The 57413-nt window shown below is 59.6% G+C and carries 49 protein-coding genes, 2 tRNA genes and 1 riboswitch; of the genes, 14 read left to right on the top strand and 37 right to left on the bottom strand.

Features of this window, described 5'->3' with window-relative positions; genetic code table 11:
• The first annotated feature begins 183 nt into the window (after window positions 1-183).
• Window positions 184-834 carry a response regulator gene (locus ACQZ5N_RS24905; RefSeq protein WP_035265127.1) on the top strand — a complete coding sequence of 217 codons (651 nt, stop codon included), beginning with the start codon at window positions 184-186 and terminating at the stop codon, window positions 832-834.
• A 112-nt stretch (window positions 835-946) separates the two neighbouring features.
• Window positions 947-1597 carry a S24 family peptidase gene (locus ACQZ5N_RS24900; protein WP_006313323.1) on the top strand — a complete coding sequence of 217 codons (651 nt, stop codon included), beginning with the start codon at window positions 947-949 and terminating at the stop codon, window positions 1595-1597.
• A gap of 55 nt (window positions 1598-1652) precedes the next feature.
• Here ACQZ5N_RS24900 and ACQZ5N_RS24895 read toward each other — a convergent pair whose 3' ends face one another.
• Both ACQZ5N_RS24895 and uppY read right to left on the bottom strand, forming a co-directional pair.
• On the bottom strand, window positions 1653-2405 hold the full coding sequence (locus ACQZ5N_RS24895; protein WP_448734413.1) for a polysaccharide deacetylase family protein: 753 nt from the start codon (window positions 2403-2405) through the stop codon (window positions 1653-1655).
• Window positions 2406-2431: 26 nt separating this feature from the next.
• Window positions 2432-3727, bottom strand: coding sequence for a Wzy-type polysaccharide biosynthesis protein UppY (gene uppY, locus ACQZ5N_RS24890; RefSeq protein ID WP_059759518.1), 1296 nt, complete (start codon window positions 3725-3727; stop codon window positions 2432-2434).
• A gap of 287 nt (window positions 3728-4014) precedes the next feature.
• Between uppY and uppX the strand changes: the two genes are divergently transcribed.
• Window positions 4015-5307 (top strand): Wzx-type polysaccharide biosynthesis protein UppX, encoded by a 1293-nt coding sequence (gene uppX, locus ACQZ5N_RS24885; protein ID WP_168207958.1) that lies wholly within the window; start codon window positions 4015-4017, stop codon window positions 5305-5307.
• A 37-nt stretch (window positions 5308-5344) separates the two neighbouring features.
• On the opposite strand, the gene ACQZ5N_RS24880 is transcribed toward uppX, so the two are convergent.
• Complete coding sequence (locus ACQZ5N_RS24880) at window positions 5345-6106, bottom strand: transporter substrate-binding domain-containing protein (protein WP_035265120.1); 762 nt, start codon at window positions 6104-6106, stop codon at window positions 5345-5347.
• 170 nt (window positions 6107-6276) lie between these two features.
• On the opposite strand from ACQZ5N_RS24880, the gene ACQZ5N_RS24875 reads away from it, so the two are divergent.
• Window positions 6277-8208, top strand: coding sequence for a glycosyltransferase family 2 protein (locus tag ACQZ5N_RS24875; protein ID WP_448734412.1), 1932 nt, complete (start codon window positions 6277-6279; stop codon window positions 8206-8208).
• 212 nt (window positions 8209-8420) lie between these two features.
• Here ACQZ5N_RS24875 and ACQZ5N_RS24870 read toward each other — a convergent pair whose 3' ends face one another.
• From ACQZ5N_RS24870 to ACQZ5N_RS24855, 4 genes are all read right to left on the bottom strand, one after another.
• Window positions 8421-8714 carry a hypothetical protein gene (locus ACQZ5N_RS24870; RefSeq protein ID WP_003519942.1) on the bottom strand — a complete coding sequence of 98 codons (294 nt, stop codon included), beginning with the start codon at window positions 8712-8714 and terminating at the stop codon, window positions 8421-8423.
• 52 nt (window positions 8715-8766) lie between these two features.
• Complete coding sequence (aqpZ, locus tag ACQZ5N_RS24865) at window positions 8767-9492, bottom strand: aquaporin Z (RefSeq protein WP_003519943.1); 726 nt, start codon at window positions 9490-9492, stop codon at window positions 8767-8769.
• A 137-nt stretch (window positions 9493-9629) separates the two neighbouring features.
• A tRNA-Gly gene (locus tag ACQZ5N_RS24860) sits at window positions 9630-9703 on the bottom strand.
• A 56-nt stretch (window positions 9704-9759) separates the two neighbouring features.
• Complete coding sequence (locus ACQZ5N_RS24855; protein WP_080818826.1) at window positions 9760-10857, bottom strand: 2'-deoxycytidine 5'-triphosphate deaminase; 1098 nt, start codon at window positions 10855-10857, stop codon at window positions 9760-9762.
• Between the two features lie 73 nt (window positions 10858-10930).
• Window positions 10931-11009, top strand: a riboswitch (SAM riboswitch).
• A gap of 43 nt (window positions 11010-11052) precedes the next feature.
• Between ACQZ5N_RS24855 and ACQZ5N_RS24850 the strand changes: the two genes are divergently transcribed.
• Both ACQZ5N_RS24850 and apaG read left to right on the top strand, forming a co-directional pair.
• Complete coding sequence (locus ACQZ5N_RS24850; RefSeq protein WP_035265079.1) at window positions 11053-12237, top strand: O-succinylhomoserine sulfhydrylase; 1185 nt, start codon at window positions 11053-11055, stop codon at window positions 12235-12237.
• A gap of 233 nt (window positions 12238-12470) precedes the next feature.
• Window positions 12471-12863 carry a Co2+/Mg2+ efflux protein ApaG gene (apaG, locus tag ACQZ5N_RS24845; RefSeq protein ID WP_003503545.1) on the top strand — a complete coding sequence of 131 codons (393 nt, stop codon included), beginning with the start codon at window positions 12471-12473 and terminating at the stop codon, window positions 12861-12863.
• Between the two features lie 49 nt (window positions 12864-12912).
• On the opposite strand, the gene ACQZ5N_RS24840 is transcribed toward apaG, so the two are convergent.
• From ACQZ5N_RS24840 to ACQZ5N_RS24830, 3 genes are all read right to left on the bottom strand, one after another.
• A complete protein-coding gene (locus tag ACQZ5N_RS24840) occupies window positions 12913-13902 on the bottom strand; it encodes an Hsp33 family molecular chaperone (protein ID WP_065654528.1) in 990 nt (329 codons plus the stop codon).
• A 241-nt stretch (window positions 13903-14143) separates the two neighbouring features.
• Window positions 14144-15061 carry an ornithine carbamoyltransferase gene (gene argF, locus ACQZ5N_RS24835; RefSeq protein ID WP_003519982.1) on the bottom strand — a complete coding sequence of 306 codons (918 nt, stop codon included), beginning with the start codon at window positions 15059-15061 and terminating at the stop codon, window positions 14144-14146.
• A gap of 57 nt (window positions 15062-15118) precedes the next feature.
• On the bottom strand, window positions 15119-16318 hold the full coding sequence (locus tag ACQZ5N_RS24830) for an acetylornithine transaminase (RefSeq protein ID WP_448734411.1): 1200 nt from the start codon (window positions 16316-16318) through the stop codon (window positions 15119-15121).
• Window positions 16319-16749: 431 nt separating this feature from the next.
• On the opposite strand from ACQZ5N_RS24830, the gene ACQZ5N_RS24825 reads away from it, so the two are divergent.
• Window positions 16750-17283, top strand: a complete 534-nt coding sequence (locus ACQZ5N_RS24825; protein WP_003519984.1) for a GcrA family cell cycle regulator — start codon at window positions 16750-16752, stop codon at window positions 17281-17283.
• Between the two features lie 381 nt (window positions 17284-17664).
• Here the strand turns inward: ACQZ5N_RS24825 and phoB are convergent, their stop codons facing one another.
• The 7 genes from phoB to phoR all read right to left on the bottom strand — a co-directional run bounded on the left by phoB (window position 17665) and on the right by phoR (window position 25599).
• Window positions 17665-18348, bottom strand: a complete 684-nt coding sequence (phoB, locus tag ACQZ5N_RS24820; protein WP_003493692.1) for a phosphate regulon transcriptional regulator PhoB — start codon at window positions 18346-18348, stop codon at window positions 17665-17667.
• Between the two features lie 30 nt (window positions 18349-18378).
• Window positions 18379-19104: a phosphate signaling complex protein PhoU gene (phoU, locus tag ACQZ5N_RS24815; protein ID WP_003519985.1), complete on the bottom strand. Its 726-nt coding sequence runs from the start codon at window positions 19102-19104 to the stop codon at window positions 18379-18381.
• A gap of 96 nt (window positions 19105-19200) precedes the next feature.
• On the bottom strand, window positions 19201-20016 hold the full coding sequence (gene pstB, locus ACQZ5N_RS24810; protein ID WP_448734410.1) for a phosphate ABC transporter ATP-binding protein PstB: 816 nt from the start codon (window positions 20014-20016) through the stop codon (window positions 19201-19203).
• Window positions 20017-20030: 14 nt separating this feature from the next.
• Window positions 20031-21353: a phosphate ABC transporter permease PstA gene (gene pstA / locus ACQZ5N_RS24805; RefSeq protein ID WP_003519987.1), complete on the bottom strand. Its 1323-nt coding sequence runs from the start codon at window positions 21351-21353 to the stop codon at window positions 20031-20033.
• Complete coding sequence (gene pstC / locus ACQZ5N_RS24800; RefSeq protein WP_448734409.1) at window positions 21350-22834, bottom strand: phosphate ABC transporter permease subunit PstC; 1485 nt, start codon at window positions 22832-22834, stop codon at window positions 21350-21352. The genes pstA and pstC overlap by 4 nt, the downstream gene beginning before the upstream one ends.
• Window positions 22835-23097: 263 nt before the next feature.
• The gene (locus ACQZ5N_RS24795; protein WP_035265067.1) at window positions 23098-24132 is read right to left on the bottom strand and encodes a substrate-binding domain-containing protein; all 1035 of its coding nucleotides are present in this window, start codon (window positions 24130-24132) and stop codon (window positions 23098-23100) included.
• 195 nt (window positions 24133-24327) lie between these two features.
• Entirely contained in the window at window positions 24328-25599 is a 1272-nt protein-coding gene (phoR, locus tag ACQZ5N_RS24790) for a phosphate regulon sensor histidine kinase PhoR (RefSeq protein ID WP_448734408.1), read from the bottom strand.
• 233 nt (window positions 25600-25832) lie between these two features.
• Here phoR and ppk2 point away from each other — a divergent pair, with 233 nt between their 5' ends.
• Window positions 25833-26714, top strand: coding sequence for a polyphosphate kinase 2 (ppk2, locus tag ACQZ5N_RS24785; protein WP_448734407.1), 882 nt, complete (start codon window positions 25833-25835; stop codon window positions 26712-26714).
• 48 nt (window positions 26715-26762) lie between these two features.
• On the opposite strand, the gene ACQZ5N_RS24780 is transcribed toward ppk2, so the two are convergent.
• Window positions 26763-27908: a hypothetical protein gene (locus ACQZ5N_RS24780; protein ID WP_448734406.1), complete on the bottom strand. Its 1146-nt coding sequence runs from the start codon at window positions 27906-27908 to the stop codon at window positions 26763-26765.
• A 255-nt stretch (window positions 27909-28163) separates the two neighbouring features.
• On the opposite strand from ACQZ5N_RS24780, the gene ACQZ5N_RS24775 reads away from it, so the two are divergent.
• The 4 genes from ACQZ5N_RS24775 to ACQZ5N_RS24760 all read left to right on the top strand — a co-directional run bounded on the left by ACQZ5N_RS24775 (window position 28164) and on the right by ACQZ5N_RS24760 (window position 30859).
• A complete protein-coding gene (locus tag ACQZ5N_RS24775) occupies window positions 28164-29126 on the top strand; it encodes an NAD(P)H-dependent flavin oxidoreductase (protein WP_020811427.1) in 963 nt (320 codons plus the stop codon).
• Window positions 29127-29262: 136 nt separating this feature from the next.
• Window positions 29263-29338: transfer RNA gene (locus ACQZ5N_RS24770), tRNA-Thr, on the top strand.
• Window positions 29339-30142: 804 nt separating this feature from the next.
• Window positions 30143-30301 carry a YqaE/Pmp3 family membrane protein gene (locus ACQZ5N_RS24765; RefSeq protein ID WP_020811433.1) on the top strand — a complete coding sequence of 53 codons (159 nt, stop codon included), beginning with the start codon at window positions 30143-30145 and terminating at the stop codon, window positions 30299-30301.
• A 315-nt stretch (window positions 30302-30616) separates the two neighbouring features.
• Window positions 30617-30859: a DUF982 domain-containing protein gene (locus tag ACQZ5N_RS24760; RefSeq protein WP_003519998.1), complete on the top strand. Its 243-nt coding sequence runs from the start codon at window positions 30617-30619 to the stop codon at window positions 30857-30859.
• A gap of 95 nt (window positions 30860-30954) precedes the next feature.
• Here ACQZ5N_RS24760 and ACQZ5N_RS24755 read toward each other — a convergent pair whose 3' ends face one another.
• From ACQZ5N_RS24755 to ACQZ5N_RS24730, 6 genes are all read right to left on the bottom strand, one after another.
• Entirely contained in the window at window positions 30955-31347 is a 393-nt protein-coding gene (locus tag ACQZ5N_RS24755) for a PRC-barrel domain-containing protein (protein ID WP_020810556.1), read from the bottom strand.
• 130 nt (window positions 31348-31477) lie between these two features.
• Window positions 31478-32359 carry a helix-turn-helix transcriptional regulator gene (locus tag ACQZ5N_RS24750; RefSeq protein ID WP_020810555.1) on the bottom strand — a complete coding sequence of 294 codons (882 nt, stop codon included), beginning with the start codon at window positions 32357-32359 and terminating at the stop codon, window positions 31478-31480.
• Window positions 32360-32468: 109 nt separating this feature from the next.
• Entirely contained in the window at window positions 32469-34658 is a 2190-nt protein-coding gene (locus ACQZ5N_RS24745) for a TonB-dependent siderophore receptor (protein ID WP_137452421.1), read from the bottom strand.
• 179 nt (window positions 34659-34837) lie between these two features.
• The gene (locus ACQZ5N_RS24740; protein ID WP_448734405.1) at window positions 34838-36514 is read right to left on the bottom strand and encodes an ABC transporter permease; all 1677 of its coding nucleotides are present in this window, start codon (window positions 36512-36514) and stop codon (window positions 34838-34840) included.
• 73 nt (window positions 36515-36587) lie between these two features.
• A complete protein-coding gene (locus ACQZ5N_RS24735; RefSeq protein ID WP_003503602.1) occupies window positions 36588-37604 on the bottom strand; it encodes an extracellular solute-binding protein in 1017 nt (338 codons plus the stop codon).
• Window positions 37605-37753: 149 nt separating this feature from the next.
• Window positions 37754-38809, bottom strand: coding sequence for an ABC transporter ATP-binding protein (locus ACQZ5N_RS24730; RefSeq protein WP_065654544.1), 1056 nt, complete (start codon window positions 38807-38809; stop codon window positions 37754-37756).
• Window positions 38810-39169: 360 nt separating this feature from the next.
• Here ACQZ5N_RS24730 and ACQZ5N_RS24725 point away from each other — a divergent pair, with 360 nt between their 5' ends.
• Both ACQZ5N_RS24725 and pgi read left to right on the top strand, forming a co-directional pair.
• Entirely contained in the window at window positions 39170-40882 is a 1713-nt protein-coding gene (locus ACQZ5N_RS24725; RefSeq protein WP_059759415.1) for a long-chain fatty acid--CoA ligase, read from the top strand.
• A gap of 139 nt (window positions 40883-41021) precedes the next feature.
• On the top strand, window positions 41022-42647 hold the full coding sequence (pgi, locus tag ACQZ5N_RS24720) for a glucose-6-phosphate isomerase (protein ID WP_196378071.1): 1626 nt from the start codon (window positions 41022-41024) through the stop codon (window positions 42645-42647).
• A gap of 61 nt (window positions 42648-42708) precedes the next feature.
• Here pgi and ACQZ5N_RS24715 read toward each other — a convergent pair whose 3' ends face one another.
• From ACQZ5N_RS24715 to ACQZ5N_RS24655, 13 genes are all read right to left on the bottom strand, one after another.
• Window positions 42709-43437: an esterase family protein gene (locus tag ACQZ5N_RS24715; RefSeq protein ID WP_448734404.1), complete on the bottom strand. Its 729-nt coding sequence runs from the start codon at window positions 43435-43437 to the stop codon at window positions 42709-42711.
• On the bottom strand, window positions 43434-44399 hold the full coding sequence (locus ACQZ5N_RS24710; protein ID WP_035219842.1) for an acetylxylan esterase: 966 nt from the start codon (window positions 44397-44399) through the stop codon (window positions 43434-43436). Before ACQZ5N_RS24710 ends, ACQZ5N_RS24715 begins: the two co-directional genes overlap by 4 nt.
• A gap of 124 nt (window positions 44400-44523) precedes the next feature.
• Window positions 44524-45450, bottom strand: coding sequence for a carbohydrate kinase family protein (locus ACQZ5N_RS24705; RefSeq protein ID WP_003520009.1), 927 nt, complete (start codon window positions 45448-45450; stop codon window positions 44524-44526).
• A 100-nt stretch (window positions 45451-45550) separates the two neighbouring features.
• On the bottom strand, window positions 45551-46249 hold the full coding sequence (locus ACQZ5N_RS24700) for an orotate phosphoribosyltransferase (protein WP_003520012.1): 699 nt from the start codon (window positions 46247-46249) through the stop codon (window positions 45551-45553).
• A gap of 167 nt (window positions 46250-46416) precedes the next feature.
• Window positions 46417-47454, bottom strand: a complete 1038-nt coding sequence (pyrC, locus tag ACQZ5N_RS24695; RefSeq protein WP_080856948.1) for a dihydroorotase — start codon at window positions 47452-47454, stop codon at window positions 46417-46419.
• Between the two features lie 113 nt (window positions 47455-47567).
• Window positions 47568-48605 carry a 4-hydroxyproline epimerase gene (locus ACQZ5N_RS24690; RefSeq protein ID WP_448734403.1) on the bottom strand — a complete coding sequence of 346 codons (1038 nt, stop codon included), beginning with the start codon at window positions 48603-48605 and terminating at the stop codon, window positions 47568-47570.
• 129 nt (window positions 48606-48734) lie between these two features.
• Window positions 48735-50057, bottom strand: a complete 1323-nt coding sequence (locus ACQZ5N_RS24685) for an alpha/beta hydrolase (protein ID WP_448734416.1) — start codon at window positions 50055-50057, stop codon at window positions 48735-48737.
• Between the two features lie 186 nt (window positions 50058-50243).
• Window positions 50244-51740: an acetyl-CoA hydrolase/transferase family protein gene (locus tag ACQZ5N_RS24680; RefSeq protein WP_448734402.1), complete on the bottom strand. Its 1497-nt coding sequence runs from the start codon at window positions 51738-51740 to the stop codon at window positions 50244-50246.
• A 289-nt stretch (window positions 51741-52029) separates the two neighbouring features.
• Window positions 52030-52830 (bottom strand): phosphodiesterase, encoded by an 801-nt coding sequence (locus tag ACQZ5N_RS24675; RefSeq protein WP_448734401.1) that lies wholly within the window; start codon window positions 52828-52830, stop codon window positions 52030-52032.
• Window positions 52831-52896: 66 nt separating this feature from the next.
• Entirely contained in the window at window positions 52897-54189 is a 1293-nt protein-coding gene (locus tag ACQZ5N_RS24670; RefSeq protein WP_448734400.1) for an ABC transporter substrate-binding protein, read from the bottom strand.
• A 42-nt stretch (window positions 54190-54231) separates the two neighbouring features.
• Window positions 54232-55053: a carbohydrate ABC transporter permease gene (locus ACQZ5N_RS24665; RefSeq protein ID WP_003520023.1), complete on the bottom strand. Its 822-nt coding sequence runs from the start codon at window positions 55051-55053 to the stop codon at window positions 54232-54234.
• Window positions 55053-55979, bottom strand: coding sequence for a carbohydrate ABC transporter permease (locus ACQZ5N_RS24660; RefSeq protein WP_448734399.1), 927 nt, complete (start codon window positions 55977-55979; stop codon window positions 55053-55055). Before ACQZ5N_RS24660 ends, ACQZ5N_RS24665 begins: the two co-directional genes overlap by 1 nt.
• Window positions 55976-57121, bottom strand: coding sequence for an ABC transporter ATP-binding protein (locus ACQZ5N_RS24655; RefSeq protein WP_448734398.1), 1146 nt, complete (start codon window positions 57119-57121; stop codon window positions 55976-55978). The genes ACQZ5N_RS24660 and ACQZ5N_RS24655 overlap by 4 nt, the downstream gene beginning before the upstream one ends.
• Window positions 57122-57413: the final 292 nt, after the last annotated feature.

The following is a 57413-nucleotide window of genomic DNA, read 5'->3' as shown; positions in this document are numbered from 1 at the left end:
GTTTCCACGGCATTTTTATTGCGGAGAGCCTGAAAGACCGCCTGTCCACAAGCTTTTCCTTGTAATGCAGGACCGATTGGCGCAACCTTTGGCGGAGGAGCCGGACGTGTTTCGACCGCTGGCAAATGGGAGTGAGCCAATATCAGAAAAAGAACCGCATAACGCCCTTGGGAGGGGGCCAGAATGTCGGAACTTGTCATTATCATAGCAGATGACCATCCGCTTTTTCGCGGCGCCCTGAAACAGGCCGTATCCGGCCTCGACGGGCAACAGAGCATTATTGAAGCCGGGGATTTCGAGGCCGCCCGAAGTGCAGCCGCAGCGCGCAACGACGCCGATCTTATGCTTCTCGACCTCGCAATGCCGGGGGTGAGCGGATTTTCAGGCCTGATGGCGCTCCGGGCGGAATTCTCCAGCCTGCCGATCGTCATCGTTTCGGCAACGGACGATGCGACCACCGTGCGCCGCTCCATCGAACTCGGTGCTTCCGGTTTCATTTCCAAATCCTCCGGTATCGACGATATCAGGGACGGCATCCGTGCGGTTCTGGAAGGCGATGTCTGGATACCCGCAGGTCATCAGGGCGACAAGGAACAGGATCCTGACGTGGCCGATCTCATCGGCAGGCTCAGAACGCTGACGCCGCAGCAAAGCCGGGTTCTGGGCATGCTGGCCGAAGGACTGCTCAACAAGCAGATCGCCTATGAGCTCAATGTTTCCGAAGCCACCATCAAGGCGCATGTCTCCGCGATCCTGCTGAAGCTCAAGGTCGACAGCCGCACTCAAGCGGTGATCCAGCTCGCCAAGATAAATACATCGGCCATGGTGGCGTAGAAAAGGATTTTATTCCTTTCCTTGCTTTACTCCTGACCGGATATGGTCTAGATTCCGGTCAGTAAACGACAGGAGCTTTTCCGCTATCGGCTCCACTTGCGGGCTTTCTATCATGCTGTCACACGAGACGATCTGGAGCGCCATCGATACGCTTGCCGAACGCCACCAGCTAACGCCTTCGGCATTGGCGAAGCGCGCCGGCCTCGATCCGACCTCGTTCAATAAATCGAAACGTTTCGGGCCGGATGGCCGCAAACGCTGGCCTTCGACGGAATCCGTCTCCAAGGTGCTGGAGGCAACGGGGGCAAGCGTCGACCAGTTTTTCGGTTATGCTTTCGGCAGGGCGCAGACCATGCAGCCCTCCGGCGCCGACAATGCCATCCCCCTGCTCGGTTTCGCGCAGGCGGGCTCCGGCGGTTTTTTCGACGATGGCGGCTTTCCGGCGGGTCAGGGCTGGGATGTGGTGGAATTCCCCTCCTCTCCCGAGCGCAAACAGGGCGTCTATGCGCTGGAGGTGCAGGGCGAGAGCATGATGCCGCTATACCGTGACGGCGACATTCTCATCGTTGAGCCGGGCGCACAGGTGCGGCGCGGCGACCGCGTGGTGCTGAAAAGCCGCGACGGCGAAGTGATGGCCAAGGTGCTGGCGCGGCAAAGCCCCAAAAACATCGAGCTTCTTTCGCTCAACCCGGAACATCCGAACCGCAGCTTCGACATGGCCGATGTGGAATGGATCGCCCGCATCATCTGGGCCAGCCAATAACCCGCAACTGCGTTTTCCGCGGTATCGACCGGGCACGCGCGCTGAGAATATTCCTTTAAAGACCGAGTGTCCTTGCGGCGGCATCGACCGTCATGATCTTCGCACCGCCCGACACCGCCCTGCGGACGAGACCCTGAAATCTGCCTTCCGGACAACCGTAAAAGCTCGGCATCTGCGAAACATCATGGGTGAAGATGATGAGCCAGCCACCTTTTTGCAGAACATCCTCCAGCCAGCCATCGGCGGCGTCGAGGTAGTTTTGATCCGAACGCAACTCGACCGCGGCAAGATTATGCGGGTCGACACTGCCCCGGTTGATCCCCGGCATGATGCCGCGCGCCGTCCTGAACCGGCGTCGCAGCAGCGGCTGCATGACCGGTGAGGCCATGCCGAAGGGAACGGAAAAATTGCGCCCGTGGCGGCTTGCATCGAACGAGCCGAGCACGCGGTCATTGCGATCGAGATCCTCCTCCAGTCCCCGTCGGGAAAAGCTCGAGAGTTTGCGATGGGAAAAGGTGTGGCAGGCGAGCTCATGGCCGGCTGCCGCCAGTTCCGAGCAGCCTTTCGCGGAAATCATCTGCTGTTGTTCATCGTATTGGTCGATGAACACGCCGGCGATGTAAAACGTGCCGCAAACGCCCTCGTTTTCCAGAATGCGCGCACCCGCCGTCCAGGCGCTTGCCGGCACATCGTCGAATGTGAAGGACACGATCGGTTCGGACGTTTCGATCCGCACCGCCGGTCCCGGCAAATAGCGCACCAGCCGGTTATTGATCCGGTCTGTAAAAGTCCCGATTTTTTGCGTCATACAAAGCCCCCCGGCCTGTCTGCAAATTACTGTCCCTCTTCGAGTATGTCGTAAGCCTGATGCCTCAAACAATAGATTGCGATTAGAAGAGAAGACCAGATAGGCCCGGTTCCGGTAAAGAAATTACTCTCTAAACACGAAGAAAGTAACGCATACACCCAAATTCTCGCAAAAAGTCGGGTCAGGCCCGGATCCGTGCCCTTATCCACCGCCGTGCGGAAATCGTTCGCGGGTATGATGACCAGCCAGATGACGGTGAGAATGAAGGCCGGCAGGCCGCCGTTCAGCAGGCTTTCAATATAGCCATTATGGGCATGGAAGGCCGTTACCGCCCAGGTGCCGGCAATATCGGCCTGTGACAGAAGCCGGTCGCTCGTCCAGAATGCCTGGAACCCCTGCCCAAAGATCGGCGATTGCGCGAAAGTGTCGAAGGATAGCCGCCATATGTCCGTCCGCCCGGTGAAGGTGGAATCGATGCCCAGGCCTTCGACAAAATTCTGTATACTCGGAAAATAGGTGGAGCCGACCGCGGATATGTTGATGAAGGCCAGAAGACCGCCAATCATCAGCAGGGTGCGGTTGGCATGCCTTTCCATGATCCAGATCAGCGCCACGGTGACGGGCAGCAGCATGGCCGCGGTTTTTCCGTTGGTCTTCCACAGGAAGAACCCTGCCAGCAGCGTGATGGCGATGCCGCCCAGCGTCGACCAGGCGTTGCGCAGGTAAAGCCCGATCATGAAGAGAATGATCATCGCCGGCGCGGCGGCATTCTTGTGATTGAAGATACCGCGCCAGTCACCCGCCAGCGCTTTTTCATCGAGATCATAGGGCTGATGGATCGAGCGCGAGCTGAGGAAGATCACCCCCAGATAACACAGCGCCAAGAGAATGATGGCGAAGATGGCCATCATCCGGTCGAACTGCCGCCGGTCGCGCGGCATGACGACAAGGACGCTGGTGATGAAGCACAGAAGCGCCGTGAAGATCAGACGTTGCAGCGACGTGCCGGGCTGGGTTCCAACCACCGAGCATATCGCCAGCCAGAAGAACAGCAGCAGAATGGGCAGCCGCGGCCGCAGCAGAAGCCCCGTCAGCCGGTGGCGCAGCGCAAAAACGCCGAGGATCAATGCGATCACGAGGCCGGTCAGCTGGTTTGCGGCGGCGTGCGGCACGGGCGGTGCTGCGAGATTTTCGAAAGGCGCGACGGAAATCCAGATATAGAGCATGGTGGCGACGAAAAAAAACGCGTCGCGCCGGCTGCCGGCAAGGGAAATGGCGCTGCCTTGCGCAGAGACGGGCTGCGTATCAGCCAAACGCGGCATGGTCGCCTGCATCGAAAATGGATAGTCGGATCATTGGCCTGCCTTGTGACGAACAACGAAACCCTTCTGAAACAGGGCCATGTCCAAATAACCATAAACAGTCATTATCATCATTATTATGCAATTGCTTTAACCCTCTCTTACCTCAAGAGGGATAAGACAGGATAAACTGCCATTCATTCGGGTCGCGGACTTTCACTTTATTGGCCGGTTGCGGCTTTTTCAGTTCGCCAGATTTTAAAAAGCAGCGCAGTCATTTTTGAATTCGCCCGGCAATGCCGGAAAACATGGAGAATGAGGTGTCGTTCAATACGCCGCGGCTCGGCCATCTAGTCAGACTGGGATTGACCTACATGGCATCCGGCGGAGCGCTCCTCATGTCCAGCGCCGCCCAGCTTCTGACCTTCGCGCTGCTTGCCCGCCATCTCGGTGTCGAACAATTCGCGCTTTACGCCTCCATCACGGCCGTCACCAATCTCGGCGTCCAGATCTGCGGCATCGGTTCGCAGGAATCGCTGATCCGCCGTGTCGCGCAGGATCGCAGCATGTTTCCCGTCATGCTCGGCCACAGCTATCTTTTAAGCGCCGCGACAGGCGTGGTTCTGACGATCATCGGCATGGTGACGATCCCGGTATTTTTCCCGACCTCGGAAACATTGCTGCACACGCTGATCACCACCTTCCTGATCCTGTTCACGAACCTCGTCCTCCTGAAAGTCATCTCGCTTTCCACGCAGAGCTTCATCGCCCATTCCGACTTCGCCTCCGCCAACAAGCTGGAAGTGATGTTTGCCGTCGCCCGCACCATTGCCGCGGTGGTCGCCTGCCTCATCTTCAAGGTGGAAACCGTAGAGGCATGGGCGTTGTGGAACCTTGCGGCCCACACCATTGCGGCCATGATCTCGGTCAAGGCGATAGCGAGACTCGGCAGCCCGGTGTTCCGCATCGTGCGTGAGGAAATCCGCATCGGTGTCCTGTTTTCCACCCAGTTCCTGTTCAAGGCCGTGCGCGGCAATGCCGATATTCTCGTTCTCGGCGCCATCGCCAGCGCCGAGGTGCTGGGCAGCTATTCCATCGCCCGGCGCATTCTCGACAGTTCCTATCTCTCCGTCGAGGCCCTCAACCGGCTGATCTATCCGGGTTCGGCTTCCGCCGCCCTGCAGGGCATCAGCAAGACCATAGAACGCGCCTATAACGTGCTGAAGGCCGCACTTTTCATCGCGACCGGCAGTGCGCTCGTCATTTTCATCATCGCGCCCTTCCTGCCGCTTTTGTTCGGCGATGAATATGTTTCGCTACCCATCATCACCCGCGTGCTTTGCTGGGCGGTTCTGCCCATGGCCGTTGCCGCCACCGCGCTCGAGGCGCTCGGTGCATCAGGACGGCAGGATATTCGCGCGAAGATCTGGAACAGCGGCAACCTCATCGGCTCCGTCATCGTCGCTTTCTTCACCTGGTCATTCAGCATTTCGGGAACGATCGGCAGCTATTTCATGGTGGAAACCGCCATCGCCGCCGCCGTATGGATCGCGCTGCTGCGCCTGCGCCGCAATGAAGAGGTTTTCGCGCCAGCCAAATAGGAGCTGGCGTAAGCACCTATCCGGTGGCCGGCTCACCCTAATAGAGCCCATAAGGGAAATAACGCCGGTAGATTTCTTCCAGCCGGCCGTTGCGGGAAAGGGCCGCCAGCGCCTGATCGAAAGCCGGAACAAGCACGTTGTCGGGATCGACGGTCATGATGGACAGGCCTTCACCGAGAAACCTGTCGGACATATAGGGACCGCCGAAGAGTGCGCAGCAGCCTTCGGAAGCGCTTCCCGAAACCCAGAAAGGCAGGCGCAGACCGTCGGCGAAGATGGCGTCCACCTTGCCTTTCTTCAGCGCGTCATACATCGGCTCGTAGCCATCGAAGCCCTCGGCCGCGGCCTTTGGAAAGAACGCCTTCAGCATCTGTTCGTGCCGCGAGCCGGCAACCACACCCACCTTCTTTCCCGAAAGCGCATCGGCACCGGAGCCGGTGAATTTCGCCGCCTTGTTCACAGCAAGACGGGCGGGCATCAGGAGATAGGGCCGCGAGAAGGTAAAACTCTTGCGCAGGTCGGCGGTGGTGGCGAGGCCGGAAATCACCGCTTCGCCCTCACCCATTTCCAAAGCCGCCTCCAGCTCGTCAAACGGCAGCGCCTGCACCTGGCATTTGCTTTCGACCTTCAACTGGGCGCAGATTTCACGCACCAGATCGACATGGAAACCCGCAAGCCGGCCTTCCTGATCGGTAAAATTGAAGGGCGGGAAATCGACCGACATCAGAAATCTGATGCGGGGAACGGAAGAAAGATCGCCGCCCGGAAACCGCTCCTGCGCATCGAACAGCACCGGCATCCGGTTGCCGTCCGACAGGCCTTCCGCACGTACATCGCTAAAAAAACCAGTAAATTGTAAAGCGAAAGCTAAAGTAAATCCGAGACTTATATTCCGCGTTACACTCGTCATTCTCATCTATACTATCCGTAACAGGAAGTGGGGCGTTACCATGACGGCGGCGGCGATGCATGGATTATTTTAGGCAATATACACGAGATTCGTTTCGCACGACGCCGGCGACACGAAAAATTGCATTTTCCCATGTCAGTGAAAATCCACTCCCAACCGCTTCCGAACAGGACCAGGCCAGACAGGCCCGCTTTCTCTCTTCGCTGGGATTGGGCAGGCCCTATATCAAGGCATTCGAACAACGGGCTCTGGAAAATGGCTCGACTTTGGAGGACGAATTGCTGGCAAGCGGTCTCGTCACGACGGATGCCTATTTCGGTGCCTTCGCCAGATTCCTGCGGTTGCCGTTTCTCCCGGAAATCGGGCCGGACCGGGTGATGGACTTGAACAGACTGGACACTCAGCTCTCCGAGCCGAGGTTCCTGCGGCTGACACCATTGAACGGCACACCGACGCTGCTGATCGTGCCGGAACTGGCGCGGATGGCGTCGCTGAAAAACATGCTGGATCAGCATCCGCGTCTTCTCGACGACTTTGCCGTGACAACCCCGCAGGCCATGCGCAGCGCAATCTGGAAAGCGGGCGAGGCCCGCCGCTCGGCGGAAACCCAGCAGCGGCTTTTCAACACGGCGCCGCACCATTCCGCCAGGATCACGCTGCATGGCCAGCAGGGTTTTTGCAGCGGCGTTCTCCTTACCCTGCTCATTCTGTCGCTACTGTTTTACACGGAAGCGGCATTTACGTATCTGCATGTCACCCTGACGATGTTTTACCTTTTGACCCTGCTTTTCAGGCTGTTTGCGCTCTTCCATCTCCCCATGGAAAAGGACGCCACCTTGCCTCTTCGGCAGGAAAACGAATTGCCTGTCTATACTGTTCTGGTGGCGCTTTACCGGGAAGAGGCCGTCGTCGGGCAGCTCATCGGCGCATTGGAACGTCTGGACTGGCCCAAATCCCGGCTGGACATCAAGCTTGTCTGCGAGGCGGACGACGGCGTGACGATCGAGGCGATCCAGCGGATGAATCCCGGCCCGCATATGGAGGTCGTCAGGGTGCCGCCTTCCCTGCCGCGCACCAAACCCAAAGCCCTCACTTACGCGCTTTCCGGCGCGCGTGGCGCATTCGTTGTGGTCTATGATGCCGAGGACCGGCCCCATCCGCAGCAATTGCGCGAAGCCTATGCCACCTTCCGCAACGAGCCGGACGAGGTGGCCTGCCTGCAGGCGCCGCTTATCATCAGCAATGCCTCTTCTTCCTGGCTCAGCGCCTGTTTCGCATTGGAATATTCCGGTCTCTTCCGCTGCATGTTACCTGCCCTTGCCGCACACGGCTTACCGTTGCCGCTTGGCGGCACCTCCAATCATTTCCGGACCGCCGTGCTGCGGAAGGCCGGCGCCTGGGACCCCTATAATGTAACTGAGGATGCCGATCTCGGCCTCCGGCTGCATCGGCTGGGTTATCGTTGCGGCGTCATCCGGCGACAAACGCTGGAGGATGCGCCGACCTTGCTATCCGTGTGGCTGAACCAGCGAACACGCTGGTACAAGGGCTGGCTGCAAAGCTGGCTGGTGATGACCCGTGCGCCCTTTGCGACCGCGCGCGACATGGGATGGTTTGCCTATGTGGTCTTTCAACTGCTGATCGGCGGCATGCTTCTGTCGTCGCTGGCGCACCCCCTGCTCTTCGTTTCCATGGCATTCATGACCATCGCCCTCCGGGAAAATGGTGCTGACCTGCTACTCACCTGGCAGGGTCTTCTGTTTTTTATCGATGTGCTGAATATCGTCGGAAGCTACACGATCTTCGTGCTGATGGGCCGCAGCAGAATGATTGCCTATGAAAGAAGGCGTGTCGGAAGGCGGTGGCTGGCAATGCCCGCATATTGGCTGATGCTGTCCATCGCGGCCTGGCGGGCCGTGGTGGAACTCAAAACCAAACCCTTCGCATGGAACAAGACACCACACGCGCCGGTCGCCAAAAATACCTCATGATCCGGCATCTTCGGCAGAGCCAAAACAGTCCTGATACTTCTTTCGACCAGCCGCGGCAGCGGCTCATGGCTTCACTCACATTGCTGCTGCCAGCAAAGCCACTTCACACTTTCCACTACCGCCGTCATCGATAACAGGAACCAGTGCCTTGCCGAACGAAGCTCCTCCTTCGGCAAGGTCCGTCATTTCATCCTGAAGGCGACCGAACCGCTCTACTTGGTAACGAGCTTGTTCTTGATCAGGCCGACGATGATCTGCACGATCAGACCGCCGACACCGCCGCCAACGAGCTGGCCGGCGAGAGCGCCGATATCCACGCCGCCGGCTGCCGCATCTCCCGCTGCGCCGAGCAGCGAACCAAGCACGGTTCCGCCGCCGAGACCGCCGATGGCGCCGGCAATCAGATTGCCAAGCGAACCAAGATCGGAGTCCTTCACTATCTTTCCGCCTGCCGTGCCGCCTACCGCACCGCCGACGATCTGGGCCAATATCGAAGCAAGATCCATGTCATCCTCCTCAGTCGTTTCCCCGACCATTCGAGGAAACAAAGCCTCTTATTCATGTCTGCGCAGGTTGAACCGAACCGGCATGGCCGGCCTTCTCTTCCTCGCCGAAGATTTTCCAGATCACGGCCCCAATGGCGCCGCCGAGGATCGGAGCGAGCCAGAACAGCCAGAGCTGCTGCAGCGCCCATCCGCCAACGAACAATGCCTGTCCCGTGGAGCGGGCCGGATTGACGGATGTGTTAGTGACCGGAATGGAAATCAGATGAATAAGGGTAAGGGCAAGACCGATGGCGATCGGCGCGAAGCCGGCAGGAACCCTGCCATGCGTTGAGCCCAGAATGACGATCAGGAAAAACGCCGTCAGGATGACTTCGATCAGCAGCGCCGATACGAGAGAATATCCGCCCGGCGAATGTTCACCATAACCATTGGCGGCAAAACCGCCGATTTCAGCCCCCGCCTTGCCAGTGAAGATGACATAAAGCGCCGCAGCCGCGACGATCGCCCCCAGAACCTGCGCCACAATGTAGGGCACGAGGTTCGCTGCCGGGAATTTACCGGCAACGGTGAGGCCGACTGAAACGGCCGGATTGAAATGACCGCCCGAAATGCCGCCAACCGCATAGGCCATGGTCAGAACCGTCAGACCAAAAGCAAAAGCGACACCAAGGAAGCCAATACCGAGTTCAGGAAAGCCGGCGGCAAAAACCGCACTGCCGCATCCTCCGAACACGAGCCAAAAGGTTCCCAGAAATTCCGAAAGAAGTTTGCGACTCATAACACTTCCCCTATGTTACGACTGCATCAACTATTACGTGCAATTTAATCGTAGTCAAGCTAAATTGCATATTAGCGCAACGACCGACACGATGGCGGCTAAACGCGGCACAGGAAGAGTGTCAGATGTCTGGAAAATGGAGCGGGTGAAGGGAATCGAACCCTCGTATTCAGCTTGGGAAGCTGCTGCTCTACCATTGAGCTACACCCGCGCCGCGCATAAGACATCGGATAGTTCGCAGCGGGTGTCAAGCACCCGCCGGGTTGGTTATTCGGCGCGAAAATGCTTGGAGAGCTTCAGCCCCTGCGCCTGATAATTGGAGCCGAGGCCGGTGCCATAGAGGCCTTCCGGTTTTTGCAACATGTGCTCGTAAACCAGCCGGCCGACGATCTGGCCGTGTTCGAGGATGAAGGGAACCTCGTGGCTGCGGACTTCGAGCACGGCGCGGCTGCCGGTGCCGCCCGCCTGCGCATGGCCGAAGCCGGGATCGAAGAAGCCGGCGTAGTGCACGCGGAATTCGCCCACCAACGGGTCGAAGGGTGTCATTTCGGCCGCATAGAGCGGCGGAACGTGGACTGCTTCGCGCGAGACGAGAATATAGAATTCATCCGGGTCGAGGATCAGTTCGGCGCGGCCGCGGGCATAGAGCGGCTCCCAGAAATCGAGAACGTCATGCTGGGCTTTCTTGTCGACATCCACCACCGCCGTGTGATGTTTGCCGCGATAACCGATCAACCCGTTTTCACCGAAACCCTTGAGGTCGATCGAGAGCGCGATGCCGCCGCCGGTCACGTTGGGCGTGTCGCTGGCAACCAGCGTTTCCGTCTCGTGCAGCTTCAGCAGTTCACTTTCGTTGAGCAGCGAATGGCCGATGCGGAAGCGGATCTGCGACAGGCGCGAGCCGCGTCGCACCACGATTGGGAAGGTGCGCGGGCTGATTTCCAGATAGAGCGGGCCGGCATAACCCGCCGGTATCTTGTCGAATTCCTGCGCGCTATCAGTCATGACGCGGGTGAAGATATCGAGACGGCCGGTCGAGCTTTTCGGATTGGCCGAGGCCGACATGTCCGCCGGCAGCGCAAGGCTCTCCATCAAGGGAACGATATAGACACAACCGGTTTCCAGCACCGCGCCCTGGGTGAGGTCGATCTCGTGCAGGCTGAGACGATTGAGCTTGTCGATGACGCGGTTTCCGGGGCCGGGCATGAAACTGGCGCGCACGCGATAGGCCTTCGAGCCGAGCCTGAGATCGAGGCTGGCGGGCTGCACCTGATCAGCATCGAGATCGGCCTCGCTCTTCAGCTTGCCGCCCGCAAACAGCGCCTTGATTGCGCCATCCGCCAAAATGCCCGTGGTTCTCGTCATGGTCATCATTCCTTTTTACGGCGACAAAACCAAAAGGAAAGCATTGACGCAAGCCGGTAACGGCAGTATGGCAAGCTTATCCCGTGGTGATTTGGCCGGTCGGCTTGCAGCCACGTTAAACAAGTGGCTAAAAAGACCGGGTGCTAGGAACCGGTCTGCTTTCGCGGCCGGTTTTTTTGTTTTGAAGGTGATCACATGAGCAATAAATGGCGCCCGGCAACCCAGCTCGTTCACGGCGGTACGCTACGCTCCCCTTACGGTGAAACGTCGGAAGCGATCTATCTGACCCAGGGTTTCGTCTATGAAAACTCCGAAGCCGCCGAAGCGCGCTTCAAGGGTGAAACGGATGGGTTCATCTACGCCCGCTATGCGAGCCCGACCAACGACATGTTCGAAAAGCGCATGTGCCTGCTGGAAGGCGCTGAAGACGCCCGCGCACTTGCGTCGGGCATGGCCGCCGTCACCGCCGCCATCATGTGCCAGCTGCGCGCCGGCGACCATATCGTTGCGGCCCGCGCCCTCTTCGGCTCCTGCCGCTGGGTGGTCGAAACGCTCGCGCCGAAATACGGCATCGAATGCACGCTGATCGACGGACGCGATCTCGGAAACTGGGAAAAGGCGATCCAGCCGAACACCAAGCTGTTCTTCCTCGAAAGCCCGACCAATCCGACGCTTGAAATCATCGATATTGCCGGCGTGGCGAAGCTCGCCAACCAGATCGGCGCGAAGGTGGTGGTCGACAACGTCTTCGCCACACCGCTTTTCCAGAAGCCGCTCGAACTCGGCGCGCATATCGTCGTCTATTCGGCAACCAAACATATTGACGGCCAGGGCCGCTGCCTTGGCGGCGTGATCCTTTCCGACAAGAAGTGGATCGAGGAAGAGCTGCAGGATTATTTCCGCCATACCGGCCCGGCCATGTCGCCTTTCAATGCCTGGACGCTTCTGAAGGGCATCGAGACCCTGCCGCTGCGCGTCAAACAGCAGACGGCCAATGCCGGCAAAATCGCCGATTTTCTCGCCGATAGCGGCAAGGTCGCCAAGGTCATCTATCCCGGCCGCGCCGATCACCCGCAGGCCGATATCATCGCGCGGCAAATGTCCGGCGGCTCGACGCTTGTGGCTTTCGAACTGAAGGGCGGCAAGGAAGCGGCCTTCAAGCTGCAGAACGCGCTTGAGATCGTCAAGATTTCCAACAATCTCGGTGACGCCAAGAGCCTCATCACCCACCCCGGCACGACGACGCACAAAAACCTCACCGACGAGGCGCGTGCCGAACTCGGCATTTCCGGCGGCACCCTGCGCCTTTCCTGCGGCATCGAGGATACCGACGATCTGCTGGAGGATCTGGCGAAGGGTCTGGCGGCCGTTTCGGCCTGAAAATTCAATCTGCAAATCGCCATGGCCTGACCGCGTGTCGGGCCATGGTTCGCCTGCACGGTCTAAAAAGACCGCATCAGGCAACCAATATTTACCTTTACCGTTATCCCTAACGGTGGAAAACAGCGCAACAGGAGACGCCTCCTGCCCGTCAAGTCATTCATTTTCTTGACGATAGCCAGAGCCTATAGTGTAGGATGCGGCGGCAGGCATAATATCGAGGTGTGGCGCGTATGTATCGTGCTCTGACAAGGGATATCGAGGTAACGGTCGATCCGTATTATCTCGAGGAACAATCCGACCCGGATGACGATCGTTACGTCTGGGGCTACAAAGTCGTGATCGCGAACAATTCCGATATCCCGGTTACCCTCGTCAATCGCTATTGGCACATCACCGATCAGAACGGACAGGTGGATGAGGTCTATGGGCCGGGCGTCGTGGGTGAGAAGCCGCATCTGAAACCGGGCGACAGCTACGAATATTCTTCCGGCTGCCCGCTGGATACACCTTCCGGCCTGATGTTCGGCCATTATGAAATGGAAACGGAAAATGGCGAGGTGTTCAACGTCACCATACCCGCCTTTTCGCTGGATTCACCCGGCCTGATGCGGGTCCTGAACTGACATTCACCCGGCAATGAAAAAGCCGCGCCCTTCAGGACGCGGCTTTCATTCAGGCATTCTCAAATTCGCTGACATCGTAGCGATAGGTCGTGGAGCAGAACTCGCAGGTCACGGCAATGGCGCCGTCTTCCTCGCTCGCCTCGATCTCCTCGGCGGTGAAGCCGGACAGCACGCCCTTGATCTTGTCCCGCGAGCAGCTGCAACGGTCGAAAACCGCCTGCGGATCATAGATGCGCACACCGCTCTCATGGAAAAGCCGGAAGAGAAGGCGTTCCACCGGCACCTGCGGATCGGTCAGCTCGTCGGTATCCACCGTGTTCAGCAGCGTTACCGCTTCGGTCCAGGCATCGTCTTCCTGCACCTCGTGACCGCCCTCATCGCCATCGCCGCCATGCAGGTCGCGCATGCGCAGCCGCTCAGGCGCCTGCGGCAGGAACTGCGCGATAACGCCGCCCGCACGCCAGCCATGACGCGGCTTGCCTTCGCCATCACGGTCGAAGAACTCGGCAACGCCCAGCCGCACACGGGTGGGCAGCTGTTCTGACTGACGGAAATAAACCCCGGCAATGTCTTCCAGCGAGGAGCCATCGAGCGGCACGATACCCTGATAAGGCTGCATGCCCGCCCCCTGATCGATCGTGAAGGCCAGAATGCCGTTGCCGAGCAATTGCTCCGGCGACGTCGCCCCGGCCGCAATCGCCTCCGCCAGCCGCTCCTCATCGAAACGGGCATAGGCGCGCATGCTTTCCGGCGCGGTGAAATCCGCAACCAGCAGGTCGACCGGGCCGTCACCCTTGGTCTGGACAGTCAGCTTGCCGGAAAACTTGAGCGACGTGCCGATCAGCGCCGTCAGAACGGTCGCTTCCGCCAGCAGGCGGGCGACCGCCGGGGGATAGTCATGCCGCTCGAGGATGGCATTCAGCAGCGGACCCACCTGCACGGCGCGGCCGCGCACATCCAGACCTTCGACCTGAAAGGGCACAACCTTGTCGTCGCCAGCAAAATCGAGATCGTCCAGTTCAACCGTTACATCTGCCATGTCATACTCCCTGGCGCAGCCGTGGCGCCGCTACCGTCCAAAAGTCCGGCTTTTAAAATGTGCTTTTTTGCTTGTCGCACAGAGACCCGGGAAGAGAAACCGCTTCCGGGGAAAAACGTGCAAATCGTGATGATGGCCCGCCAGCAAAACCGACGAGCCTCTTCGAAGTCCCACAGATGGTAATCTATGCGGTCAAGTTCAAGCACCCGGCGTGACGCGTGTCAGGCCGGGCGATTGCTCATCAAATGACGCCCATGCACCAGGCGATGATGGACTTCTGCGCGTGGAGGCGGTTTTCCGCCTCGTCGAAGACGACGGATTGCGGACCGTCAATCACGGCATCCGTCACTTCCTCACCGCGATGCGCCGGCAGGCAATGCATGAACAGCGCGTCTTTTTCCGCCTTGGCCATCAGGGCTTCATTCACCTGATAGGGCTGGAAGATGTTGTGGCCGCGCGCCTTGTGTTCCTGGTTCATGGACACCCAGGTATCGGTGACGACGCAGTCCGCACCCGCAACGGCCTTGTCGGCGTCGTGGCACAGCATGATCTCGCCGCCATTGTTGCGCGCCCAGTTCAGGAACTTGTCATGCGGTTCGGAGCCCATCGGCACGGCCATCGTCATGCGGTAACCGAAACGGGCTGAGCCCTCCACGAAGGAATGCAGGACGTTATTGCCGTCGCCCGTCCAGGCAATGGTCTTGCCTTTGACCGGGCCGCGATGTTCCTCGAAGGTCATGATATCCGCCATGATCTGGCAGGGATGCGTGTCATCCGTCAGGGCGTTGATGACCGGCACGGTCGCGTGTTCAGCAAGCTCCAGCAGGCGCGAATGATCCGTCGTGCGGATCATGATGGCGTCGACATAACGTGACAGCACCTTGGCCGTATCGCCGATCGTTTCGGCACGGCCGAGCTGCATTTCCGTACCGGAGAGGAAAAGCGTCTCGCCACCGAGCTGGCGCATGCCGACATCGAAGGAGACGCGGGTACGGGTGGAGGGCTTTTCGAAGATCATAGCCAGCATCTTGCCGGCAAGCGGCTTTTCCGCCGTTCCGGCCTTGGTGGCGGCCTTGCGTGCGCGGGCATCGTCGAGAATTGCCCGCAGGTCCTGCGAGCTGACGGCCGACAGGTCCAGAAAATGTTTAGGTGAAGCCATTTCAAACTGTCCCATGCTCGCGAGCCTCGGGGAAGAGGCCCGCCCTTTATTGTTTCCTCAGGCGATTTTTGCCTGTTTCGCTGTCAGGGAAGCGGCGGCCGCTTCCACGCGTGACAGACCCTCGCGGGCCTCTTCCGCGGTGGTGACGAGCGGCGGCAGAAGACGGATGACGTTGTCGCCCGCCGGCACACCCAGCAGATGCTCGGCGCGCATGGCCTGCAACAGCTCGCCCGATGGAACCTTGGCCTTGATGCCGAGAAGCAGGCCTTCGCCACGAATTTCCTCGATAACGTCAGGATAACGATCCTTCAGCGAAGCAAGGCCCTGGCGGAAGACCAGCGCGACATCACGGACCTTTTCCAGAAAGCCCTCGGAGAGGACGACATCGAGCACGGCATTGCCAACAGCCATGGCCAGCGGGTTACCGCCATAGGTGGTGCCATGCACGCCCGCCGTCATGCCGGAAGCGGCATCCGCCGTCGCAAGGCAGGCACCGAGCGGGAAACCGCCGCCGATACCCTTGGCAACCGCCATGATATCCGGTGCAACGCCCGTCTGCTCATAGGCAAAGAGCTTGCCCGTACGGCCAACGCCGGTCTGGACCTCATCGAAAATCAGTAGCATGCCATGCTCATCGCAGAGCGACCGCAGCAGCTGCAGGAATTCCTTGGCTGGTGCGCGAATGCCGCCCTCACCCTGAATGGGCTCGATCAGAAGCGCGGCCGTCTCGGCCGTGATGGCGGCTTTCAGCGCATCGACGTCACCGAAGGGCACCTGGTCGAAACCTTCGACCTTGGGGCCGAAACCTTCGAGATATTTCTGCTGGCCGCCGGCGGCAATCGTCGCCAGCGTGCGGCCATGGAAGGCGCCTTCGAAAGTGACAATCCGGAATTTCTCCGGATGCCCCTTGGAATAATGATAACGGCGGGCGGTCTTGATCGCGCATTCCAGCGCTTCCGCCCCGGAATTGGTGAAGAAGACCTTGTCTGCGAATGTCGCTTCCGTCAGGCGCTTTGCAAGCTTTTCCTGGCCCGGTACTTCATAAAGGTTCGAGACGTGCCAGACCTTCTCGGCCTGGGTCTTGATCGCCTCCACGAGGTGCGGATGGGCGTGGCCCAGCGAGTTGACCGCGACGCCGGCCGCAAAATCCAGATATCGTTCGCCGTTTTCCGTGAACAGCCAGACGCCCTCGCCTCGCTCGAAGCGCAGGGGGGCTCTTGCAAACGTATCGAACAATGGCGCGGCGGCTTCGGCCATGGCTGTATCACTCCTTGCGCGGATGCGCTGTCAGACGGTTGTCAATAGGCTTCCGGGGTTATCCCTTGCCTGAAAATCAAAAATGCCGCCTCGCGGCGGCAGGGGCACTATTGTCACTTCGCCTGCCGATGTCAACAAAAGTCCGCGTTTCCCGGGCTTCTCAAGCCCTAGTAGGTGGCGGCAGACGAGGCCCAAGGTGTTGCCTTTCAGACTCAACTCGCCAGCAAGTTGGGGAAAACCGGAAAATCGATTCGAGATGATTCCCACGACTCTTGCCACGGAGTCTGCGTGGCACTAGGTTAATCGCTAATTACTAGACTGCATTGCGGCGGAACTAGTCACCAAAAATCAGGCAGAAACCACGCTCGCGGCACGCCCGCGAGGCGGAGAAGGATTCTGCCGACATTATACGCGACAAGCGGAGAAGCGGCATGAACTGGACAGACGAACGGGTCGAAAAACTCAAGAAATTGTGGTCCGAGGGGCTTAGCGCCAGCCAGATAGCAGCACAGCTGGGCGGTGTGAGCCGCAATGCCGTCATCGGCAAGGTCCATCGCCTCAACCTGCCGGGACGCGTGAAGGCCGGCGGCCCGGTTACGTCGGCGCGTTCCGCGCCCAAGCGCACCGCCGCCCCTGCCCCGCGCGCGACGAATTTCGCGACCCGCGTCAGCGCAGCACCTGCACGCGCCTTGAACCGTTCGAGCGCGGCGACGGCGCTGCACGAGGAGATCGATATCGAGACTGCCGAAGTTCTCGATTACGTTCCCTCCAAAAATGTCGTTACACCGATTTCCCGCCGCCTGACGCTGACGGAACTGACGGAGCGCACCTGCAAGTGGCCGGTCGGCGATCCGCTGAAGGATGATTTCCATTTCTGCGGTTGTGAAGCACTGGAATCTTCGCCCTATTGCAAGTTCCATGCAAAGCTTGCCTACCAGCCGGTAAGCGAGCGTCGCAAGGCTTGAGTGTTGCGGCACGCATTCGACACTCAAAAACTACGGGCCTTCGGGCCCGTTTTTTTATGGCAAAACGCAAGGTGGTTCCGGAATAGAGCGCACGCTGTCTAAGAGGCGCTCCCAATCCCTGTTCTCGCGCATTCTCCGGATGTAAAACCGCGATGCGCCCTTGCGGCAAATGTTCTGAATTTGTCGGCGACGTGCCGCGCCCTTCCTCCTGTCAGGTTTCACCGCGCAATCCGGCTTTCAGCAGACCGTCTGTCACCTTCAAAAGAACAAGGATACGCGTTTGCGGAAGGTTCAAAATCGAAAGGCCCGACACCGTTCCGGTCTCGGGCCTTCTGATTTTTGGGGAATTTATCCCAGGTGAAACCATCGGTTTCGGTTTTCTCAGGCTTCCATTGAATATCCGGCGCCGCGCACGGTGCGGATGACATCCTGCATATGCGAAAAATTGAGCGCCTTGCGCAGGCGTCCGACATGCACGTCGACGGTGCGCTCATCCACATAGATATCGTGACCCCAGACGCCATCCAGCAATTGTGAGCGGGAAAACACCCGGCCGGGAGAGGTCATCAGGAATTCCAGCAGGCGGAATTCCGTCGGGCCGAGGCGCACTTCGCGGCTCTTGCGGTGAACGCGATGGGTCTCGCGATCCAGTTCGATATCCCCGCATTTCAGCACCGAAGACAGAACCTCGGGGCGGGCCCGGCGCAGCATCGCCTTGACGCGGGCCATGAGTTCCGGCGTCGAGAACGGCTTGACGACATAATCGTCGGCGCCGGTGGCAAGACCGCGAACCCTTTCGCTTTCCTCGCCGCGCGCCGTCAGCATGATGATGGGCAGGCGCTCGGTTTCCGGCCGCATCCTGAGCCGACGGCACAGTTCGATACCGGAAACGCCGGGAAGCATCCAATCCAGGATAAGAAGGTCCGGAATACGCTCCTGCAGCCTGATTTCTGCCTCGTCTCCACGGGGTATCGTGTCGACGTCATATCCCTCAGCCTCGAGATTGTAACGAAGCAGGACGCTCAGCGCTTCCTCGTCTTCCACAACTGCAATCTTGGGCACCATATACTAACTCCGCAAGCCGCTGCCTGTCTGTTACTCGGTCACCGAACCGAGGGTGTTGGAACTGTCGTCCTTCGGACGCTCGCCTTCCGGCTGGCTGCCGGTGGTCATGTAATAGATCGTCTCGGCGATATTGGTGGCGTGGTCGCCGATACGCTCGATGTTCTTGGCGCAGAACAGAAGATGCGTGCAGGTGGTGATATTGCGCGGATCTTCCATCATGTAGGTCAAAAGCTCACGGAAGAGCGACGTGTACATGGCGTCGATTTCCTCGTCGCGCTCGCGAATGGCATTGGCCTTCTCGGCGGAACGCGTGGAATAGACGTCCAGCACTTCCTTGAGCTGTACCAGCGCCAGTTCCGACAGGTGCTCGATGCCGCGGGCGAGCTTGCGCGGCACGCCGGTGCCGGCAACCGCGATGACGCGCTTGGCGGTGTTCTTGCCAAGGTCGCCGACGCGCTCAAGGTCAGCGGCGATACGCAGGGTGCCGATGATCTCGCGAAGGTCGGCCGCCATCGGCTGGCGTTTGGCGATGGTTACGATGGCCTTGTCGCCGATCTCGCGCTCGGCGTGGTCGAGGATCGCATCGTCGGAAATGACCTTCTGGGCAAGCGCGGCATCGGAATTGACGAGCGCACGCACGGCGTCGGCGCACATCTGCTCCGCAAGACCGCCCATTTCGGCGATGCGGCGAGTCAGAAACTTCAATTCATCGTCATAAACGGAAACGATGTGCGAATGGGTCGTTGTCTGTGTCATGGTCTAGTCCTCCGGCTTGGCCTGCATGCGCGTACCCGGAAGCGGGCACGGCAGAAGCACCAGTCTTGTTCGGTTTCGATAAAGCGTCGGCCGGGATCAGCCGAAGCGGCCCATGATGTAATCCTGCGTGCGCTGGTCGTCCGGATTGGTGAACATCTTGTCGGTTTCGTTTTCCTCGACAAGATGACCAAGATGGAACATGGCCGTGCGCTGGGAAACACGCGCCGCCTGCTGCATGGAGTGCGTGACGATGACGATGGTGTAATTGGTGCGCAGCTCGTGGATCAATTCTTCGACCTTTGCGGTCGCAATCGGGTCGAGAGCCGAGCAGGGCTCGTCCATCAGGATCACTTCCGGGCTGACGGCAACCGCGCGTGCGATGCACAGACGCTGCTGCTGACCGCCGGAAAGACCGGTGCCGGATTCGTGCAGACGATCCTTAACCTCGTTCCAGAGACCCGCCTTCTGCAGGCTCTGCTCGACGATCTGGTCCATATCCGCCTTGTTGCGGCCGAGACCGTGGATGCGCGGACCGTAGGAAATGTTTTCGTAGATCGACTTCGGGAAGGGGTTCGGCTTCTGGAACACCATGCCGACGCGGGCGCGCAATTCCACGACGTCAATCGCCTGATCGTAAATATCGTCGGTGTCGAGCGTGATCTTGCCGGTGACCCGGCAACCGTCGATCGTGTCGTTCATACGGTTCAGGGTACGCAGGAAGGTGGATTTGCCGCAGCCGGACGGGCCGATAAGCGCGGTCACCGTATTTTCCCGAACGTTGAGGTTCACGTCGTAAAGCGCGCGCTTTTCGCCGTAATAAACCGAAACGTCCTTGCCGATCATCTTGTATGAGACTTCATTCATTTTCTTGTCCAGCGCCTTCTCAACTGCTGCTTCCGACAACATGTTCATTGCTCAAGCTCCCTCTACCAGCGCCGTTCGAAGCGGCGACGCAACAGGATTGCGCCAACATTCATGACGATGAGGAACAGAAGCAGGATGATGATAGCGCCGGATGTCCTTTCGACAAAGGCGCGCTCGGCTTCGTTCGCCCACATGTAAATCTGCACCGGCAGGGCCGTGGACGGATCCATCGGCGTTGTCGGGTAATTCGCAACGAATGCCACCATGCCGATCAAGAGCAGCGGCGCCGTTTCGCCCAGCGCGTGGGCGAGACCGATGATGGTGCCGGTCAGAATGCCGGGCATGGCGAGCGGCAGCACATGGTGGAAGATCGTCTGCATCTTGGAAGCGCCGAGACCGAGGGCTGCGGCGCGGATAGACGGCGGCACGGCTTTCAGGGCGGCGCGCGTCGCGATGATGATTGTCGGCAGGGTCATCAGCGTCAGGACGAGGCCGCCGACCAGCGAGGCCGAGCGCGGAAAGCCCATGAAGTTGATGAAGACCGAGAGGCCGAGCAGACCGTAGACAATCGAAGGAACGGCCGCGAGATTGTTGATATTCACCTCGATAAGATCCGTCAGACGGTTCTTCGGGGCGAATTCCTCGAGATAGATGGAGGCCGCGACGCCGATCGGCAATGACAGCACGAGCACGATCAGCATCATGTAGAAGGAGCCGATCAGCGCCACACCCACACCCGCCGCTTCCGGACGGCTCGACGCGCCGTTGACGAAGATGCCGGTATTGAAATGTTTGCCGAGCTGGCCGCTTTCGGCGAGCTGGTTCATCCAGCCGAGCTGCTGGTTCGAGATGCGGCGATTGGCTTCATCCGCCGTCAGATCGACTTGGCCCTTGAAGGCGCTGTCGACATCGCCCGACGCCAGCAGCGTGACGGTACGCGTGGTGCCGATGACGGCGGGATCGGCAACGACGATGTCGCGAAGCTGCGTGCGCACGCTGTCGGAAATCAGGAGGTTGACGGCGCGAAGGCCGGCGCGGTCAGTCGGCGCAACGCCAAGGACCTTGGCGACCGCATCGCGGGCGATGACGGGATAATTGGCCGTCATCAGCTTTGTGGGATTGGTGGCGCGCTCATTTTTCGGATCGATGATCTGTTCGGAGAATTCGACCGGAACGGTGATCATCGTCTGCTGGAAGGCGGTGTAACCCTTGGAAACCACCGAGAAAAGCAGCAGGAAGAGGAAGATGAGGCCGAAAGAAATCGCTGCCATGCCGTAGGCACGGAAGCGGCGTTCGGCGGCATAGCGGCGCTTGATGCCGATATCACGGCGCGTGGCCTTGTTGACGGCGCTCGCGCCGGCTGCGGGAGAGACGATGTCGGTCATTCATATTGCTCCCGGTATTTGCGCACGATGTAAAGCGCGTAGATATTCAGGCAAAGCGTGATGGCGAAAAGCGTGATGCCGAGCGCAAAGGCAACCAGCGTCTGCGGCGAGGTGAATTCAAGGTCGCCGGTGAGCTGGCTGACGATCTTGACCGTCACCGTGGTCATGGGGTCGAAGGGATTGAGCTGCAGACGGGCAGCAACACCGGCCGCAAGAACCACGATCATGGTTTCGCCGATGGCGCGCGAAGCCGTCATCAGCACGGCGCCGACGATACCGGGAAGAGCGGCCGGAATAATGACCCTCTTGATCGTCTCGGAACGCGTGGCACCAAGGCCGAGCGAACCGTCACGCAGCGAGCGCGGCACGGCGGTGATGATGTCATCCGACAGCGACGACACATAGGGGATCAGCATGATGCCCATGACGAAGCCGGCGGTGATGACGCTCTGCGCCTGGATGAAGTTGGCGTAGTTGCCCGTCGCCAGACCGTTGATCTGCGTGGAAATGTCTCTGAGGAAAGGACCGACCGTCGTGAGCGCGAAGAAGCCGTAGACGATGGTGGGAATGCCGGCGAGCACTTCAAGCAGCGGCTTTGCCATGGAGCGGAAGCGCGGCGAGGCATATTCCGCCATGTAGATCGCCGAGAAGAGACCGACCGGAACCGCAACCAGCATCGCGACCAGGCCGATATAAAGCGTGCCGGCGAGCAGCGGGATCAGGCCGAACTGGCCGGAGGAGTCGGTGGCGCCTGCCGCCGCAAAACGCGGATCCCAGACCGTTCCGAAGAAGAACTGGTGCGCCGGAACCATGGTGAAAAACTGGATCGCCTCGGTCAGCATCGAAAGGACGATGCCGATGGTCGTGAGGATGGCGATGGACGAGGCGACGAGCAGGGCCGCGAGAATGACTTTCTCGACCTGGTTGCGCGCCCGGAAACGCGGCGCGATCGCGCGCAGCGCATAGGCGCCGCCGCCGAGCGCGGCCAGCAGCACGACGGCGATCATCGCGATACGGCTGGTCGAGGTCATGCTGTTGAGCGTGTGGGCGGCATCGACCATGAACCGCTCGGGATCGCCGGCGATTGCAACACCCTTCGATGCCAGAAGCGGCCGGACTGCAGCCGTGTCCGCCTCAACCTGCGCGGTTTCCTCCGGCGTCAGCCGCTGGAGGCCACGGGCGATGGAGGTCACCATACCGTAGGTCAGGCTCTGCTGTGCTTCGGATTGCGCCCGGACATCCTCGGGGAAACTACCGCGCACGGCCGAGGTGACGAGCAATGGGCTGACAATGAGCCAGGCACAGAGAATGAACGCCGCGGGCAGCACCGCCCAGACGACCGCGTAGGAACCGTGATAACCGGCACGGGAATGCATGCTGGAGGGGCGACCGCCAGACAGGGCGACGGCACGGCGGCTGCCGAGCAGATAGCTGCCGATGCCGATGAGCGCCAGTATCAGCAAAAGGATCGATGTGTTCATTAGAGTTCCCTCGGCGTGCCTCAAGAGCACGGTGCGATATCGGGCAAATCAAAAAGTCATCAAAACGAGACCGCTGGACCATCCCATGATGCCTGCCGCCTGACTGTATCATAGTCTGGCAAGCGTCAAGGTTGATACATCCTATCCATCTGTAATCCATCGACAATCATGTGGATGGCGATGGTTAGGAACTGTCAACCGCGGACGACGGCCCAAGCGAAGCCGAATGAGGGGCACGGCAAAGCCGCACCCCTCTTTCTTCATTACATCGTGGAGCCGGCCGAGAACTTCGAGCGGATTTCTTCGCGCTCTGCGTCCGGAGCAGCAACCAGGCCATAGTTGGCGAGCGGGGAATCCGGACCGATCATCTCGTCGGAAACGAAGAACTCGACATATTCCTTAAGGCCCGGGATAACGCCCAGGTGAGCCTTCTTCACGTAGAAGAACAGCGGGCGAGAAACCGGGTACTTGCCGCTGGCAACGGTTTCGGTGGACGGAACGACGCCCGAAACGGTCGCGACCTTCAGACGGTCAGCGTTGTTTTCATAGAAAGCGAGGCCGAAAACGCCGAGGCCGGTCTTGTTGGCGTCGATACGGGCGAGCGTTTCGGTGTAATCGCCGTCGATGTCGACTGCAGCGCCGTCCTTGCGGACTGCAACGCACTTGGCAGCAGCCTGCTTGGCGTCGGTGACGATCTTCTTGATGGCGTCGGTGGCGCCGGCTTCCTTGCAGCCGTCAGCCATGATCTTCTCTTCGAAGACTTCGCGCGTGCCGTGCTTGGAGCCCGGGATGTAAGCGGCGATAGCGACGTCCGGCAGTTCCTTGTTGATTTCCGACCACTTCTTGTAGGGGTTAGCAACGAGCTTGCCGTCCTTCACGATTTCAGCGGCGAGAGCGAGGTAAAGATCCTTCGGCTCGAGCTTGATGTCCTTGTTGGACGAGTCCATCGCGAAGACGATACCGTCGTAGCCGATCTTCACTTCCTGAACGTCGGCAACGCCAGCAGCCTTACAGGCGGCCAGTTCGTCGCTCTTGATCTTGCGCGAAGCGTTTGCAATGTCGATGGTGCCTTCGCCGACGCCAGAGCAGAACGCCTTCAGACCGCCACCCGTGCCGCCGGACTCAACAACCGGAGCCTTGAAGTTCGGGAAGGTTTCGGCAAAGGTCTCGGCAACGATCTTGGCGTAGGGCAGAACCGTGGAGGAACCGGCAACCTGGATCTGGTCGCGAGCAGCGGCGGCGCCAGCGAAGGCGACAGAAGCCACCAGAGCTGCTGCGGAAAATTTAACGATGTTCATTTGTCTCTCCCGTCGTGGGCTTTGTTGTGGACGCAGCCGATAGCGACACTCGCTCTTAGCTTGCGCTCGGCGACCTTTTCTTAACCACCGTAGCCCCATCCTTTTATGTCACTTTGACGAAAGATTTGTGACAATCTAAATTGTTGATTTTATTTATAAATATCCACGACATTAAAAGCAGATGCATATTTTATGTCAGAATCTCACAGTGAAGTCCGTGCCGCTGCCCAATTCCGATTTAATGATGAGGCGGGCGCGGTGGCGGGTGAGGATGTGCTTGACGATGGCAAGCCCGAGACCCGTGCCCTTTTTCGAGCGGCTGTCGGCGACGCTGACACGATAAAAACGCTCCGTCAGGCGCGGCACATGTTCGGCGGGAATGCCCGGCCCCTTGTCGATGACGCTCACCTCCACCGGCTTGCCGGGTTCGGCCCGCAGCCAGACATCCACGACCTTGCCTTCCTGGCCGTATTTGCAAGCATTTTCAACGAGGTTCTGGAACACCTGCACCAGCTCGTCGCGGTCCCCCTGCACCTCTGCCGGCCGGTCGGGCAGATGCAGCGTGATGGTCACATCCAGCTCGTCGGCAAGCGGCAGCAGGGTATCGCGCACATGGCCGATGACAGGAACGAGATCGACCTTCTGGTCGGGCGCGATGTTGGCCCGCAATTCCAGCCGCGACAGGGACATGAGATCGTCCACCAGCCTGCTCATCCGGGTTGCCTGATCCAGCATGATGGCAAGGAAACGTTCCTGCGCCTTCGGGTCGTTGCGCGCCGGCCCCTGCATGGTTTCGATGAAACCGCGGAGCGAAGCGAGCGGCGTGCGCAATTCATGGCTGGCATTGGCGACGAAGTCGCTGCGCATCCGGTCGATGCGGCGAAGCTCCGAGACGTCGCGGAACGACAGGATATAGAATGGCGGACCTGCCCCCTCTCCCATATCCGCACGGGCGATGCGGACGATGAAGACCCGTTCGGAAGGGAAGCGCTCCGAATGTTCGACCTGGTTGGGCTGGCCGGTGGCGATGGTTTCGCGAATGACATCCAAAAGGCCGGGAGAGCGCAACCGGGCGGAAATATGCGCTCCGGCGGGCAACTGGCCGAAGGCGCGCTCGGCCGCGCCGTTCTGAAACAGCACGCTGGCGTTCCTGTCGAGAATGAAAACGGGGGTATCCAGAACCGCGAGGCCCGCCCTTACGCCGGAAATGACGCTTTCGCCGGGTACTTCTTGCTCATCTGCCTCCGCAACCGGGCTCCCGTCCTTTGCTGAAGCCGCCGCCGGCCCCTCCCGAGCGGCGAGGATGGCAATGACGGCGCAAAACCACAGGGCGGCGGGCATATAGGGCGTGTTGAGCTCCGCAACGGCCACGATGGCGAGCATGCTGACGATGAGAACGGGCAACCAGTTTCGGCCGAGCTTCCTTCCCAAACGCCTTAATCCACCATCGCCTTCCATGACTGCCATTTCAGCCTGCTCTTTCCACTTTCATCTGACAGCGCATCGAAATCTCATAGGCCAGCTTCATGACAGAGATTCATCATCGCGCATTTTCCACAACGTATATGCGCAAAATCGACGCCGCAATCGCTGCCGCCGCCGCACCCCGGTCAAGCGGTCCTGTTTCACTTGAATTCTGGCAATGGATGTGAACTCATTGGCGTCGAGTTGCCTTTACACAACAACAGCCGGAGGAAACCATGGGCGAAGAAACGAAGAAGCGGACGGTCGAGATCACCATAAGCGGCAAACTGCGCAGCTTCGACATCGACGATCCGGTTCTTCCTGACTGGGTTGAGGAAAAGAAGCTTTCCGCCGGCGATTTTCCCTACGACAAGAAGATGAAGCGGGAGGACTACGACAGCGCCCTCGAAGCGTTGCAGGTGGAGCTGGTCAAGGTGCAGTTCTGGCTGCAGGCCACCGGAAAAAGGGTCATGGCGGTTTTCGAGGGCCGCGATGCGGCGGGCAAGGGCGGCGCGATCTTCGCGACCCGCGCCTATCTCAACCCCCGCTATGCCCGCGTGGTGGCGCTGACCAAACCGACGGAAACCGAACGCGGCCAATGGTATTTCCAGCGCTATATCTCGCATTTTCCGACCGCCGGCGAATTCGTTCTCTTCGACCGCTCCTGGTATAACCGCGCAGGCGTAGAGCCGGTCATGGGTTTCTGCACGCCGGAGGAACACAAGCGTTTCCTCAAGGAGACGCCGCGCCTGGAAAAGATGCTGGTCCATGAGGACGTTCATCTGTTCAAATTCTGGCTCGACATCGGCCGCGAAACGCAGATCGAACGCTTCCATGACCGCCGCCACAGCCCGCTGAAATGCTGGAAGCTTTCGGATATGGACATAGCCGCGCTGACGAAATGGGACGACTACACGCAAAAACGCGACGAAATGTTGGAAAAGACCCACACCGACGCCGCCCCCTGGACGGTGGTGCGCGCCAACGACAAGCGCCGCGCGCGGGTAAACCTCATCCGCCACATTCTTCTTGCGCTCGACTATGAGGGCAAGGACAAAAAGGCAATCGGCGAAATCGACGACAAGATTCTGGGATCTGGGCCGGATTTTCTCAAATAGGACCGGAAGACGCTGACAGGCGCCTCCACTCGAGACGCCTGTTTTCCCTTACTGGCCCGGCAGAATGCGCACGGAATAAAGATTGACCGGGCGGCCGCTGCCATCGATGTCGCTGTTGATGAAGATCCTGCCCGGCGCATTGGGGGCGAGAGATCGCTCGAATGTCGTGTTCAGCAGCATGTCCGCGCGCTCGGCCGTGGCGGTGAAGCGGTGGCGGGAGCAATCGCCCAATGTCGCGAAATCGCAGGCGACGGACACCTGGGTCTGCCGGTCGCTGGAGGATTGCAGCGTGATCGAAATGGTCGAGGACTTGCCCGCCATATCCCGCATCACCTCCACCGGAACCTCGACGCTGACGGCGCCATCCTGCGAGACACTCCTCGAGGTCACCTTTATCGCCTTGCCGGCGGGTGTGGCGATGTTTTCGACATTGGCGCGCGGGCCGGCCGAAACACCGGAACTGCCACGCTCCGCATTGAAGACTTCCACCCAGTCATCGGAAAAACCACGGCCGGCGGAAAGGCTCGGCGCGGGCTCCGTCCCGTTGAAATCCTCCGCCTGCACCTGCGCAGGCGGATTGGGCACGCTGGTATCGCGCTGCTCCGGCGACAGCAGGAGGCCGGAGGAATAGACCCACCAGGCGCCGAAACCGATAAAGGCCAGAAGCGTCACGTAGATGAAAAGCCGGGCGAAAAGCCCGCGGCGCTTGCGGCGGCCAACCGCGCCTTCCGGCCGGAAGGCAAGTGAGGAGTCGCCCGCGCGGGAGCCTCTCTTCGGCTGCTTGCCATTGCGCTGCCCCGCACTCAGCGGCTCCGGAGCAGCGGCAGCGCCCGGCCGCACATCGCGCGTTTCGCCACGCAGCTCCGGCTCAACACCCATATCGCCGTGGTGGGGCGGCTGCGAAACGGGATCGACGGAGTGATCGTCCTGCGCCGGACTTTCCGGTGCGGGCGGGCGCAATTGCTGCTCCACCCTGTCCAGAAGCCGGTTGCGCTCTTCATTCTCGATCTGGTGGATCAGCCCTTCAAGCCGCTGGCGCTGCTGGGAGACAACCTGCGGATCGTCTATGCCCTGCTTGCGCAGGCCCGCTTCCAGTGCCTGGCGGGAGGATTGGTAAATCCGTGCACGAACTTCGGCGTTCGATCTGTCCGATTTTTCCAGAGCATTTCTGATTGCCGTTTCCAGTCCGCTCACGACCGATCCTTGTTCTATTGCGCTTTGCAAAAAATATGCGGCGCTGCGCCATGGGTTCACGATTCGGTAACGGCTATACCGCCCCTCCGCAAGCATCGTTTGTGATAAAGACCGGATTGCCTTGGGGAAAATCAATTCATTGTGGCGCTACGAACGCAGATTCGAGAGGCGAATGCCACGCTGTTTTCGCTTTCAATCTGCTGCTGAACGCGATATTGACTTACGTGCGCGTAAACGTAATTCGTGGGAGGAGACATGCTACCGTCCGTGCTGAAAGACAATCTGCGTCTTCCGGTCATAGCATCACCGCTATTCATCATTTCACATCCGCAGCTGACGCTAGCGCAGTGCAAGGCCGGCGTCATCGGCGCTTTCCCGGCGCTCAATGCAAGGCCCGAAAGCCAGCTCGACGAGTGGCTGGCAATGATCACCGAGGAGCTTGACGCTCACAACCGGGCCAATCCCGAGCGCCCGGCGGCGCCCTTCGCGGTCAACCAGATCGTGCACATGTCCAACCGGCGGCTGGAGCACGATCTCGGCCTTTGCGTGAAATACAAGGTGCCGGTGGTGATTTCTTCGCTTGGCGCGGTGCCGGAGGTCAATGCGGCCGTGCATTCCTATGGCGGCATCGTGCTGCATGACGTCATCAACGACCGCCATGCCCGCTCCGCCATTCGCAAGGGCGCGGATGGGCTCATCGCGGTGGCGACGGGTGCCGGCGGACATGCTGGCACGCTTTCGCCCTTCGCCCTCGTGCAGGAAATCCGCGAATGGTTCGACGGCCCGCTGCTGCTGGCCGGCGCCATCGCCAATGGCGGCTCCATTCTCGCGGCGCAGGCTATGGGCGCGGATATGGCCTATATCGGCTCCCCCTTCATCGCCACCGAGGAAGCGCGCGCTTCCGAAGGCTACAAGCAGGCGATTGTGGACGCGCAGGCCAAGGATATCGTCTATTCGAACTATTTCACGGGCGTACACGGAAACTACCTGAAAAGCTCGATCGTCGCCTCCGGCATGGACCCCGACAATCTGCCCGAAGCCGATCCTTCGAAAATGGACTTCGAAACGGTCTCCGGCGGCGCCAAGGCCTGGAAAGACATATGGGGCGCGGGGCAAGGCATCGGCGCCGTCAAGGCGGTGGAACCGGTGGCGGCGCTCGTCGATCGCCTGGCAAATGAATATGAAACGGCCAAAAAGCGCATCTGCGGGAAAGGCTGAAGTCTCCGGCAAACAATGGACAGGCAAAGCTTTTTGCGGAAATTTCAAAACCAGCACATTCAAGGCTTGAAATCCGTCAACATTGCCTGTATCAGCCCGCCATGAAGCTGATCCGCAACAAACGGGTCACAATCGGGCCGCTTTAGCTCAGTTGGTAGAGCACGTCATTCGTAATGACGGGGTCACGTGTTCGAGTCACGTAAGCGGCACCATTTTTCCCAAATCCCAATCAACTTCAAAATTGCCAATCATTGCCTTGGGCGGCCTTATGGAGCGTCGTCGCAACGCGATGGCCCTCGATATGACATCTCTATCTTGCCGCTGAATTGAGCCGCCGCTTGCCTGTTCAGGTCCGGTTAAGAGCGCTTACCTCAGGGTATTCGCCAATGGAACCGCGGACTTCATCACGCGTTTGAGTCCGTTATTGGGAGCAGAAATCATGAAGCTATTGAGCGCAGCAATTTGTCTGGTGTCGCTAGGCGTTCTGACCGGATGCGTCGATGATCCCGGCTATCGCACGGGGGGCTACTATACGACCGGTGTGTACTATCGGTCCTATGACCGCGACCGTTACTACCGGGATTACGACCGCCGTTACTGGGGAGAACGAAGAGAGTGGCGGGATCGACGCGACAGGGACCGGGGCCAGGACCGGAGCGTAAGCGAATGGCGCAATCGGCCACAGCCGCCACAGCCCCGGACGGAGCCTAGCAGCGGAGGTCGCCGCGATGTACGCAATGCACCGGTCATATTGCCGAATGGTCGGGCAATTTATCCGGACTGACCGAAGCGATCGGCTTTCTCAGCCCTATCACAGATTCTGATAGTCTGTGTTTTCCCTTGTATTATCAAGGCGGCGGTGCTTTTGCGGCTACGGCGAACTCACCGCCCAGGCTTTTGCGGCCTCCGAAAATTAAACCCGACGCCTGTTAGTCACCGTAAAAGACGGTCACTTGAAACCAAACCGCCCACCACACGTTCTCCGGCAGTCATAAACAACTGGAAAGCCTGTCATCGTGGACGTCATTCGTATCCTGATCGCCATCATCCTTCCGCCCGTCGGTGTGTTTCTTCAGGTCGGGCTCGGCCTGCATTTCTGGCTGAATATTCTCCTGACGCTGTGCGGTTATGTTCCCGGCATTATCCACGCGATCTGGGTGATACTGCGGAGGTGACATGCTCTCACCGGCGATGGGACGTCCGCAACATTTTAGTACGTTATTAAATTCTCATTGGCTGCTGGAACCTCGTCTTCTCCCTCACGTTATGGTGATGACACCAGCCAAGGAGAAAATCATGAACCAGATCATCTACATCGTCGGCCTCGTCGTCATCGTTCTGGCGATCCTGTCGTTTTTCGGCTTCCGCTGATCCCCGTTGTCAATTCGATCGCTTGCGCATATCCTAAGCAGCAGTGACACACGACTGCGTTCATGGGTTGCTTCGCTGTCGGGTGTATTTCGGGATCGCGTTGCTCTGGGAGGTGCACGATGAAGAACGAGAGATGGACAGAGCCTGTCGAGGTCAATCTCGAGGCGAATGGCAAGAGTGTCATCGCCGGCCCCTTCGAAGCGTTGACATTATTGACCGAAGGCTGGCCCAAAATTGGCGGATTGAGCTTCGTGAGAGCGAGAAGCGCCTGCCGTGCCGCCCTTGACGGACGTAAATCGCCCGAAGAAGCACGCAAGTGCTTCACCGACGCGGTTTCCGAGATGCAGAAAAACCCGCATTGACGCACCCAAAAGAAAACGGCTCCTGAAAAGGAGCCGTTCTTTTATTTGCGACGCTTTCGGTGATCAAACAGCCGGAAGCGCTTTTTCCCTGGGCCTTACATCCAATAGGGTGCGACGCCGTAATAATCATAGACCTTGCGGTCCTTGGCGTTCAGCAGGTCGTTATCATCGAGATTGGCGAAATGCGGCGCATTTTCGATCTCTTCCTTGGTGAGATCGATGCGGTAGCCGTCGAGTTCTTCGTCGTAATGCAGCTTTTCCCAGGGCAGCGGATAATAGTCGTCGCCGATGCCGAGGAAGCCGCCAAAGCTCAACACCGCATAGGCCACGCGCCCGCCGCGCTTTTCCAGAATGATGCGCTGGATCGAGCCGATATGCTTGCTGTCGGCGCCGTAAACACGGGTGCCTTCCACCTTGTCGCTGGCGATCAGGCTCGGCGTATCCTTGACATAGGGGTCCTGTCCGGCGCGGGGTTCCTGATGCATCATGTGCCTTTCCTCCTTGATTTTCCTCGTTTGTGTCACGTCTGGTAAACCCCTCGACGGACAATTCGTTCCGCGGCGTTTCAGGCGCTTCGGCGGGAATTTTTTTGAAGGAGAATGGAACGAAAACGCGTCTTTATTGGCGGATTTTCTGCCAGACGGAGGGAGAAACACCCACCATCTTGCGAAAGACGCGGGAGAAATGCGCCTGATCCGAAAACCCGGCGGCAATGGCGATGTCGGTCAGCGCCATGTCGGTCCGCATCATCAGTTCCTTGACGCGATCGATGCGCGCCTGCATCTGCCATTGGTGGGGCGGCACGCCGGTGGAGGCCTTGAAGGCGTGGCTGAAATGCGATTGCGACAGGTTGGTGAGTTCCGCCAGCTCCTCCAGCCGGATCGACCGCAGGCAATGTTCGCGGATGTAATCCGTCGCCGCCCTCAACTGCCAGGCGGCGAGCTTGCTGCGTTTTTTGACCGGCTCCCGTTTCACTTTCAGGAAATCCGTCAATAGCGCCAGCACGAGGCTTTCGCCATAAAGGTCATGCAGCGGATCGGGATTATCGCATTCGGCGGCAATCAGTCGCGCCAGCGCCAGCAGGCGCTCATCCTCGAACATCAGATGCGGATCGAGCAGGCTGTGCGGATCGAAGCCCTGCACCAGCCGGGCACCCAGCAATCCCGCATCGAAATGCAGATCGAGGTGGCGCACGAAGGAGACGTTGCTCAGTTCGGCATGCACATCCAGATCGGCGGGCACGAAGGAAATACGGTTCGCCTTGGACGAGCCGTAATTGTCGCGGCGGCAGCGGTTCATCATGAACCGGCCGTCATCCGTCCCGTCCATATCCAGCAGGAAAACGAAGCGCGGATCCTTGCCGACATAACGGCCGCCCGCCTTCGGGGCGCAACGCACATCCCAGAGATCGGCGACGATGCCGTTCCACACCCGCGAGCGCGGCCCGCCAATGACGGCAAAGCCCTCGATCTCATTTTCCATCCGCACGCGGAAAGCCATGGCCTCTCGATCCCGCAGGGCGCCATGGCGCCACTATAAACATGATAAATCTATTCATGTTTATAGTGGCAAACTGCTTTCCCCGCAACTGCCGGCCTTCGGCCAGGCCTTACCACTTCTTGGAAAGCTTGAAGGTGATTGTGCGGCTATCGCCCCAGCCGCAGACGGAGACGCCGGCGCAGCTCTTCACATATTCCTTGTCGAAGACATTGGCGACGTTGATCGATGCGGTCCAGTCGTTCTTCTCGTAGCGGATTGCGGCGTCGAAGACGGCGGCATCCGGAACGCGCAGCGTATTTGCCTCATCCGCCCAGGACTTGCCCTGATACCGTACGCCGCCGCCGAGGCTGAGGCCTTCCAGCGCGTCCGTGGTAAAGGCATAGTCCAGCCACAGCGAGGCGGTGTGGGCGGGCACGATCCATGGCGATTTGCCGATAAGGTTCGGATTGGCGTCGCGGGTAATCTCCAGATCCGTATAGGAATAGGAGGCGAGCGCCTTCCAGTTCTCGCTGAGATTGGCCTTGGCCTCCAGCTCGAAGCCGGTGGATTCCACCTGCCCGAACTGACCGCTCGTGGTCACGCCGCCGGCCGTATAGGAAACGATGGCATTGTCCTTGACCAGCTTGAAGACCGAGGCGGTGACACTGCCGTCGAAGAAGGTCGGCTCATATTTGATACCGGCCTCGAACTGGTGTCCCTCTTCCGGCGAAGCGGGAGTACCATCCGCAAGCGTATCGATAAGCGGATTGAAGAAAGTGGCGGCCGATACATAGGGTGTCAGGCCATTGTCGAATTCATAGGCGAGACCGGCGCGGCCGCTCAGCGCATCGTCATTCGAGCGGCGGGAGAGGCCCGCCGGCAGCCTGTTGTTCAGTTCCGTATCCACATAGTCGTAACGGCCGTTCAGCGTGACCAGCCAGCCATCGCCGAAGCGCAGCTGGTCCTGCGCGTAGATGCCGATCTGCTGCTGGGTCACGATATTGTCGGCATAAACGAAATTCGTTCCCTGCGTCGAGCCATAGACCGGGTTGAGCGCACCGATTGCATTCGATCCGCAGCAGGCCTGCACCTGGTCCAGCCGGTAATATTTATAGTCGAGACCGAAGAGCAGCGAATGGTTGACCGCGCCGGTATCGAACTGGCCTTCGACCCGGTTATCCACGCCGAAACTGTCGACTTTCGACACGCCATCGTAACCGAAGCGGGTCAGCATATAGTCGTTGGTGGTGGCATCGAGGATCGGCTGGCCGTTTGCATCTGTATTGGCCCAGCCGCCGGCATAGGGTCCGGTTTCGTGCTTGTAGAGGTGGCCATAACGGGCGTTCTGGCTGATCTTCCAGCCATTGTCGAATTCATGGCTGACCTCGTAACCCACCATGGACTGGTAGACGCGGCCATTGTCGATATCCGGCTCGCCATAAAAGGCCTTGCGGTCGAGCTTGCCGAAGGGCGCGTCGACCACCGTGCCGACATAGGGCAGGAAACCGTTGCCGATATGAACCTGATCGAGCGCCGAGAAATAGCCGTAAAGCGTGGCACTCGTCTGCGCGTCTGGCTCGAAGGTGATCTGCGGCATGATGAAGCCGCGCAAATCCTCGGAATAATCGGTGTAATTGTCGCCGCCGGAGACCTTGCCGGTGACGCGGTATTTCCACACGCCTTCACCATCGACCTTGTCGCCGAGATCGAAGCCGAAGAAGGCATTGCCGAAATTATTGATGCCGATTTCCGTTTCGCGCACCGGCTCATCCTGCGTGCGCTTGCGGACCATCTGCACGATACCGCCGGGATTGGCGCCGCCATAAAGCACCGAGGCGGGGCCTTTCAGAACTTCCACGCGCTCCAGACCGTAGGCATCCATCTGGAAACCGCCGAAACCGTAGCTGAACAGGTTCAGACCATCCAGAAACACGCCGGTCTGGGTGGCCTGAAAACCGCGAATGTAAATCCAGTCCGTATCCGGGTCCGTGCCGAAGGGCTCCGCCGTCACACCGGGGGTATAACGCAGTACCTCGTCGATTTTCGTCACCGCGCCGCGGTCATCCATTTCCTGGCGGCCGACGACCGATACGGATTGCGGAATATCCCTGGTTTCCGTCTCGGTTTTCGAACCGGTCGCGCTTTTCTTCGCGACATAACCCCGGACCGGACCTGTCGCGTTTTCTGCGCCCTGCCCTTCAACGGTAATCTGCTGCAGAACGGTCGTGTCCTGCGCGTGGCCCATCGCTGGCGCCAGCAAAACAACGGCGGCCGTGCCCAAAGCCAGACGGCTCAAAAACATCCCATGCAAATTTTTCAAGATATGCCCCGAAACAGATCGCGGCCGATGTCCAAATTCGACAGGCCGCGGCACCTCAATTAAGCTGAGTATTTACATCAGGATTAAGGCAGGATGCTTGTCGTTTTCTGGCGGGATTTGAAGCTTATTGGCCTCTCGCACAGTTTTGCGCCCGTCATTTATCGGATAGGGCTTCGATATCAGCCCTTGCGCCGGCCGATCCTTGCAAGCTGCATGACCGGAAGCATGCCGATGACGACGATTGCCAGCGCTGCGATTGCCGCTTCCTCATAGGTGCCGCGCGCCGCTTCGCCATAAAGATGGGTAGCGAAGGTTTCGAAATTCAGCGGCCTCAACAGAAGCGTGGCGGGAAGCTCCTTGACGCAATCGACGAAGATCAGCAGCGCCGCTGCCGCAAGCGACGCCTTGGATAGCGGCAGATGAATCTGGCGGAATGTCTGCGTCGCGGATCGCCCGAGCGTTCGCGAGGCGTGATCGAAGGATTGCGGTATGCGGCTGAGGCCGGCATCCACACCGCCCGCCGCAATGGTGAGGAAACGCGCCGAATAGGCATAAATCAGCGCGGCACCGCTGCCGATGAAGATGAGGCCGGTAGAGATGCCGAACCAGTCACGCATGGTCTGGTCGACAAACCGGTCGAAGCCGCCGAGCGCGATCAGCACGCCGATGGCGATGACCGTGCCGGGGGCCGCATATCCGACCGTCGAAAGCCGGTAGGACCAGAGCGATAGACGTCCCGGTGCAAGGCGCATGGCGTAAGCAACCGCAAGGCCGAGGATAAGGGTGATAACCGTCGCCAGTCCGGCAAAGACGATGGTATTCAGAGCCTCCTCGGCAAAGCGGGCGGAGAGGCCGCTGAAACGGAACCGTTTCCATGCCTCGATGACGAGATAGCTGGCCGGCGCCACAAAGCCGATCAGGACCGGCAGGCCGCCGAGTACGAAAGCGGCCCAGCCCTTCAGGCCGTTGAGCCGCAGCGGCTCCAGTTCCCTGCTTTTCTGCGCCGAAACCGCATAACGCTGCTTGCGCCGCGCCCAGCGCTCGAGCGCCACAAGGGCGACGACGATGAACAGCATGGAGAGCGCGATCTGCGCCGCACCCGGCAGGTCTGATTTCGTGACCCAGGTGGTGTAGACGGAAACGGTGAGCGTGCGGACGCCGAGGAATTCCGATGCGCCTATATCGTTCAGCGCTTCCATCAGGGCAAGACTGACGCCGACCGCAATCGCCGGGCGCGCCAGCGGCACTGCCACCTTGAAGAAAGCTGCGCGTCTGGAAACGCCGAGCGTGCGTGCCGCTTCCAGCAGGTTGCCCGCCTGCGTCAGGAACATGGCGCGCACGGGAATATAGACATAGGGAAACAGCACGAAGCCGAGAAGGACGATGCAGCCCGTCATGGACCTTATGTCCGGCAGACGAAATTCGCGCGGACTGGAATAACCGAGCAGCCAGCGGATCGCGCCCTGCACCGGTCCGATGGGATGCAGAATATCCAGATAGGCGTAAGCGACGATATAGGTGGGCATGGCCAGCGGCAGCAGCAGCGCCCATTCCAATATTTTGCGGCCGGGAAAATCATAGGCGGTGACCAGCCAGGCGGCATAGGTTCCGACGACACCGGCCAGCAGCCCGACGCCGGCGAGAAGGATCGCCGTATCCGGAAGCGCCGTCCAGAGCACGGTCGAGCCGAGATGCGCCCACAGGCCTTCAGAACCCTGCAACGCCTGCGATACAAGCGCCAGAACCGGCACCATGGCGCCGCAGACCGCCAGCACGGAAAGGCACAGCCACCAGAAGGAGGATGAAAACCTAGCTCGGGCACGAGGTGTCAATGGCTGGATGGCGTCTGGATTCATGTGCTTCTAGAAAATACGCGGAAAGGCGCCCGCAAATGCGAACGCCTTCCACCATGTTATCGCTGATTGGCCCTTACTTGTCGAAACCGACCTTGTCGACCAGCTCGCTCGCCTGCTTGCGGTGCGAGACGATTTCCGTCAGCGGCTTGTTGTCGATCTTCAGCGTGCCGAAGGAAGCGATGATCTCGTTGAGAGCCGCACCCTGCTTGACCGGATATTCGTAGTTGGCTTCAGCGTAGATCTTCTGGGCTTCGTCGGAGACGAGATATTCAAGCAGCTTGACGGCTTCCGCCTTGTTCGGTGCATTCTTGGCCACAGCTGCGCCGCTGATATTGACCTGCGTGCCGCCATTCTTGAAGGTCGGAAGAACGACCTTGATGGCGTCGCCCCACTTCACCTGCTCCTCGCCGCCCTTGCCCGAGCGCATCAGGCCGACATAATAGGAGTTGGCGATGCCGATATCGCAAATGCCGCCAAGGATGTCCTTGGCAACGTCGCGGTCGCCGCCGCCTGCCTTGCGGGCGAGGTTTTCCTTGACGCCGGCAAGCCACTTTTCGGTGTCCGCAGCGCCGTAATGGGCGATGTAATCGGCAAAGAGCGCCGTGTTATAGGGGTGCTGGCCGGCGCGAATGCAGACCTTGCCCTTCCACTTCGCATCCGCCAGATCTTCATAGTTGAAGGAGGCGAGGTCGACATCCTTCGCCGCATAAAGAACGCGGGCGCGCATGGAGAGCGCGAACCAATGGCCCTTGGCGTCGCGAAGTTCAGCCGGGATAGCCTTGGTCAGGGTTTCGGATTCGACCGCCTGGGTGACGCCCTTTTCAGCGAGATCGACGAGGTTGCCGGCATCCACCGTCATCAGAACGTCGGCAGGCGAGCTTGCGCCCTCGCTCAGAACGCGCTCGGCAAGACCGTCCTTCAGGAACACGGTGTTGACCTTGACGCCGCTCGAGGCGGTGAAGGATTCCAGCAGCGGCTGGATCAGGCCCGGTTCGCGGGTGGTGTAGATGTTGAGTTCCGCAGCGCTGGCCGTTCCGGCTGCAAAGGCAACCGTGCTGGCAAGCAGGGCAAATCTGGTAAATTTCGTCATGTTTTGTCTCCCTCTCCGATAGCGGCAATATAGAGGGAGCAGACATCATACATGATGACCCAAATCAAGTTTTATTTCTCTGTTTTTCGCGCGGATTCGATCACCAAGAGTTGAAAATGGAGCGGAAATAAACATACAAATCCGCTCACTCAACTTGCAGTAAATATCAGCACTCCCTTGGGATCGATACCGAAGCGCACCGCCGTCGTCCGGGCGGGTGTGCGCTGCATCGTCCTGACACGCAGATCGGCCGACAGTCCAGGCACGGCTATGCCAAGCTGCTCGATCTCCCCGAGGAACACACGGCTCGATATTTCGCCGGCAATTCCTTCTTTCGCCGCACCGTCCTCGATGATCGAAATCGCATTTGGGCGAACATAGGCAACGGCAGCGAGACCGTCAGGCAGATCGGACGCATCGCCCAGAAGGCCGAGCGGCGTTTCGACGCGGCCCTGTCTTACCCGGCCTTCGATTTTGTTGAAGGCACAGAAAAAATCGGCAGCATAACGGGTTTTGGGATGATCGTGGATTTCGTAACCCGTGCCGCTCTGCACGATGCGCCCGCGCTGCATCAGAACCACACGGTCGCCTGCGGAAAGCGCCTCTTCCGGATCATGCGTCACCATGATCGCCGTCGTGCCCAGTTGCCGCAACAGGCCGAGCGTTTCCTCTCGCACGCTGTCTCGCAGTCCCCTGTCCAGATTGGAAAAGGGTTCGTCCATCAGAAGCAGGCCGGGCTGCGGGGCAAGCGCGCGGGCAAGCGCCACACGCTGCTGCTCGCCGCCCGAAAGCGTATGTGGATAACGTTTCGCCAGTTCCTGCAGGTGGACATGTTCGATCATCTCGGCGGCGCGGCGGCGGGCTTCCACCTTCGGCAAAGACCGAAGACCGAACATGACATTCTGCTCGACGGTGAGATGCGGAAACAGCGCATAATCCTGAAAGACAAAACCGATATTGCGCTTTTCCGGCTCGATGAAAACAGCGGGACCGGCAACGACAGCCCCGTTCAGCGAAACGCTGCCATGGTCCGGCGTCTCCACGCCCGCCACGATGCGCAGCAGGGTTGATTTTCCACAGCCGGAGCGTCCCACCAGACAAATGATTTCGCCGCGTTCGACGGAAAGATCGATATCGGACAGCACTTCCGTATCGCCGAATCTCTTCCCGACCGATTTCAGTTCAAGCGCTGCCCTGCCTGCCATTTCCAATCCTGCCCTGCTTTGCGAATTATGTTGATCGCTCAAATCAGGATTAAAGTCAAAAATGCCGGGCAAAAATGCTTTTCCCTTCACGAGTTGGCGAGATGTGCGGCAGCAATATTGACGTTTACGTTAGAGTTAAATAGGCTTTGCCGACGAGATGGACGTCAAGGGATTACGCGTCTATCATTCGTCACCGGGGAGCGAGAGGAGCGGTCGATCCGGTGACGCCACAGGGAGTTCCCTCAACCCGGCCGATTGAGCCGGCTGAATGCGGGAGCTTCGTGAACATCAGGCAGCCGAAAGCGCCCTTCACGCGTTTCAAGGAATGCGCGGCGCGACAAAGACTCTGGGAGGAGAAGCATGAGTGAACTGTCCCTGGGACACCCGGAAAATGTCAGCGCAGAGAAGCGCTGGCTGGCATCCTATCCGCCGGGCGTACCTTCCGAAATCCCCGCATCCGCCCATGCCTCCCTTGTCGAACTTCTCGAAAAGAGCTGTGCGCAATTTGCCGACCGCAAGGCCTTTTCCAGCATGGGAAAGTCCCTGACCTATCGGGAACTGGACGCTGAAACCCGCGCAGTCGCTGCCTGGCTGCAATCCAGAGGGCTGGAAAAAGGCGACCGGGTTGCCGTGATGATGCCGAATATCCTGCAAAATCCCGTCGCGGTATACGGGATCCTGCGGGCGGGCATGATCGTGGTCAATGTCAATCCGCTTTACACACCGCGCGAGCTGGAACATCAGCTCAAGGATTCCGGCGCAAAGGCGATCTTCGTTCTGGAAAACTTCGCCCATGTGGCCCAGCAGGCGGTGCCGAAAACCGCGGTGCGGCATGTGGTCGTCGCGGCGATGGGCGATCTCCTCGGCCTGAAGGGACATATCGTCAATCTGGTAGTTCGCAAGGTCAAGAAACTGGTGCCCGCCTACACCATCCCCGGTTCCATCAGCTTCAAGGCCATGCTGAAGGAAGGTCAGGGATTTTCGCTGAAGCCGGTCAGCCTTACGGCGCAGGACATCGCCTTCCTGCAATATACCGGCGGCACAACCGGCGTATCCAAGGGTGCGGTTCTCACCCATGCCAATCTTCTGGCCAACAAGCTTCAGATCAGCCTGTGGCTGGACGCCGCTTTCAATGGCCGAAAGGACCGCCCGGAAGTTCTCAACTTCATCTGCGCGCTGCCGCTCTGCCACATCTTCGCATTGACGGTGAATTCGCTGATGGGCATTGCGCTCGGCGGTCATAATCTGTTGATCGCCAATCCGCGCGATATTCCCGGCTTCGTAAAGGAGCTGACGCATTATCAGCCGCATATTTTCCCCGGCATCAACACGCTTTTCAACGCGCTGATGAACAATGAGGATTTCCGCAAGCTCGATCTGTCTTCACTTATTCTGGTTCTCGGCGGCGGCATGGCCGTGCAAAGGCCCGTTGCGGAGCGCTGGCTTTCCATCGTCGGTTGCCCGATTGCCGAAGGTTACGGTCTTTCCGAGACATCGCCCGTTGCAACGGTCAATCGTCTCGATTCGACGGAATTCAGTGGCACCATCGGTCTGCCGATTTCCTCGACGGAAATCGATATTCGCGACGAGGACGGTAACAGCCTGCCAACAGGCGAAGTCGGCGAGATCTGCATTCGCGGGCCGCAGGTCATGGCAGGCTATTGGCAGCGGCCGGATGAAACCGCAAAAGCCATGACCGCCGACGGCTTCTTCCGTTCCGGCGACATGGGTTTCATGGACGAGCGCGGTTACACCAAGATCGTCGACCGCAAGAAGGACATGATCCTCGTTTCCGGTTTCAACGTCTATCCGAACGAAGTAGAGGAAGTGGCCGCCAGCCATCCGGGCGTGCTGGAATGCGCCGCCATCGGTGTTCCGGACGAACATTCCGGCGAAACCGTCAAACTTTTCGTGGTCAAAAAGGACCAGTCGCTCACGGAAGCGGAGCTCAAGGCCTTCTGCGCCAAGAACCTGACGAACTACAAAAGGCCGAAAATCATCGAGTTCCGCACCGAGTTGCCGAAATCGAATGTCGGCAAAATCTTGCGGCGCGAATTGCGCAATCTGAACTGATTGTCTCGCGCAATGGGGAGAGCCGGGCGACCGGCTCTTTCTTTCATCCCGGCCCTTTTCTTTTATCAAAGTCGCCTTGATTTGGCCGCCTGAAAAAGAATAGTTTCCTCATCCTTCCACGGAAGCCGAGGAGCACAAGATGCAGGCCACCATCGAAAAACTGAAAGCAACGGCGAGCAGCACAGCCGCAACCGATCTTCGCGCCGCCTTTGCGGCCGACGACAAGAGATTCAGCCGTTTCAGCGCCAAATTCGATGACCTGCTGATGGACTATTCCAAATGCGCCGTGAATGAGGAAATCGTCACGCTTCTCGAACAGCTCGCACGCGAAGGCGGTGTCGAGGCCAAGCGCGAGGAGATGTTCTCGGGCAAGGCAATCAACTTCACCGAAGACCGCGCCGTGCTGCATACCGCGCTGCGCAACCGTTCCAATACGCCGGTTCTCGTGGACGGCAAGGATGTGATGCCCGATGTGAACGCCGTTCTTACCGCCATGGGCAAGTTTGCCGATGCGATCCGCTCCGGCTCTCTCAAGGGTGCGACCGGCAAGAAGATCACCGACGTCATCAATATCGGCATTGGCGGTTCCGATCTCGGCCCTGTCATGGCGACGCTGGCGCTCGCGCCTTTCCATGACGGCCCGCGCGCGCATTTCGTCTCGAACATCGATGCCGCCCATATCGCCGACACGCTGAAGCTCGTCGACCCGGAAACCTCGCTGTTCATCGTCGCGTCGAAGACCTTCACCACCATCGAGACGATGACGAACGCCGCCACTGCGCGCCGTTTCATCGCCGAGAAACTGGGTGAGGCAGCTGTCAAGCATCACTTCGCCGCCGTTTCCACCGCACTGGAAAAGGTTGCCGCCTTCGGCATCGAAAGCGACCGCATCTTCGGTTTCTGGGACTGGGTTGGCGGACGTTATTCGATCTGGTCGGCCATCGGCCTGCCGCTGATGATCGCCATCGGGCCAGATAATTTCGGCAAGTTCCTGGATGGTGCGCATGCCATGGACAGGCATTTCCGCGAAGCGCCGATCCGTGAAAATCTGCCGATGCTGCTCGGCCTCATCGGTTTTTATAACCGCAACGTGCTGAATTATCCAACCCGGGCGATCCTGCCCTATGACCAGCGGCTCTCGCGTTTCCCGGCCTATTTGCAGCAGCTCGACATGGAATCGAACGGCAAGGGTGTGACCATCGACGGCACGCCCGTCGAAGGCCAGTCCGGCCCGGTCGTCTGGGGCGAGCCAGGCACCAACGGCCAGCACGCCTTCTACCAGCTCATCCACCAGGGCACGAGCGTCATTCCGGCGGAATTCATGATCGCCGCCAACGGTTTCGAGCCCGAACTGCGCCACCAGCACCAGCTTCTCATCGCCAATTGCCTGGCGCAATCGGAAGCGCTGATGAAGGGCCGCACGCTCGCCGAAGCGAAAGCCCAGCTCACCTCCAAGGGCATGGAAGACAAACTCGCCGATTTCATCGCGCCGCACCGCGTCTTCACCGGCAACCGCCCCTCCATCACCTTCGTCTACGACAAGCTGACGCCGTTCGCGCTCGGTCGCCTGATCGCGCTCTACGAGCACCGCGTTTTCGTCGAAGGCGTGCTGTTCCGCATCAACTCCTTCGACCAGTGGGGCGTGGAGCTTGGCAAGGAACTGGCGACAGGCCTGCTTCCCGTCGTGGAAGGCAAGGAAAGTGCAGCCGGCCATGACAGCTCCACCCAGGGTCTGGTGAAGGCGCTGTCGGGACTGGCGGGCTAAGGGGCGTTACGACCGTTATCTAAAAAGCCGGAGACACCTCCGGCTTTTTTATTGTGGTGGCTCAAATATAAAGCGCCGCCATCTTGCGCCACGCGCCCGCCCGGTGGGCGCGGCCATCCCAGACATGCATCTGGTGCCCCACCTGCTTGTCCGACAGAACCCGGCTCAGATGATGGTTGTTGTCCAGAAACGGATCGGCATCGCCGATGGTGAAGACCATGTCGATGCGGCGCAGGCTATCGAGTCGCCATGGGCAGTCTAGGCCCGGCAGGAAATGGCTCGGCATGTGGAAATAGACATCGTCGTCGTAATAACCATCGAACAGATCGCCGAAGGATTCCACCTTCATCGTCAGATCATAACGGCCGGAAAAGGCGACGAGCTTGCGAAAAAGATGCGGGTGGCGGAAGACGAGGCTGGCGGCCTGAAACGCACCCAGGCTGCAACCCTGCACGATCGTATCGCTATTCGGGTTTTTCTCGGCCATCAACGGCAGCACTTCGTTCAGAATATAGTCTTCGAAGGCGGCATGACGGCGAATGCGATCGGCGGGATGATGCCAGGCCGCGTAGAAGGTCTCTCTGGCAAGCCCCTCTATGCAATAGAGCTGAAGGTGGCCCGCCTCCAGCTTGTCGGCCAGACTGCCGACAAGACCAAGTTCCTCATATTCGAAGAAACGCCCGTCGCGGGTGGGAAACATCAGCACCTTGGCGCCGGAATGTCCGAATATTAGCAGCTCCATGTCGCGATGGAGCCTTTGACTATACCAACGGAGATATTCGCGTTTCATGGCACCTTGAAAAACCGTCTGACCTTGTCCTTATGGACCGCATCTTGCGATGCGCTGTCAGGGTAATCGAAATGCCCGGCGTCGAGGATGAATATTTCATTAAATTTTGATTTTGGCAGCGCATTGGCCACCGCGAACTGGCAGGGCGGCGCGACCGCCGGGTCGAAAAGCGCGGGCGCAACCAACATCGGCACTTTTATACGGGTGGCGGCACAGGCGGCGTCGAACAGGCGCAGCGTCTCAAGCAGGTTGGCATGGGTCTTCTGATAGGTTTGAACCGCATCCGCGCTGCCGACGGTGGGCAGCGTCAGCCAGAACGGCCGGTGTCCGAATGTCGGCACGACAAGATGGCCGCGGTCTATACGCTCGTCGAAAGGGATGGCCAGGGCACCGATACCGCCGCCGAAACTGATGCCGCTATAACCCACCTGCCCTTCCAGCCACGGATAAAGGCTGATGAGCGTGGAAACGGCAACCCACAGATCGTCGACGCAGCCGCCGATGATGTAATCGTCTTTCCTGTCGATATTATAGAGAACATGAAGCGCCGGGTCGGACGAAATCGGCGGACAGGCGCTCAGCGACAGCCCGCGAAAGCACGGAAACAGCACGGCCGTTTCTTCCACCGGCACGTCGAAATCGGGCTCCCCTCGCCCGCCATAACCATGGCCCACAACGAGGCCGCGACGCACCTGCCCTTCGCGCGGCAAAAGCAGCCACCCGCCGATGCGAAAACCGCCGGTGGAGGTGTAGGTCATATCGAGGACATGCCAGCGGGGGTCACTGAGCCTGCTCTTGCGCAGCACCGGCCGGGGATCCGTGGCGAGCGCGCGGCGATAGCGCTTTTTCCAGAAATCATCGAAGCCTGGCGGCGCTTCGGGCGGGGTGATGGCCAGCAGCTGCTCGCGCTGCATGCCATAGGTCGGGTCGAAATCGAAAGGATGGGACTTGGGAACGCTCATGCGATGCATGTTTCGTGAAAAAACAGCGGACACAAGCTTCATAATATCGAAATAACGGTTTTTTACGGTTCTAAAGCCGGGAAGAGTGTTGAACCACCTTTTCAAAATGGTTCAACCGTACCCATCACAAACCGATTTCATGCGCAAAGGGTGGGTTCGCGCCGGCCCGCGAGACCGTGACCGCAGCAGCCTTCGCGCCCAGCGCCAGAGCCTTCCTGATCTGGTCTTCCGTCAGCGAGGCAACCTGCGCCTTGGTCAGAAGGCCCTGCATTTTCAGCGAAGCAAGAATGCCGGCATCGAAGGTATCACCCGCGCCGACAGTGTCGACCACTTCCACCCGCTCAGAAGCCACTTCAACCTTGAGATTGGCGCTATACCCCACCGCGCCCTTGGCGCCACGGGTGACAACGACGAGTTTCGCACCATGGTGCAGCCAGTGGCGGGCAAGCGTGTCCTCATCACCTTCCAGACCGAACCAGGCAAGGTCTTCATCCGAGAATTTCACGATATCCGACATGGCCGCCATGCGGCGAATGCGGGCCATGTGGGACTGCTTGTCCTTGATGAAGCCGGGGCGAATATTCGGATCGAGCGAGATGACGCGGCTTTCGTGCTCGCGCGTCATCAGCGCCTCATAGGTGCTGCCGCAGGGCTCCGGGATGAGGCTGATCGCGCCGAAATGCAGCGCCTCGCAATCCGCGCCCAGCGCCGGAAGCTCCGCCTCGGTAATCATTCGGCCAGCGGTGTTTTCGTCATAGAAGGCATAGGTCGCATGGCCATCCACCAGCTTCACGAAGGCGATGGTGGTCGGCCGCGAAAGGGTGGCGCAATAGCTGAAGTCGACATTGCTGGCGCGCAGGGTTTCCCGCAGGATATCGCCCATCATGTCATCGGAAAGACCGGTGAAAAAGGCGGAGGGAACGCCGAGACGCCCCAGCGCAATCGCCGTGTTGAAGACCGCTCCGCCTGCATAGGGGGCAAAACCCGCCTCACCCAGCGTCGTCTGCCGGGGCAGCATGTCGATCAGGGCTTCACCACAACACAGGATCATTACGGTCCTCCTCAAAACAGCAAATCAAATGGACTTAAATCGATTTAGACGAAGATCGATCGGAAGGCCAGCCGCAAAACCGAGCTGGCCGCATCCGAAATTAAGATTGCGGCAATTCGCTGACACCACCGCGTTTTGCCGACCATGGCAGCGGGTTATCGAGGAAGGCTTCGACCTCCGAGAGGGTCTTTTCGTCGAACAGTTTTTCAGCCCGGGCAACGGCCAGAACATCGCGCCAGGTGGTCAGGTAATGCAGCTTGACATTGCCATTGGCGAAGCGCGCTTCGGCCTCTTCGAAGATGCCGTAATAAAACAGCGCGATGCCGTGATCGACAATGCCGCCCGCCGCACGGATGGCGTCGATGAAGGTGAACATCGAGCCGCCGGCCGTCGTCAGATCCTCGATGACGAGAACGCGTGCGCCTTCCGGCATATGGCCTTCGATCTGGGCGTTGCGGCCATGACCTTTCGGCTTCTTGCGGCAATAGATCATCGGCAGGCCGAGGCGCTCGGCAAGGAAAGCGGCGAAGGGAATGCCCGCCGTCTCGCCGCCTGCCACACAGTCGAACTTCTCGAAACCGGCCTCGCGCATCACCGCCGCCGCCGCAAAATCCATCGCTGCCGAGCGGATGCGCGGGAAGGAGATGAGCTTGCGCATATCGATGTAAACCGGGCTCTTCATGCCCGAAGCGAAGGTATAGGGGCTTTCGGAATTAAAGTGGACCGCCTTGATTTCCCACAACATCTTCGCAACCAGTTCCGCAACGACGGCGCGGTCAGTGAATGTGAAATGGTTCATAGGCGTTCTCCTTTTTCGGCCTTGGTTTTTCGCTCCGAAAACCCGGATCGGTTTTCGGAAAGCACAACGTCTCGGTTCAGCATTGCAGGTATCCGCAGGCGGCGCAGAAGGGCGAATGCCTGGGGACCATAACAAAACCGCCGGCAGTGCCGGCGGTTACTAAAAAATCAACTCACATCCCAATGGAGCGGGAACATCGGATCGAACACGGTGACCGGCCCGGCGCCCGTCTCGATTTTTTCAGGAAAGGCCACCGCTTCCTCGCGCTTGACCAGCGTGATGGTCTCCTCGTTCGGCGCAAGACCATACCAGGCCGGGCCGTTGAGCGATGCGAAGGCTTCCAGTTTATCGAGGGCGTTTTCATCCTCGAAGACATGGGCAAGGCAGCTCATGGTGTTGATCGAGGTATAGATGCCGGCGCAGCCGCAGGCGCATTCCTTCAGCGGGTCCACATGCGGCGCGGAATCCGTGCCGAGGAAGAAGCGTGCATCGCCCGAAGTCGCGGCAGCCCGCAGCGCCAGCCGGTGCTCCTCGCGCTTGGCGACGGGCAGGCAATAATAATGCGGCTTGATACCGCCGACCAGAATGGCATTGCGGTTGATGATGAGATGGTGGGTGGTAATGGAGCCGGCGATGTTGGCCTTGGACGACTTAATGTAATCCACGCCATCGCGGGTGGTGATATGCTCCATCGTCACCTTGAGTTCCGGCAGGCGCTGGCGCAGAGGCTCCAGAACCGTATCGATGAACACCTTCTCGCGGTCGAAAATATCGACTTCCGGCGTCGTCACCTCACCATGCACGCAAAGCGGCAGGCCGATCTTCGCCATGCGTTCCAGAACCGGCATGGCCTTGTTGAAATCGCGCACACCGCCATGGGAATTGGTGGTCGCACCCGCCGGGTAAAGCTTTACGGCAGTGATGAGGCCGCTTTTTTTGCCCTCTTCCACATCGTCGGCCTGCGTGTCCTCGGTGAGATAGAGGGTCATCAGCGGCTCGAAACGGTCACCGGCCGGAATTGCCTTGACGATGCGTTCGCGATAGGCGCGGGCATCGGCCGTGGTGACGACCGGCGGCACCAGGTTCGGCATGATGATGGCGCGGGCGAAATGGCGGCTCGTATCCCCGATCACCCCTTCCAGCATTGCCCCATCACGCAGGTGCAGGTGCCAGTCATCAGGGCGGCGCAGGGTGAGCGACTTCATCGGGATACCTCGGAGCATGACGGAATTGGCGCCCGCTTAGCATCTTTTGCCGCGGGAAAACAGCCGCCATAGTCCATCCGGCGGCTGTAAATGTCATTTTTTTAAAACATGCCTCAGATGTTGCCCGCTTCCGGCCCCCAGACATCGGTCATGGCGAAACCATCTGCCAGCGGATCAAACGGATCGAGACCCACCTGATGCAGGCCGAAGGTGAAGCCGCGCCCGGCAATGGTGGGGATGACAGCCGGGCGGCCGGCCACCTCGGTGACGGCGGAAAGGCCGACATCGAATTCCGAACCGATGATCGAGCGGGATTTATACTCGTCTCCCACCTTCACCTTGCCGCGCGCATAAAGCGTGGCGAGATTAGCGGAATTACCTGTGCCGCAGGGCGAGCGATCCGCTCGGCCCGGCCACATGGTGGTGCAGGTGCAGATGGAGCCATCCGCATCCACATCGCGGAACATGACATAGGCAACGCCGGAAATGGCCGGGATTTCCGGATGAACGACGGTCATTTCACGGTTGACCAGATCTTTCAGGATCATGCCCGCCGAGACCAGTTTGGCCGCATTGGCCTTTTCGATCGTCAGGCCAATCTGGCGGACATCGACGAGCGCATAAAAGATGCCACCATAGGAGATATCCATCGTCACCCTGCCCCATTCGGGCGTGTCGATGCTGACATCCAGCTCATGCACGAAGGACGGCACCATGGTCAGCTTGACCTTTTCGCAACGACCGTCGCGGCAGGTGGCCGTGGCCTTGACCAGACCGGCCGCCGTTTCGAGGACGATAACGGTTTCCGGCTCCTGCATTTCCACCATTCCGCTTTCCAGAAGCGCCGTCGTGGCGCAGATGGAATTGGAACCGGAGCTGGCATGCGCCTGATCCGGCTGGAGAATGACGAAAGCGGCATGCGCATCCGGGTGCTTCGGCGGCAGGAGAAGATTGACCGACCCCATCGGCGTGCCGCGCGGCTCCAGCGTCAGAAAGCGACGAAGCGCCTCACCCTGCGGATCGGTATTCATCCAGTGAAGCTGTTCGGCCACCGTGTTGCCAGGAATCTTCGGCGCGCCGCCGGTGACGACACGGCCGATTTCGCCTTCGCAATGAACATCGAGAAGCTGGAGGGTGCGTTTCCAACGCATGGGGGTCTACTCCGGAAGTTGGTTTGTTGACCCGACCATACAGATAAAAATACAAGCTGTATACAAATCTGCGAGGGCGAGATGGTGAAAACCGCTTACGATTTCACCATCTCGCTCTTGATCTTTGATCTATCGGTTACGGCACTCTGCACGGTTTCGATTGGCGGCCGTCTCGCAATTCACTCTCGACGACCGAACAGCCTGATCGTCCACCACGGAACCGGCGGTATCGCCCACCGATCCGACGGTATTTTCCACGGAGCGGCCGAGCCGTTCCACCTGCCTGCCGTAATTTTCACGCGTGCGCGGATCGAAGACCGCAATCGGCGCGCTGACCACGACGCTGGCCGCCGTCCCGACGGTTTGCGCAGCCCCGATGCTGACGGCACCCAGCGCCTCACCCAGACCGACATCGGAATCCGTCACCGTCTGCCCGGCGATAAGGCGGTCGCCGATAAGCCGGACAACTTCAGGGCTTTCGGCAAATTTTCCATGGTTCAGGCGGTCGCCGGATTGCAGCTTGGTCAAATCCAGAACGGTGATGCCGGCTTTTTCAAGCTCGCTGCGATAGGGCTCGACCGATGGGTCGATCTGGCCGAGACGATCGACATTGCCGGAAATACGGCGTGACAGGCTGAGAGCCCTATCATCCTGCGAAACGAACAGAGTGAATTTCGGCGGCGTTTTGCCGAGGCTTGCGAACTGCCGGCTGAACACGTCCACATCCAGATCCGGCGCGGCCAGAATGACATTGCCGATCTTCGGATCGACGCGGCCATTGCGAATAGCCATCTGGCGCAGCGCCTCCACCGCAAGCCAGGTGCCCATGGAATGGGCCATGACGGTGACCTCGCCGATGGACTTGTCCTTCGCGAGGCGGGTCAGCATCTCTTCCAGCGCATCGCGCGAGTAGTTGGTGCTTTCCTTGTCGTAATTATAGTCGAAAATGCTCGCCCGCGACGGCCAGGTGAAGACCACCGGCACGACATCCGTGCCGGAATCATGGACGATCTGGGCGAAACGATAGACGGATTCTTCGTAACGGTTATTGAAACCATGCACGAAGACCAGCACGCGGCGGTCCTTCTGGATATGTTTGCCGATCCAGCTTCGTGTCTCGGCTTCGGAGCGAATGGGCTCCACCGCCACCGTTGTAAAATCCTTCAGCGGGTTCGGCGGCAGTTTCTTCGGCCATTGCACCTGCCCGACCTTGCGGTTGGCATTGGGCGGAATGGAAACCGTCACCGCATCCACCTTCAGACCCGTTCCACGCTCGCCGCCAAAAAGCACGGCGGCGTTTTCCGATGGTGCGCGGGTGGTGGCGACCAGAAGATTGACCGGTGTGGTTCCCGCCACGGTCTGCCCCGTCGGCGTCATGACCCCGATCGGACGCCCCCCGCAGCCGGCGAGCAGGGCGACAATGGCGATCATGGCCACGAAGCGAATGGGCATCACTTTACTCTCCTACAACCCAGAGGCAGCCGGACAGCAGCCGGGGGAGAGGATTTTCTACCGGAGGCGGAACAGACGCGCCAGCAACCACAGCGCAGGAGCGGACAATTTCCGCCCCGGTGTGTCCAAACGGACCCAATTGCGCTGCTGTCACACCGGCAACGGGGCGCCTTCTAAAAAGCAGGCCTATTTCTGCGGCAGCATCGTGCCCCTTTCGCGCAGAGCCGCATGCCAGGATAGCGCTTCTTCGATGAGATGCGGCGTATGTCCACCCCGCGCCGCCGCCCGCTGGTAATAATCCGTCAGCGCATCGCGATAATCAGGATGCACGCAGTTCGCGATGATGACCGCCGCGCGCTCGCGAGGCGCCAGCCCACGCAGATCGGCAAGCCCGATTTCGGTGACGAGAATATCGACATCATGTTCGGTATGATCGACATGGCTGACCATGGGCACGACGCTTGAAATGGCCCCGCCCTTGGCGATCGATTTGGTGACGAAGATGGACATATAGGCGTTGCGGGCGAAATCCCCCGAGCCGCCGATGCCGTTCATCATGTGCGTTCCGCCGACATGGGTGGAATTGACGTTTCCATAAATATCGAATTCCAGCGCCGTGTTGATGCCGATAATGCCGAGACGGCGGATGACTTCCGGGTGGTTGCTGACCTCCTGCGGCCGCAGGATAAGCCTGCTCTTATATTCCGCCAGTCGCGGCATCACCTGCTCGTTCATGGCAGAAGACAGCGTGATCGACGACCCGGAGGCGAAAGTCAGCTTGCCCGCATCAAACAGTTCGAAAGTCGAATCCTGCAGGACCTCCGAATACATTTTGAGATCGTGAAACGGTGTATCGATGAAACCATGCATCACGGCATTGGCGATGGTGCCGATGCCGGCCTGGAGCGGCTGGAGCTCATGGGTCATGCGGCCATGACGCACCTCGTTCAACAGGAACTCGGTGAGATGGCCGGCAATGGCCTTCGTCTCGTCATCCGGCGGCAGCACGGTTGAAAAACTGTCGCTCTTATCACTCAGCACGATGGCGGCGATCTTTTCCGGGGGCACCTGAATGAACGGCAGGCCAACACGGCTATCCGTCGCCACCACCGGAATGGGCATGCGGGTCGGGCGCCTGGCGGGAATGAAGATGTCGTGCAACCCCTCCAGCACCTCGGGCTGCGACAGGTTGATTTCAACGATCACCTTGTCAGCCAGAATGGCGAAGCTCGCGGAATTGCCGACGGAAGTGGTGGGCACGATGCCGCCTTCCGCCGTGATCGCCACAGCCTCGACAATGGCAATATCGACCCCGTGGATCTGGCCACCGCGCAATTGCTCGACCGTTTCGGAAAGGTGCTGATCGATGAACATCACCTTGCCGTCATTGATCGCCCTGCGCAAAGCCGGATCGGACTGGAACGGCATGCGACGCGCCAGCATGCCCGCCTCCACCATGGTCTTGTCGAGATCGTTGCCGAGCGAGGCGCCGGTCATCAGGGTGATTTTCATGGGGTTCGTCTTGGCGCGCTCGGCCAGCGCCAGCGGCACCGCCTTCGCTTCGCCGGCCCGCGTAAAGCCGCTCATGCCCACCGTCATGCCGTCCTGAATGAGACTGGCGGCCTCTTCGGCGCTGACGATCCTGTTCAAGAGGGACGCGTTGCGGATACGCTTTTCAAGCATGCAATTCTCCATGATCTGTCATCACGATGGCACGGCATTCGGCTGGCCACCTTTCGGCGACTATGGCGTGCAGTTTCATCGATGAAACTGACATAGATCAAGGGTGCGCACGGAACCATGGTTTCGATGCATCACATCCCGTTCAACAAACCAGAAGTGGCGCATCCCCGCGACAGGCCACGGGTGTCTTCTCACCATCGCAGGCTTGCAATCGTCAAAAACCCCTCCCTCACCACCGGCAACAGGCGACGAGGCGAGGTCATCCCGTGCAACACGGAAACGTCCGGTGTCAGGGGCCTTCACAGACAGGCGCCTGACCGAGCACGACCTGCCCCACTTCCGCGTCATAGGCCCGCAGACCGAATGCACCCAGACTTATGACCCGGTAACAGGGATTGCCGCCCGTCCACAGCGGATCGACAACATCGATATCGGTGATGAAGCGGTGCGCGCAGGCCTGACCGGAGCTGTAGGCGATACCTTCGGCGGTCGTACCTGCCATCGGCACATGGATATGGCCAAAAATGATATGACGTATACCGGCCGGATGAGCGGCGAGACGGCGCATGACAGCACCGTCATCATGCATGCCGATATGTTCGAAATGGCGGATGCCGCAATCCATCGGCGGGTGATGAATGAACACCGTCACCGGCAGGTCGCCCGCGCCTTCCAGCGCACTCTCCAGCCATGCCAGACGATCCGCACCATATATGCCGCCGATCACATCGGCCTCGTGGCTGTCGAGAAACAGCAGCCGGCCGAAGTCGGTATCGATGAAGGACTGGATATAGCCGTTATCGTCACGCGGCTGCTCCGGAAAAGCCGCGACGAATTCCGGGCGGCGGTCGTGATTACCGAGCATCAACCGCACGGGGATCGAGACGGGCGCGAGGATGTCGCGAAGCAGCTCATAGGCTTCCGGTTCGCCGTAATTGCAAAGATCGCCCGTCATCACAAGAAGATCGGCATCGGCATGTTTTTCGACAATATCAGCCACCGCCGCGCGCAGCTGCTTTTCCGGGTCAACGCCGTTTACAGCAATGCCGGGGGGTACAAGATGAGTGTCGGTAATCTGGATGATCTTCATAACAGGTCTTTCTGCGCAAAATGGCTGCGGGAACGGATTTCCCCGCAGCCTTTTCGATGATTTTGCTTATTTCAGCAGGGTGTTGGTCTGCTCGACGATCTGCTTGAGACCAGCTTCCGGCGTCACCTCACCGCGCATGACAGTGCCGATGATGTCGCGCTGGGTGCGCCAGATACGGACGGAATCGCCACCCGGATAACCGGCCCAGGGCAGAGAACGGTCAGCCTGAAGCGAAGCGGTCTTCACATTAGGGTTCTCGACATAATAAGGAGCGAGGAAGTCCGGGCCGGTGGCCAGCTTGTTGGTGGGCAGGTAACCGGTGATGCGAACGATGGTGTTCTGCGCTTCCGGACCGGTGATCCACTTCAGGTACTTCCAGGCGGCGTCCTGCTTGGCCTTTTCCTGGGTCAGGATAACTGCCGAGTTGCCGCCGGTCGGAACGCCGCCCTTTTCCTTGTTGTCGAGCGGAAAGGTAGCGGTCTTCAGCTTGAAGCGGTCGCCGACCAGACCCTGGATCGTCTGAACATGGGCAGGCGTCGAGAAGATGAAACCGGTGAGGCCTGCACCGAACTGCTGGCGCGACTGATCCCAGTCGAGCAGGTTCTGGCCGCCTTCGGTGACGAACTGACGGGTCATCTTCAGGGCGTTGAGGCCGATCTCGTTGTCGAAGCCAACGGTCTTGGCCTTCTCGTCAACGAGCTTGCCGCCCTGTTCGACGATGAGCGCCTGCCACAACCAGTCATCCGGCCAACCGTTGATGTCGTAGCTCATGCCAGCGAACTTCGGGTCGAGAGCCTTGATCTTCTTTGCGAGAGCAATGAGTTCCGCAAATGTCGTCGGCATCTTGTCCGGGTCGCCGCCAGCCTTGGTGACGAGGTCGGAGTTGATGTAGATGATCGGCGAGGAGGCGTTGACCGGCAGGCCATACTGCTTGCCGTCGATCTGGCCGAGGGCGGCCATCTTCGGGCTGTAGTTCTTGTCGAGGAAGGCCTGACCGCCTTCAGCCTGAATGAACGGGCCAAGATCGGTGATCTGGTTGCGCGGTGCAAGCGTGTGAACGAGTTCCGCCGTCAGGTTGTAACCCGAGAAATAAACATCCGGCAGATTGCCCGTTACGGCGGAGCGCAGAACCTGCTGCTGGCCTTCATTATAACCGGCGGCCGGAGCGAGGAAGTTGATCTTCACGTCCGGGTTCTTCTTCATGAATTCATCGGCCAGCGGCTGATGGAACTTGGTGAAGCCCGGCAGGTTGTAGAGAACGTTGAGCGTGATTTCATTGGCCAGAACCGGCTGAGCGAGGCCCGCAAAAGCCATGCCGAGAGCCAGACCGCCCATCACAGCGCGTCGGTTGAGTTTCATGTCAGTCTCCAGAGAGGTTGGGAGGAAGAAATCTGAACGGCGTCACTTGACGCCGGTCATGGTAATACCGGCGATGAAGTGCCGCCGTGCGAGGAGGAAGCACAGCACCATCGGCGCGGTAATCAGTGTGGCGCCCGCCATCAGCGCACCGTAATTCGCGCCGGATTCGACATCGGCGAAGAGCATCATGCCAAGCGGCGGCGGGGCGAGATTGGTGTCGGAGACCACGATCATCGGCCAATAAAGGTCGTTCCAGTGGGCAACGAGCGAAAAGATCGAGAAAGCGGCGAGCGAAGGCAGCGATCCGCGAAGGACCAGCCCCCAGCAAATCTCCATTTCCGAGAACCCATCCATGCGGGCAGCCTCGATGATTTCATTCGGATAGCTGCGGAAGGACTGGTTGAACAGGAAGATGGCGAAGACCGAAAGGAAGAACGGCATCATCATCGCGAAATAGGTGTTCAGAAGCTCCGTCTTGGCGAGACCGACAAAAAGCGGGAGGGCGAGCGCCTGAATGGGAACGCAGAGCGCCGCAATGACGAGGCCCAGCAGCAGCTTGCGGCCCGGGAACCGGAGCTTCGCCAGCGCATAGGCAGCCGGAACCGACGTCAGGATCTGCACGACGAGAATGCCGACGCAGACGATGACGCCGTTGAGCATGAAACGCGCCATCGGCACCTGACCCGCCGCCCGGGCATAATTATCCACAGCGTCGAATTTCTGCGGGATCGGCCAGAGCGAGACATCGAAAATCTCTGCCGGTGAGCGGATCGAGGTCAACACCATCCAGTAGAACGGCAGGAGCATTACGAAAGCGCCAAGGGCAAGCACGAGATGTGGGAGATATTTGCGGAGTGCGGCCATCAGTAGTGCACCTTCCGGTCCATGTGCAGCGTCTGGCCGATAGACAGGACCAGCACGATCGCGAGGAAGATAATCGTCAACGCGGCGGCATAACCGGTGTTCGAATATTCGAAACCTTCGAGATAGAGATCGAACAGCAGGGTTTCCGATCCGAAGCGGCCCTTGGTGAGCACAGCCACCGTCTCGAACACCTTGAAGGCCGAGATGGAGGTGGTGACCACCACGAACATGGTCGTCGGCCCAAGCATCGGCCAAGTCACGGTCAGGAAGCGGTCGATCGGGTTCTTGGCGCCATCCAGCCGCGCCGCCTCGTGCAGATCCTTCGAAATGGCGGTGAGGCCCGCGAGGAACAGCACCATGTTGAAACCCAGGATCTGCCAGACGCCCATCAGCGCCATGGTGGGAATGAGGAGGACGGGATTGGAGAGGAAGGCGACCGGCTCGAAGCCCAGCCATTTGATCGCCGCATTCACCGGACCGAGCGAAGGATGCAGCAGGAACTGCCACACGGTCGCCATGGCAACGAGGGTTGCGGTGACGGGGAGGAAATAGGCCACCTCCCAGAAAGCCCGGCTGCGCTTGCGGTTATAAACGAGCAAAGCCACGCCGAGCGCCAGAAACACACCGAAGGGAATGACGATGAGCGCATAGATGGCGGTGTTGGCCAGAGAGCGCAGGAAGACCGTATCCTGAAACGCCTTGACGAAGTTTCCGAGGCCGACAAAGCGGGTGGAGAGCGAACCGAGCTGGTAATCGGTGACGGAAAAACCGGCGAGAACGAGCATCGGAACGATATAGATTGCCAGAAGCAGCAGGCTTGCGGGGGCAGCGAACATCAGGCCGCGCCAGATCATCCGCCGGTCCGCCTTTGACAGCCGCGGGCGAGCCTTCGCGCGCGCGGCCGTGGAAAAATCGACCGCCGTCATGCCGGCACCCGTTCGCGCACCGTCACCTTGCGACGCAGGCCATCGGCCGCGAAAAGATGCGCGCGTTCCGGCGCAAAGCCGAGATTCATCACGCCATTCATATCCGCGCCCACGGCATCGCCGGCGCCCTGACGCAGGGTGATGGCGACCGTCTCGTCGCTCAGCAGGCGGCAGCTCACAAAGCGGTCGGCCCCGTGGGTTTCGCTGCGCACCACGCGCACGGCAAAACCTTCTTCGCCCGGGCGCAAATCTTCGGCACGAAGGCCGAGCGTCGCCGGGCCGGCATCGCGGCCCACACCCTCGATGCCAAGATCGCGTCCAAAGGCCGTGACTTTACCCTGCGCGTCGATTTCGACCGGCAGCAGGTTGATCGATGGCGTGCCGATGAAACGCGCGACCGTCAGCGTCGCGGGCTTGCGGTAAAGCTCGTCCGGCGTACCAAGCTGCTCGATGCGGCCTTCCGACATCAATGCGATGCGGTCGGACATGGTCATGGCTTCGATCTGGTCATGAGTGACATAGATGAAGGTCGCCCCCAGCCGGCGATGCAGGCCGGCCAGTTCCTCACGCATATGGGCGCGAAGCTTCGCATCGAGGTTGGAGAGCGGCTCGTCCATCAGGAAGGCGGCGGGCGAACGCACCAGCGCCCGGGCAAGCGCCACACGCTGACGCTGGCCGCCGGAAAGCTGCGCCGGCTTGCGATCCAGCAGATGCGCGATCTGTAGTGTCTCGGCCGCCTGTTCGACGGCGGCGTCGATCTGGCTCAGCGTTTCCGCCGGGGCCACAAATCGTCCGACCAGCGGCAGGCGCGCGGCGAAGGGCAGACGCCGCATCCTAAGCGGTGTGGCAATGTTCTGGCGCACGCTCATATGCGGATAAAGGGCATAGGACTGGAAAACCATCGCCAGATTGCGATCGCTCGGATCAACCTCAGTCACATCCTGATCGCCGATGGAGACCGAACCGCGATCCGGTGTTTCCAGCCCCGCAATGATACGCAGAAGCGTGGACTTGCCGCAGCCCGACATGCCGACGAGAGACAAAAACTCTCCTGGACGGATGGAGAGATCGATCTCTTTCAGAACATCGTCAGCCCCGAAGCCTTTGCCGATGCCCGAAAGTTCAAGTGATTGTGGCGTCATTCTGCGCTCCTTTTCTGGAGCGCATATGCTTATATTGTATGACAATATGACGAAGGTTTGCGGAAAGTTCGATGACACTCGAAAGCCCGGTAATCTCGGACTATCGGAAAACCCTTTGGTACAGGCCTCCACCCAAAACCACTAATATTTAGGGGGTATTGCTCAAATATTCCCCGCGCGCATTTATAGGCTGTGACCTTGCCCCCAAGTTTTATCCAGTTTTGAGTTCGCTCCAGCGGTTTTGGGTTGCTGTATTCGGGGCGGTAGCGGCGGGGTGCGGTGCGGAGCCATT

This window comes from Agrobacterium sp. 22-221-1 (assembly GCF_053522445.1).
Note: the sequence above shows the minus strand (reverse complement) of the source record. Positions and strands in the feature narration are given on the sequence as shown.

Bases quoted from the DNA above. Each gene is read 5' to 3' on its own strand.
- ACQZ5N_RS24905 (WP_035265127.1), top strand. From the start codon at position 184: ATGTCGGAACTTGTCATTATCATAGCAGATGACCATCCGCTTTTTCGC.
- ACQZ5N_RS24900 (WP_006313323.1), top strand. From the start codon at position 947: ATGCTGTCACACGAGACGATCTGGAGCGCCATCGATACGCTTGCCGAA.
- ACQZ5N_RS24895 (WP_448734413.1), bottom strand. From the start codon at position 2,405: ATGACGCAAAAAATCGGGACTTTTACAGACCGGATCAATAACCGGCTG.
- uppY (WP_059759518.1), bottom strand. From the start codon at position 3,727: ATGCCGCGTTTGGCTGATACGCAGCCCGTCTCTGCGCAAGGCAGCGCC.
- uppX (WP_168207958.1), top strand. From the start codon at position 4,015: ATGGAGAATGAGGTGTCGTTCAATACGCCGCGGCTCGGCCATCTAGTC.
- ACQZ5N_RS24880 (WP_035265120.1), bottom strand. From the start codon at position 6,106: ATGCCGGTGCTGTTCGATGCGCAGGAGCGGTTTCCGGGCGGCGATCTT.
- ACQZ5N_RS24875 (WP_448734412.1), top strand. From the start codon at position 6,277: ATGGATTATTTTAGGCAATATACACGAGATTCGTTTCGCACGACGCCG.
- ACQZ5N_RS24870 (WP_003519942.1), bottom strand. From the start codon at position 8,714: ATGGATCTTGCTTCGATATTGGCCCAGATCGTCGGCGGTGCGGTAGGC.
- aqpZ (WP_003519943.1), bottom strand. From the start codon at position 9,492: ATGAGTCGCAAACTTCTTTCGGAATTTCTGGGAACCTTTTGGCTCGTG.
- ACQZ5N_RS24855 (WP_080818826.1), bottom strand. From the start codon at position 10,857: ATGACGAGAACCACGGGCATTTTGGCGGATGGCGCAATCAAGGCGCTG.
- ACQZ5N_RS24850 (WP_035265079.1), top strand. From the start codon at position 11,053: ATGAGCAATAAATGGCGCCCGGCAACCCAGCTCGTTCACGGCGGTACG.
- apaG (WP_003503545.1), top strand. From the start codon at position 12,471: ATGTATCGTGCTCTGACAAGGGATATCGAGGTAACGGTCGATCCGTAT.
- ACQZ5N_RS24840 (WP_065654528.1), bottom strand. From the start codon at position 13,902: ATGGCAGATGTAACGGTTGAACTGGACGATCTCGATTTTGCTGGCGAC.
- argF (WP_003519982.1), bottom strand. From the start codon at position 15,061: ATGGCTTCACCTAAACATTTTCTGGACCTGTCGGCCGTCAGCTCGCAG.
- ACQZ5N_RS24830 (WP_448734411.1), bottom strand. From the start codon at position 16,318: ATGGCCGAAGCCGCCGCGCCATTGTTCGATACGTTTGCAAGAGCCCCC.
- ACQZ5N_RS24825 (WP_003519984.1), top strand. From the start codon at position 16,750: ATGAACTGGACAGACGAACGGGTCGAAAAACTCAAGAAATTGTGGTCC.
- phoB (WP_003493692.1), bottom strand. From the start codon at position 18,348: ATGGTGCCCAAGATTGCAGTTGTGGAAGACGAGGAAGCGCTGAGCGTC.
- phoU (WP_003519985.1), bottom strand. From the start codon at position 19,104: ATGACACAGACAACGACCCATTCGCACATCGTTTCCGTTTATGACGAT.
- pstB (WP_448734410.1), bottom strand. From the start codon at position 20,016: ATGAACATGTTGTCGGAAGCAGCAGTTGAGAAGGCGCTGGACAAGAAA.
- pstA (WP_003519987.1), bottom strand. From the start codon at position 21,353: ATGACCGACATCGTCTCTCCCGCAGCCGGCGCGAGCGCCGTCAACAAG.
- pstC (WP_448734409.1), bottom strand. From the start codon at position 22,834: ATGAACACATCGATCCTTTTGCTGATACTGGCGCTCATCGGCATCGGC.
- ACQZ5N_RS24795 (WP_035265067.1), bottom strand. From the start codon at position 24,132: ATGAACATCGTTAAATTTTCCGCAGCAGCTCTGGTGGCTTCTGTCGCC.
- phoR (WP_448734408.1), bottom strand. From the start codon at position 25,599: ATGGCAGTCATGGAAGGCGATGGTGGATTAAGGCGTTTGGGAAGGAAG.
- ppk2 (WP_448734407.1), top strand. From the start codon at position 25,833: ATGGGCGAAGAAACGAAGAAGCGGACGGTCGAGATCACCATAAGCGGC.
- ACQZ5N_RS24775 (WP_020811427.1), top strand. From the start codon at position 28,164: ATGCTACCGTCCGTGCTGAAAGACAATCTGCGTCTTCCGGTCATAGCA.
- ACQZ5N_RS24760 (WP_003519998.1), top strand. From the start codon at position 30,617: ATGAAGAACGAGAGATGGACAGAGCCTGTCGAGGTCAATCTCGAGGCG.
- ACQZ5N_RS24755 (WP_020810556.1), bottom strand. From the start codon at position 31,347: ATGATGCATCAGGAACCCCGCGCCGGACAGGACCCCTATGTCAAGGAT.
- ACQZ5N_RS24750 (WP_020810555.1), bottom strand. From the start codon at position 32,359: ATGGCTTTCCGCGTGCGGATGGAAAATGAGATCGAGGGCTTTGCCGTC.
- ACQZ5N_RS24740 (WP_448734405.1), bottom strand. From the start codon at position 36,514: ATGAATCCAGACGCCATCCAGCCATTGACACCTCGTGCCCGAGCTAGG.
- ACQZ5N_RS24735 (WP_003503602.1), bottom strand. From the start codon at position 37,604: ATGACGAAATTTACCAGATTTGCCCTGCTTGCCAGCACGGTTGCCTTT.
- ACQZ5N_RS24730 (WP_065654544.1), bottom strand. From the start codon at position 38,809: ATGGCAGGCAGGGCAGCGCTTGAACTGAAATCGGTCGGGAAGAGATTC.
- ACQZ5N_RS24725 (WP_059759415.1), top strand. From the start codon at position 39,170: ATGAGTGAACTGTCCCTGGGACACCCGGAAAATGTCAGCGCAGAGAAG.
- pgi (WP_196378071.1), top strand. From the start codon at position 41,022: ATGCAGGCCACCATCGAAAAACTGAAAGCAACGGCGAGCAGCACAGCC.
- ACQZ5N_RS24715 (WP_448734404.1), bottom strand. From the start codon at position 43,437: ATGAAACGCGAATATCTCCGTTGGTATAGTCAAAGGCTCCATCGCGAC.
- ACQZ5N_RS24710 (WP_035219842.1), bottom strand. From the start codon at position 44,399: ATGAGCGTTCCCAAGTCCCATCCTTTCGATTTCGACCCGACCTATGGC.
- ACQZ5N_RS24705 (WP_003520009.1), bottom strand. From the start codon at position 45,450: ATGATCCTGTGTTGTGGTGAAGCCCTGATCGACATGCTGCCCCGGCAG.
- ACQZ5N_RS24700 (WP_003520012.1), bottom strand. From the start codon at position 46,249: ATGAACCATTTCACATTCACTGACCGCGCCGTCGTTGCGGAACTGGTT.
- pyrC (WP_080856948.1), bottom strand. From the start codon at position 47,454: ATGAAGTCGCTCACCCTGCGCCGCCCTGATGACTGGCACCTGCACCTG.
- ACQZ5N_RS24690 (WP_448734403.1), bottom strand. From the start codon at position 48,605: ATGCGTTGGAAACGCACCCTCCAGCTTCTCGATGTTCATTGCGAAGGC.
- ACQZ5N_RS24685 (WP_448734416.1), bottom strand. From the start codon at position 50,057: ATGCCCATTCGCTTCGTGGCCATGATCGCCATTGTCGCCCTGCTCGCC.
- ACQZ5N_RS24680 (WP_448734402.1), bottom strand. From the start codon at position 51,740: ATGCTTGAAAAGCGTATCCGCAACGCGTCCCTCTTGAACAGGATCGTC.
- ACQZ5N_RS24675 (WP_448734401.1), bottom strand. From the start codon at position 52,830: ATGAAGATCATCCAGATTACCGACACTCATCTTGTACCCCCCGGCATT.
- ACQZ5N_RS24670 (WP_448734400.1), bottom strand. From the start codon at position 54,189: ATGAAACTCAACCGACGCGCTGTGATGGGCGGTCTGGCTCTCGGCATG.
- ACQZ5N_RS24665 (WP_003520023.1), bottom strand. From the start codon at position 55,053: ATGGCCGCACTCCGCAAATATCTCCCACATCTCGTGCTTGCCCTTGGC.
- ACQZ5N_RS24660 (WP_448734399.1), bottom strand. From the start codon at position 55,979: ATGACGGCGGTCGATTTTTCCACGGCCGCGCGCGCGAAGGCTCGCCCG.
- ACQZ5N_RS24655 (WP_448734398.1), bottom strand. From the start codon at position 57,121: ATGACGCCACAATCACTTGAACTTTCGGGCATCGGCAAAGGCTTCGGG.